This is a genomic window from Lysinibacillus sp. FSL K6-0102 (genome assembly GCF_038003545.1).
GTDB lineage: Bacteria > Bacillota > Bacilli > Bacillales_A > Planococcaceae > Lysinibacillus > Lysinibacillus capsici.
Map to the genome: position 1 here is coordinate 2592345 of NZ_JBBOPH010000001.1, position 57671 is coordinate 2650015.

A 57671-nucleotide genomic window follows, 5' to 3' on the forward strand; every position below is an offset into this window, starting at 1 on the left:
TGTATAACTTCTTGGTCAGTCATCCATGCTTGCATACGCTCAATACTTGATAATGAGTACGGTACAAATGGTAAGTAGAAATGTTCAAATCGATTTAGTTCTTCAGGAATTCTTGCTAATGCATTAGCTTGACACGCAATGAAAGCCTCTTCGATATCATCAGTAGAATCGGTATTGCTCATATATCCATTAATTAGTAGAGTCTGATTTTGAATGCCTATTTCAAACAATTCGTGAGAAGCACGTGCAGTTTCTTTTAAAGGGTTTTCTTCAGGACGCGTCACTAACATTAACGTCGTTTGTTTGGCATTCTTTAAACGTTCAACTGCTTCTTTATAGATTTCACGTTGTGGCTCTAGCCCTTTTAAAGGACCTAAACATGAGGTACCAGTCGTGTTATCATCTAGAAACGTAGACCATGCAGAAGGCAGTTGTAATAATCGTAACGTATGCCCTGTTGGCGCTGTATCAAACACGACAGTGTCAAAATTCCCTATGACTGAAGTATCAGTCAATAATGTTGCAAATTCATTAAAAGCAGCAATTTCTACTGTGCAAGCACCAGAAAGTTGCTCTTCCATATTTTGTAATACCACTTCAGGTAGCTTTCCACGATACGGACCAACCATTTGTTCTTTGTAATGCTGTGCCGCCTGTTCAGGATTCAAATTTATCGCAAATAAATTATCTATGCCTTCAATTTTTGTTGGACTATTAGAAAACGTTTGGCCAAAAATATCTTGTAAGTTGGATGCGGGGTCTGTACTAATTAAAAGTACCTTTTTCCCTTCATTTGCAATGGCTATTGATAGGCTACAAGCAACCGATGTTTTCCCAACGCCCCCTTTCCCCGTGAAAAACAGGAATGGGGTGTCAGGGAAATGACTTCTTGTAAAACGTTCCATCTTAGGCTTCTCCTTTTAGTGACAAGCGTACTTTTGGCTTTTGTAGTAATTCGTCTTCTGAAAGTCCTGACCACTGTGAAAATTGTTCATTTGTAGGATAGATCCCTTTGCAAAGTAATTCTCCATCCACAAACGTTGCAGGCAAGGCATCCATTCCTTCTGACATTAATAGTTGATTAATTGCTTCATTTTCTACAAAAGCATTTGGCTCGTTTGTAAGATTAAATCTCTCAGCTTCTATGTTTGTTTTCTTTAAATTATTCATAATAAATGACATACGCAATAATTCTGGGTCTATAGAGGGTCCACATAAGCCTGTAGAACAGCACATTGCTGGCTCATAGATATGAATTTTTTTCAATTTATTTCAGCTCCTCAGCTACAAATTGTTCAATGCGTTTACCAATTGCATCACGAACATTTTGGAATACAGCCCACTTCTCTTCATCAGTACCTGTCGCTTTCGCTGGATCTTCAAATCCCCAATGCTCACGACGAACATGAGGAGGCGTCATTGGACATTTATCAGCTGCATCCCCACATAAAGTAACAACTAACGTGGCGTTGTTTAGTGTCTCTAAATCAATTAAATCGGATGTATGATTTGAAATATCAACCCCTACCTCAGCCATCGCTTTAATGGCCTTCGGATTTACACCATGTGCTTCAATACCCGCACTTTTAACTGTCCAATTAGTAGGTAGTAATTTCTTTGCCCATCCTTCAGCCATCTGACTTCGACATGAGTTTCCTGTACATAAGAAATAAAGTATATTTGTCATAGTAATTGCTCCTTATAATTTAATGGTTTTAAAGTATTTTTTCTGCCAACGTAGGGCAACCCATACAAGTCCTATGAGAACAGGTACTTCTACAAGTGGACCAATAACAGCAGCAAATGCCACGCCACTATGCAGGCCAAACACACCCACTGCAACCGCAATCGCTAGCTCAAAATTGTTACTTGCAGCTGTAAAAGAAAGAGCTGCTGTGACAGGATAAGATGCCCCAACTTTACGGGAAGAGAAGAATGACACAGCAAACATAATCACAAAGTAAATAAATAATGGAATAGCAATTCGCACTACATCAAGTGGCAGTTCTACTAATTGCTCACCCTTTAAAGCAAACATCATCACAATCGTGAACAACAGTGCAATTAGTGTCAGTGGTGAAATCTTCGGTAAGAACTTTTCCTCATACCAATGTTTCCCTTTTGTTTTAATCCCTATCCAACGTGTGAGGAACCCTGCAGCAAACGGGATACCTAAGTATATAAGTACGCTCTTAGTAATCTCCCACATAGAAATGGATACATGGAAATTCTCTAAACCAAACCAACCAGGTAATACATTTAAGAAAAAGTAAGCAAAAATTGAATACGTCACGATTTGAAAGATGGAGTTAAACGCAACTAAACCAGCTACATATTCACGGTCTCCACGTGCTAAATCGTTCCATACAATGACCATTGCAATACAACGAGCTAAACCAATCATAATCAGTCCAGCCATATACTCTGGATAATCGTGCAGGAAAATGATGGCTAAAAAGAACATTAAGAACGGTCCGAGTAACCAGTTTTGAAAAAGAGAAAGTAAAAGCACTTTCCAATCCTTAAACACACGCCACATTTCTTCATACTTTACTTTCGCTAATGGTGGGTACATCATGACAATTAACCCGGTAGCAATCGGTATGGATGTTGTGCCAATAGACATGGCCTCTAATGCTTCTCCAATATTAGGCATTGTCAAACTTAATAAAACACCTATTCCCATAGCAACAAATATCCATAAGGTAAGGTAACGATCTAGAAAAGATAGCTGCTTGGTTAAAGAATCATTACTCATTTATATTTCCTCCTACATGGCAACAATCTGTGCCACAGTTACACCCGTTTAAAGGTTGAATTTGTTCTAAAATGCCCTTCATCAGTGGAGTTTGATCCTCTACTAAACGGTAATGTTTCCAAGTCCCTACTTTTCGTTCTGTAATAATGCCTGCCTCCTTTAATTTTCGAAGATGTTGACTAACAGCTGGTTGCGATATTCCGAGAACATCTACAAAATCACATACACATACCTCCCCATTCTTCATGCATGCAAGTAATTTAATGCGGTTTAAATCTGCAGCTGCTTTTAGTTGTTTTTCAATTAGTGTATTTTCCATTTATCTGCACTCCTTATATAATTATTTGCTTATATATTATTTTAAATAAAATCACCTCGTTAAAGAAAGGTGAATTAATCCATATATAACTATATTCTTATATTATGATTTAATGTTTTGAATTGCAACAGATTTTTGTAGATTTGGAATAAAGATTGAGCAAAAACACCTCACAAACCTTTATTTTACGTTAAATAAGAAGAATCCCTTTTTGAAAAAGATTGATCAAAAGGGATTTTTCTTTAGCAGTTTTAAGTTAGGTTTTTATAAAAAAGTCTGATCATTTTCCAACTTTGTTGCTCCACAATGGCGCCCTATAATGGAAAATGTATAACTAATATTTCATCTGCATATTATCTTGTAGTATTTTCTCTGCAAGTTTAATGTTTTCTTTTAGAAATAAAGGTAGTTCCGTATGTGCAAGAACCTCTCTACTAATGAGAGACCTCCACCAGCATGCTCCTCCTTTTCACTTCTACGGATTAAAAGCCATTTCTCATTGCGACGAATAGCCCCTTCTACATTTACTACAAACATAAAATACCCCCTATAATTTATACTTTATCCATAAACACATGGCCCTTTTTATTTCGTAGACGCATTTTTTTCTGCAGAAATGCGCCCGGTTATAGAACCTTCAAACAATATTCTGTTACTCATATCACACACCAATTATTACCACCACGACTCAAGCACTTTAATTTGAACTAATAATAAACTAATTTTTTAGATTATTCTCAATATTAATCCTCCTAATTTCTCCAAAACCCTTATTCAACAATATGGCACGATTGTGGAACAAGAAAAAATCTTGCTTTTATATTTTGTGTAAACATTGAGCTTTAGAGATTAAAAGTCGATAAAAACGCGACAACTTTAAAAACTAATCCCTTGATTTTTGTTAAAATGTAAATAAGTTTTTTTTGCTTTTATGTTAAAATTTTGTAAAATAAAACGGAAGACACATATTTTTACAACTTGGGAGGGGCTATATTATGCGAAGTAAACGAATTAAATTAGCAATTGTCGCAATTATTCTTGTCCTTTGTATAACTGGTATTCTATTTTATTCAGAATATGGAACAAAGAATTTTGGAGATGAACTCATTACAAACACTGATAAATTTGAAGAAGTTGTTGATAGCATTTCCGTTTGGGAAATGAACGGTGGTGTAGATAACAAAAATATATTTATCGTAAACAAAGACGATGAATTATATAACGAAGTACGCAGCATTTTGAATAATTGGGAAGCAAAACGAACTTTATTCAAAAGTATGGATGTCTCTAACTCTTATTACAAAATAGTTTTCACTAATAACGACGATACTACTAATCCAATTAATATATTAATTTCAAAAGATGGTATGGTTAACATTAACTCAAGAGAATACGAACTTGTCAAAGGCGATTTAGTTGAATTACTTAATATCGCTAACTATGAATAATCAATCGAGAATGATGAATCTCAAGTACCTTGTATTCCGCTGCAAGTTCGCATGGATTGGTGGAATGCTTGTTGTATGGTGAAGTCATAAATTTTCTGATTTCTGATTCGTGCAATCATTGCGCAAAGCTCCGTAAGCTAAATAGATCTTTTATTTTACATCTATATGGTTAAGTGAACCAAGATGAACAATTATAAATGGTGACTGTTTTTATAATAAAGGCGGCCTTCCACAAACTAATCTGTGGAGGACCGCTTTTAATTTGTTCTTATTTACTTAACAATCCTCGTCTCGTGAATTCAGAAGAACAGAACGCTATTCAACAATAGCGTCCAATTGTTGAATATTGTTATCTAACTAAAGCACTCTAAAGTTTAAGTGAAACTGTTCACAACTTACAATCAGTGTTTAAGGATCTCGGATAATGCCTGTTCCTCACCATCTAACATCGAAGTAACGATTGTCATAAAATCTTCAGCTCCAATTTCAAAATGACCTCGACGGAATGGTAACCCCCAATTGCGATTTCCACGCGTAAAAGTGAGCTGGTTTAACAACAGTGCAATCTTAACTTCTCGACAAGGAATATAACGCATATCTCTGCGAAATGGCACAAACGACTCCGACACTTGATGTTTGTAAGCACCGTTATCCGTAACCTGACCAATAGCAGTAAATGCTTGAACTGGCTTCCCTTTGGACATGTCTGTGCGAGGGGAATAGTATATCAGCCAATCACCTGGAGACATTTTACGCAAAGGTGCTACCTTACCGTGACATAACTGTGCAAAACCACCTTCTATGGCTAAATTCACATGAGAAGCGGATACAACGCCAATCCAATATCTGCTTTTCTGACTTGTTATATTCGACATGATGCATCCCCCTACTCTTCAAATACTAAACTTTTCAACCGATCCAGTTGTAAAAAATGATGTCTGTAATGCATTTCAATCAACATAAACCATTCCTGCGCGTTTAAAGCACCGAACGCCGGATGAAGTATCTTGTTACTTACAGGCACTTGAAGTAGAACTGATTCCGTATTCCTCATCCGTTCCACTACACTGTGAAGTCCTTCTACCAATTGCTCCATGCTCTCTGGTGGTTGCGGAGTATAGTTTGGCGAAGCAGGGACCTTAATACGAACAGCAGGAAATTGTTCTAGTTTAAAAACAATCTTACCCTGCTCAGTTTTTTCCTTCGCTGGGTTCAATGTCGATTCGCTACCAGCTAAACATTGCTCGACATTATGTAGATGCATGAAAGCTGATTGAATTAAATGTACATACATCTGTCCTATGGACCAATCTTCTTCGTTCAGCTTTCTATGTATTTTATCAATATTGAGTTTTGTCAGTTCTGCCAAATATCTTTCTACTGTAAGTTCAAATGACTTCAATACTTCCTTTGTACTTTTCATCCTTCAAGCAGCTCCTCTTCATCTTGGTATAGTCACAGTATAAAAGAACACTACTGACAGGTGTATGTCAGTAGTGTTCTAGAATTTTTTTCGCTACTTCCCGAATCTTGAAGCGTAAAGACTTCGGCTCAATCACCTCGATATCTCCGCCCCAGCCAAGTAAATGCTGTAATAGTTCCTCTGGATACCGAACACGAAATTGAAAGATTACATCCTCCTTCCGCTCCTCAATAGATTCAATATAAAAATTTACTGCCTCAATGATTTTGTCGGCAATTTCGGGGTTTGCCCTCATTATTATTCTTTCATCTCGATTGTCAGGTGGCCGATAGCTACTTAGGTCAAAATCATTTGGTAGAAGAAATTGATCTTCCAACACAGAAAGCTCGGACATCCGGGACAAGCGGAAATGACGCATTTCTTGCCTCATATCACAGTATGCTAGTAAAACCCAATTTTCATGGACAAGTGTTAATCCATATGGAGAGACGACACGTTTATTTTTCCGATTCCCATCTGTTCCTGGCATTTTTTTAATATACATAAAACTGATTTTGCACTGTTTCAAAATTGCATCGCGAACTTGATTAAGATACGTTTTTACCCGCTCTTCAGTTGACTGCTCACCTATATGAAGCAGTCGCATTGTTTCCCGAACAAGCCTTGACTCGTTACGAACTGACTCCGACAAAGTAGCCTCGATTTTGCGTTTAGCGGACCTTGCATTAATACCATAATCTGTATCCAACCTTTGCTCGATAAAATCAGCTCCCATGAGCAGGGAGACAGCCTCTTCTGCTGTGAACCTAACCGGGGGTAGAAAATATCCTTCCATTAAGGAATAACCCTGACCAGGGGCACCTAAAATGGGAACCCCAGCCTCACTTAGTGCTTGAATATCCCTATATATCGTACGTACACTTGTCTCAAATTGAGAAGCTAAATCTTCTGCTCTCAATGTTTTGCTTCGCTGTAATTCAAGCGTGATCGCAAGCTGCCTCTCCGTTTTATTCATTTTTTTCCTCCACAATTTCAGCATTCTATTACAGTACTTGCCCAATAATTGAATAACAGCAAGCAATATTGAAGCTGTATCCCTAAAAATGAGCTGCCTATGCAACTCCGTGTTCTTCAAGCAAAGCACCCGTTCTAGCTTAAATATTTTCTTTCATATGTTTGGTGTTAATCAGATTTAATAACCTCCCATAACGCCGTTTTATTGCTATCCCATTTTAAAAGGTGTTACTGCCTCTTCAAAACATGCTCTTTGGATAATGATATATCTTTTGTAGGAACTTTAACACCAAATGAAAATTCTTTTAATACTTAAACGTCTTGTCCCCAAAGGAAATTCCCAACTACATCTTCTACTGCTAGTGAAGAACTAGAATCTAATGCAATATGATAATCTCTTGTAAAGCCAGCCTCTTCAAATGCTTCTCGTTTAGTAGGAGTCTTACCCTCTTCTTCAGCACCAGCTAATCCCTGCCAATATCCATAATCACTTCTCTTAAAAATTGCATATTCAACCCGTGAAAGTAAACACCGAGTGCGCCATGTGCTGGCCAAAGCATCTTTTTCTTCGACCTATAGGCTTTTTCTACAGACTTTTTACGCATTCCACACTAGCTTTGTTGCAGAATTCTCTACTTGTAATTCCGCAAGTGCTAGCAATAACAGAATGGCCACCACCCAAAACTGTAATTTTCTTTCGTATTCGTATTTATAGTTGGGATACCATACTTTATGATCTGCTAATACTTATTCATTTTGTAATTATATCCCTGTAGAAATTACTGGATTTGGATTCCCCCATGTACCCGTAGCATCCATAACGGCTCACACTTCAATAATTAGGAAAGCTTTGTAAAAGATGTTTACAAACAACTTAAATTTAGATATACTTACAAAGTAAACAAAAAATTCTTAAGGAGGTCGAATAAAATGATCGTTATCGTTAAATTGATGTCATTGGTAGCTACAACTTCATTAAAAATGAAAATCACACATTCGACCGCATCGGAATGGATCGCTTAAGGTTTTTTTGTAAATAAGCATACCCATACCGCAGGGAGAAGTGTGCCCCTGCGGTATTTTTGTGCCTTTTTTCGCCGTAGAGGAGTCTCTCTACGGTTTTTTTCATTTTTCATGACAATTTAAGGAGGTGATAATAAATGATATTAAACTTTTTTGCGCTCACGATAACTATTACAAAACGTAAGGTCTCTCTTGAGAAAGCACTTCATGATGAATATGTGAAAAAAATCTTTGAAGAGAACCGAAAAAAAATTGACGATTATATTCGTATTCGTCAATATTAATCTTGTTAATTAAAAAACATGAAAGGTGGTAATTGAAATGTATTATATGATCAAAAGACGTCATGCAGTTTTATGGCTGGAGAAAGACACAACCACCAGATGAAGTAATATAAAGTGATAATATAGCTAATTTTATAATCTCAGTTGAGCTAACCCGTTCTAATCTAGGACGGGTTGCTTACTCCAATCGCAATGTTAATTAAGTTAAAAAGAAACTTATAAACTAACTATTCCAGACTACACAGTGATGATCCTTCTTGCTTAGAAATTCATTAAATCCTTATTACTTTAACCTTCCCAGTTAGTTAAGTACATTACTTTTCCAACTAACCTAATTTTCAACATAATTCCTTTAAAAACGTTATTCAATTAAATAGCCCTTAAACTGAAAAATGAGCTTTCCTTTTTCCAGGAAAGAGTCCGATTGTTGAAGATCGTTGTTATTAAATTAAAGCACACGTTAGTTTAAGAAGAACAAAAGGTTAACGCATCGTCTAAGATTAATTTTGAAAGTTTATGGTCATTAATTACAAATGGTATTTCAGAGGGTTCTACCCAAATTCGAGCAGATGATTCATGTTCTCGGAGAAAAGGTAAGCATTCGGTAACATCCATTCTAAAAAATGCCTGATAAGCAATCAATGGATATTTTCCACTTGAATCAAAGGACAGATTTTCTTTATGGCTTACTTCAATAGAACCTATGTATTTAATTGTTCCCTTTACATACCCCTCTTCATATGTTTCGCGTAGTATAGCTTCTTCTACGTTCTCCCCAATCTCTACGTGTCCACCTGGATAATTAAACCCTCGATTTTTTATTTGTGATAATAACACTTTCCCATCTCTAAAGCACACTGCATGAACACTCGTCACTATTAAAGATTCTGTTAATTTTATTCGAGGCATCCAAGTTAGCTTCACATTATTTCCACCCCAGTCTACAAAAATCGTCTGCATATATCTATCCCATCTCCTGTTAAATGCAATTTATCACCTAATATTAACTTTCTACACTGTTTCAAAAATCCCTCTTATACAACAAACCGGAAATAGATTTTAAAACGTGGTAAATATACGTTTTTTATGTTGCATCAATTGTAGAATATATTACGAGTAACCATTCTTATGCCAATAGAATATATTTGGAATTTGCATATTGGTCCGTTTAAAAGAATGAGGCTTCTGACTCTTATTCGAGTTCTCGTCATCTAGTAGATTTAAAAGTCTTATCAGCAAAGCCTCCCTCATGGTAATAGATTTCTTGTTTGTTTTACAACTTTTATTCCACAATCTGGCCCTTTAATGCAAACAAGCGCTGATCCTTATTACAGAATGCACCCTTTTGTTGAAGATCGTTTTACTTATTGAACTAACGTATCTGTTCGTTAAAGGTAACTCTTCACATTTTACTTAATATTATAAAGGTGAATAGAAAGATAAGTTATAATTTAGTTTAATAGTTGTAAAAGTATGTTATTTATATTATTCTCTTATAATTTTTCAAAAAGGAGTGTTTATGAAAAAGATTATTGTTGTTGTATTAATGATATTTATATTATTCTTAGAATCCACAACACAAAGTTATGCACTGTCAGATTCGAAATCTGCGGCAATACAAGCGTTGCTAGATGATGCCTCTCGAATATCAGGTGTTCCAGGAATTTCAATCTCAATAATTGTCGATGATGAAGTGTTCTACTTTTCTTCAGGGTATGCTGACCGTGAAAAGGGGTTGACTGCAAGTGAAAATACACTCTATGAGTTAGCTTCTGTCAGTAAAGCTTTTACTGGTATGGGTATTATGCTGTTGGAAGAGCAAGGGCTGCTCTCAATGACGGATCCTGTGCAAAAATATTTACCTTGGTTTACGTTAAAGTATCAAGGAAAACCTGTTGATACGCAAAGCCTTACACTAAATAACTTTCTTCAACATACCAGTGGTCTAACAAATATTAGGCATACTCAAAATATTCCACAAGGCAATACACCGGATATGTTGCAAAAGACTGTGGAAATGCTCGTAGATGCTGAATTGGCGTTCCCTCCTGGTGAACAGTATAACTATGGAACCGTTAATTATGACGTATTGGGTTTGGTTATTGAGATTGTGTCGCAACAAAGCTATGAAGACTTTATGAAGGAACAAGTATTTCAGCCGTTAGGTCTTTACCAGACGTATGTTTATAAAGAAGATGCCCAAGCCACTGGACAGTTGGCACAAGGCTACCGTTCTTCCTTTTTTATGACAACTCCATTTAAAGCTCCGGATTATACTGGGAACAAACCCGCAGGCTACATCATTTCTAATACAAAAGATATGGCACGTTGGATGGGCATACAGATGGGTATTGTGCAGGACATACCCGAAATATTTCACACGGTTATCGAAAAATCACATAGGGGTGATATGTCTGTCTCGGCTGTCAATGATATGTATTATGCGGCAGGCTGGTCGGTAAACGCCGACCAAACAATTATCGAACACACTGGGGGCAATCCAAATTTCAGAACCGAAGTAGCCATACTGCTAAATGACAGAACAGCCGTCTGCTTGCTGAGCAACGGCGCAAATACCAATATAAACTTGGTACTAAAAGTTAAAGATATATTAGACGGCAATCTAACTCAGTCATATGAAATAAGTGGCACACAGCTTTTGGATATCATTTTGTCGTCTATCACTATTATTCTTTGCCTATTGGCTGTTCTGCTATTTCTCTTAGGATTACGAAAAAAGAAAATGAATAAGAGACAGCCAATGACAAAAAAGAGAATAATCATAACAGTTATTTTCCTGATGGCTACGATTGTCCTTGGTATACTGTGCTATGCTATCGATTGGTCAACGATACTTATTTGGCAAACATATAGTATTCTTACAGCGTTGATTTCGTCAGCATTATTAACAGCCAGCATTACATGGTTTGTATACACTCACCGATAAAATACCTCGCTCCCAAGATAATCATAATGTTAAGTAATAAAATATAAAATTATCGGTATGCTTAATAAACCTGCTACTGCAGCAGAAATTGAAACTGCAACTGCAACATTTAAGTCTGCTACTGTAAGCATTGGGAATGGAAATACGGTCCTTTTACAAAGAAGTAGTATGGTACATGTTTTACAAAATCACCACCCACTTTATTGGACAGGATCAACTGGAAAAACTCTTTTTAATCCTAATATCAGAAACTAATTTATCTAAGAATAACATTGAATGGACCTTAGAAAAAATTATAAATAAACGAAATAACTTAGTGGTTATTTCTTCAAAAAATAGTATGAAAAGTCGGTTAAAAGGAGTTTGTGAAGAAAATGAATTCATTAATGAAGTAGTTGTAAGTGCACATGATTATCTTACTCTAAGTGAAAAGGATACTCGAACTCAGAATCTAAATGAAATGGTTGAAAAATACCCTCAGCTTAAGCAATTATTTAAAGAATAAAAATATGGCAGAAGCTTGAAGATGTACAATAAGCTACTATTAGTTTTCAGACTAATGGTAGCTTATTTAATTGTTAAGTTACAAAAAAGTCGTATCCTAGAAGTCTTTAAAGCAACAGAAAGCATTTAAATGGCTCGAAATGGCTTTATCTGGTGTTTTAAGTCGTTTAAAATCCACTCTTGAATGACATCTAAAAAACCTCCAAATATATGGAGGTTTTTAAACTATTTTTATTTTACTTCAACTTGACCCATCATCCCATTTTCTTCATGTTCAAGGACATGGCAATGGAACATGTAAATGCCCTTATTATTGAACTTCACTGCTAATTTAACTGTTTGACCAGCTTCAACTGAAACAGTATCCTTCCACCCTTTTAAATTTAAAGGAGGTTCTTTCCCATCAATCGACACGATTTTAAATTGAGTGCCATGTATGTGGAAAGGATGTGTCATGCCACCCATCATATCAGGTTTATTATAAATTTCCCAAATTTCAGTATCTCCCTGTTTTTGAGTGAAATCAATGCGATTCATATCAAACTGTGAACCATTGATTGAAACCATTGTGCCCATACCAAAAAGTTCAAGTTTCTTTGTAACTGGTAAGGTTTTTTCCTCTTCCGTAACACCAAAATCATTTAATTTTTGTGCAATGTTACTTGTACTTGCAGCTTTTTGTTCAATTTTAAATGGTAAAAGGGTAATTCCTTCTTCATTTATTAATGCTATATCAGTTTTGTCATCCATCTTTGAAAAATCCACTATTACCTCTGCTCGCTCACCTGGTGTTAAGGTAATTTCATTCATATCAGTTGGTTGATTTAAGAAACCTCCATCAGTAGCAATTTGTTGGAATGTAGCTCCATTATTCAATTTAAACGTATAATTACGAGCATTAGAACCGTTTAATAATCGAAGTCTTATTTTTTCTTTACCGACAGTAAGTTTAGGATTCACAGTACCATTAATTAACAAAGTATCTCCTATTGTACCATCCTCATTAAGGACTGCTTGATAATTTAATTGCTTTTCTTCAGTAAATTGTCTATCTTGGAATACTAACGGAAAATCATTCACACCATACTCATTCGGTAAATTGATTTTTTGCGAATTTTCATCATCAATATAAATTAAGCCAGCTAAACCTTTATATACTTGCTCTGCTGTAGCACCTTCTGGATGTGGATGGAACCACAGCGTAGATGCTCCTTGATTAACTGTAAAATTCACATCTTCTGTTACACCTGGCTCTAAGACTTGATGTGGACCGCCATCACCATTTCCGGGAATTTCTAATCCATGCCAGTGAAATGTTGTTGGTTCAGATAAAGCATTTTTAGTTCTAAACGTTACCGTTTGATCTTTATGAATACGAATGACTGGCCCTAAAAAAGAACCATTATATCCATATGTCTCTGTTTTAGTTCCCTTAAGGATTTCTGTCGTTCCTTGTTGAGCAGTAATATCAACAATTCCATTTTTAGGTTCAATAATAGGTGGAAGCGCAAGCTCATTTTCCCCAGTTGAATTATTTAATGCTAATGGATTGTTATGACTCGCATGACCATTTTCCATGCTATTATCTTTATTATCCATACCCTCCATGTTTTTCATTTCTTCATCACTCATATTGGAATGGTCCATACCAGACATAGTAGAATGGTCCATATTTGAATTATTATTAGATTCCGAATTACCCGCACTACATCCCCCCATTATAATAGCGCCTACCAATAATGAAGCAATCAAAAGTTTAGATTTCATTATGTTTCCTCCTTTTATTCTTTACATAGGCACTATAACAAAGAAGTATGGAGAAATTATGGATTTGTAATTAAATGAGACAAGTATTAACCACGCTATCTAAGAAAACTTTGATATGACTTTTTTACTTCTTAACTTTCCAAATCAAAATGATAATTGACATTAATAAGATACTTATTACAATTTTCCCTATTAAATTTACTTGCATAAAACCATATACGGCTCCTGCTTCAAAGATTAGGGCTGGTATTTTTCCAATCGTACTAGCAAGCGCAAATGTGCCTAAAGACACCTTAGAAAATGCACTAGTAAAAGTCACAAGACCTGATGACATAAAAGGTAAAATCCTTAAACTGACAATTATCCAAAATGCATCAGACCCTTCCAACTCCTTTAATTTTAAAAGTTTAGGGTGTAATACGAACGGTCTTTTCCATTTATTGATTCCTTTTCTATATAAAATAAAGCTAATAACTGCACCAAGTGATTCACCGATAATAGAAATCAACAAACCGTTGAATACGCCAAAAAACACAAGGTTAGTAGCTGTAACAAAAACACTTGGTAGTATACCTATAATACTAACCAAAGTATTTATCATTAAACTAACCAAAATTGCAAATAATCCAGATTGTTCAAGTAATTGAAGTAATTTTTCTTCCATGATTAAACGCTATCTTTTTTAACCTATTACTTGCATATAATGAACTATTGTTAATAAACAACAACTGCCTGTTCGCCTAATGCTTCATAGCTATTAAAAAATGCTCCCTTATCCAATGTTATCAATCCCTTACGTGGATCCATTACTTCCACAGTCGTATTTCCCACAGATAATAGTACCATTGTATGTAAATTTTGATACATTTGATGGTACTCACCTGCTTCTTCCATAATCCATCCCCCTTTAACCTTTGGTGGTGAGAGGTCCAATGTTACCCATATAATAACTAGTATTCCCTGTCTAATATAATTTGTTATTTCTTTTATTGTACTTCCACTACTATTTTTTGCATGTAAATCTAACTTTCTCTCGGTGATAAAATTATTAGCTGCTTTGACAATTGGTTCTGCAAAAACATATGTACCCGTTTCTAGATTGCTTGGCTCGCCGCCATATGCTTGATTAGGATTTGGCCCATACTTTTTTTTCATTTTGTATTCAAACGATTGTTTAGGTAAATAATTTTGATCCATTTCTAATTTAGATGTTTCTGCTCCATAGTAATTAAGTACTGCTGTAAGAGTAGTTATTTCACACCCATTTGGTAATTCAGGATTTTGTAGAATTACAGGAACTCCAAATCCTTTATTATGATTTACTGCATATGTTTGCACTAATATGGATTGTGTAGATGACGTATACGTAAATTTTTTCTCTGTTAAATACATTCCTGTTGTAAAATTGTTTGGATTCCCTACTTTTACTGTATAGGTTTCATTCGGTTGCAAATTATTAAATTGAGCCTCACCTTTATTCAAACTAATTGTTGAATCTTTTCTTTCCCTTCTTCATTAAGTAACACCACATATAGATCATTAAGTGGATCTCCACTAAAAAATTCAACGGTTAACACTGTTATGGTATTCAAGTTTGTATTTTTATTTGTACAACCCTCTAAAATAACTGCTAATAATCCTAAAGTGAAAATAATTCCCCACTTTCTAATGCCCCATACCTCCTCCCGTTATTATTACATGATTCAAAATGAATATAACGAATAATTATGGAGAAATTATGGATTAAAATTAAAATGGATTTTTAGAATTTCTTCATAAAAAAAAGATGTTCCATTTGTCAAAATTGATTTGACTCGTCGAACATCTCTGAGTATTTAATTTTTACGGAGTAGATCATCACTTTAGCCATTTATGAATTGTTACTTTTACACCAGAAGTAGAAGTGTAGTTAACCATATACACAGTTGTTTCCTCTGCGGAATTGATTCCTCTTCCATCTCCTTCATTTTCTCTTCGCTGCACATGCAATGTAACAATTTTTGAATTACCCAAAATTGACTTTAGTGATATTAAGAATCATTTTTTAGTCTGGTAGAATTAGTTCCATATAATTCTTTATATCTTGTTCTTTCATTTCTCCAGTGATTATTTTTTCTATTTTCCCCTCAGAATTAATAAGAATAGTCGTTGGTAATGGATTGATATTATATGCTTCCATTACACTTTTATTTTTATCTATTAAAACCGGGAAAGTTAGACCTTTTCGGTCAATATAATTTTGAACCACGAAGTCGGATTCTGCTATATTTATAGCTAATACCTGTATACCCTTTTCTTTATAATCATTATAATATCTATCTATAATTGGAAATTCTCTTTCGCAAGGTTTGCACCAAGTACCCCAAAAGTTTAAAAAGACGCCTTGTCCTTTGTATTCCTCCAAATTATGTTTCTCACCATGCATATCAACTAGAGTAAAATTTGGAGCATCATCCCCTATTTTTAATACTTCATTTTTATCTTGCGTTAAAGTTGTATAGACTGTGAAGAATATTGCCCCAAATAATATAATTAATATAATTGAACGCATAAGAAATCTTCTCTTTTTTTTATCCATAATGAAGTTAGGCCCCTTCCTCTCTTATAACTAGAAACCAGTAAATCCTCCAAAAATCGGTGTTAAAAACGCAATAATTTTAGTCATCATATCAAAGTATAATAAAACCCCCATCACAATCATTATTGCACCACCTATTTTCATAAATAGTCCATTTTTTCTTTGAAGAAACTTCATTTTTCCGATAAATAAAGACATTATTAGGAAAGGTATAGAGAAACCTAGCACATAAAATAGCATGTACAACATACCCTTCCCAGGATCAGACACGCCTAAAGCTATTACTCCTGCAAGAATTGGTCCAGTACAAGGTGTCCATCCAGCTGCAAAACCCATACCAATAAGTACGGAACCAAAATATCCTTTGGGCCTTTTTTTAAAATGAATCTTTTTTTCAGATTGTAAAATATCGATTTTAAAAAAACCTAGAATAACTAATCCAAAAAAGACCATGATAATTGCTCCAATTTGTCTTAGGAACTCTTTATACTGAATAAAAATCTGTCCGATAAAAGAAGTTGAAAAACCTAATGCCATAAAAATAATAGAAAAACCAAGTAAAAAAAGCAGGGTATGTATCAGAGATTTTCGTCTCAAAATCCCTTTTTCTTCTTTTAGTTCATTAAAGGATATTCCTGTTACATAAGATAGAAAAGCTGGATACAATGGTAATGAACAAGGTGATACAAATGATAATAATCCAGCACCAAATGCAAGAAGTAAATTTAATTGCTCTAACAAATACGCTCACTCAACCTTTCTATAGTCCATTTGAAAATAAAGTATAGACTATAAATATGGAGAATATATGCATATGCAGCGTGATATAAAAATTAGAATTTTTTTGATAGCTTTCGAATTGAGCATTTATCTAAATAGGGATTAAAAATAAAAATGAGCCGTGTTTCAACTATAGAAACACAGCTCATTTATTATGCTAATTCTAAACATTGGAAAAAATCTTTAATTATATTCCTAGTCTAAGGATTAAAGCATAATCTAACAAGAATATTAGATACGAATCATACATATATTGATTTTAGTATTTCATTAAAACAAAAATCTATTATTCTATTCATGATGGAATTATATTAAATTTTCTATAAAGATAGGATGATGACAATTATTGAAAAGTCGGTTCTTGCTATGGTTATTTTACGTGTATTGTCTGGGAGTATTGAAGTAAGTGCTGGATTGTTGATGCTAAAGTTAAATAATCTAGAAAAAGCATTTTATATTAATACAATGCTTGCTTTGGTTGGTCCAACAGTTTTAATCGTAACGACAGCAATTGCATTATTTGGACTAGCAGATAAAATACCTGTGACAAGAATCGTTTGCTTATTTACGGGTATAACACTTATTATTATTAGCTCACATATTAAGTAAAAATAAATATTACTAAAATTTACCAAAAACATACAAGTGTCAGAATTTGAGTTTGACGAAAAAATAATCTTCACAACCTTTTGGATCCAAGTTATCTTCTGTATCTTTATAGCATGGTTCCATTCATAATCTTTGTTAAACTCTTTTATGAATCACCTAACATGTTCATTAAATTACTGTAGCGTGTGACGACGCTGCTTTTTTTTATGTATAATTAGCCTTTATTTGCACAAATTTATATTGAGTGTATCGCACGCACTTATACGGTGGTGGCGTTGGTTGACCGTCACGACCTCCCTCAATAAGGGTTACATTATCTCAGTAACCCTTTTATAATTTCTATTCAGATCAGGTAGTTTTCTACTTTGGGCTAACTTTAATCAAACCTTTACGACCACTAACCGTATTAGTAAAGATGTTCCTCTATCTTTGATTTTTTCTGTACTAGCTCATTCATATAGTTACGGAACACCTATTTCCTCATAATTTCAAATCTCCTGCATCCTTCCCTATATATTATGGAATCTGCTTTTATTTATATATATATTTAATCTACGTGGTTTGCACAGCACGCAACATCAGAATGAACATCTTCTAAAACCGTATCAAACATTCCAAGAAGTTCGCGAATACGCTCATTTCTCAAACTATAGTAGCAATATTTTCCTTCATTACGACCAACAATAATGCCACACCCTTTTAAACAGGCTAAGTGTTGAGAGATATTAGACTGATTCCCCTTTAATTCCTCGACGATTTGAGATACTGTCTTCTCTTTCTCTTTGATACACTCTAAAATTTGAAGTCTTACCTTGTTTGAAAATCCATGAATTAGTTTAATTTTTAAGTCAATATTTTTTTCTGTCACAAAATCTCCTCCAATTCATATTAGACTTAGCTAATATGTTTTGATATGATCATATTCGATATCACTAATATGTGTGTCAAACATACTAGCACTACCTAATATGTCTGTCAAAATTTTAAAAAATATGGGTCTCTCTTCAGCTAATAAACGTAGGCATCCTCAAGTTAGATTTTTTACTGTCTGAAAAGGAATATTAGATTAAATTTGGGACAGGTTTCGCAACTGGCTGGACACTTGTAATAATGGCTTTAGGGCTAACAAACCCTGATAAAGGCTTATTATACATACTTATTAATGTACTGGTTTTTTCAATTTCCTTTCTTAAGCTGTCTCAAATTACGTTTCTTCCAAAAAATCCATTTATGATTATTGATTTTAATGGGATTTTATTATATTTTGACATGATGACAAAGATTATTGCGTGGGTCACTCCTATTTTCGGAGGGGACACAGGATTTTAGAAGTTCATACGCTCTGTAGAAAGGCTGGATGTAGCATTGAATAATACGTGGAACAAAATTATCTATAAAATTGGCTCTTCCTTTTACGATAAATTTTTTAATACAGGTACTTTTTTAAAGACTAGAAAGAGGATTTTTCAAGAAGTGCCTTTTCAGCGTAAACAAAAAATCCTCTATGTAGGAATTGGTACTGGGGCTGATTTAGAATTAATCAACTATGTTGATTATGATATAACTGCCATTGATTATTCTCCTGATATGCTAGCGAAAGCTCAACATAAATTCGAGCACTCTTCTATCAATTTTTTAGAAATGGATGCTCAAAAAATGTCTTTTGCAGATGAATCATTTGACTATATTGTAGCTAGTTTAATACTTTCTGTGGTTCCTAATGAAAATAAATGCTTTGAAGAGATGATAAGAGTTTTAAAGAAGGATGGTAGAATTCTTATCTTTGATAAATTTGCTCCTAAAAATCAAAAACTAACGCTAACAAAAAAATTGGTAAGGCCATTTATAAGTATGTTAGGAACAGATATTGGTAGAAGTTTTGAGGAGCTGTTTAAACAAAATGATCAAAGGCTCAGAATTATAAGAGATGAATCTGTTATGTTAAAGGGTATGTATAGATATATTGAAGTTCTTAAACTCTCTTAGCTAATCATTAAGGGCATAGCTGCACTAGCAGTTAACGTTTTGGAGAAACTCATTAAGAAGCTCAAGCATCTTATTAAGAGTTTAAAAAACAACAATCAGCCAACTTGAATTGGCTGATTGTTGTCTTAGTAATTGAACAACCCTATAAATGTTAAATACCATGTACTATCGATTTAAGTCTCCCGTGATAAATTGTTACTCTATTTGTTTTTTCATGAGTTGTTTTGAAAAGTTAAAAGATCGAATTTCGCTAACAAATGTAGAACCTAATAAAAATACCCCTCCGATAATTTGCACTAGGGTCATTTGCTCTTGCAATATCATTGCAGAAATCAATATTGCTACAAAAGGATCGACATAACTTAGCATCGCAATACTCTGCCCTTTCAATTTTTCCATTCCCGAGAAAAACAACCAAAATCCAATCCCTGTATTAACGATACCTAAAATTAAAATAAAAGGAATAGATGCGCTTGATAATCCAAAAATCCCCAAGCCTTCTGTCAAAAAAACATACGGCAGCAGTAATAATGCAGTTGTTCCAAGTTGAATAATGGTCAGCTCTAGCTTGTCCATCTCTTTAATAAATTTGTTTAAAAGTAACAATGCCGCATAAAACGCAGCTGCCATCAATCCAAAGATAAGTCCAAGGAAACCATCTGATTCCGTTGCACTCACCCCTTCTCCTACAATCATTATCATACCGATAATTGCAATGACAATGCATATTATTTTCTTTATGGATAATTGTTCCCTAAGTACAACAGGTGAAAGAATCATTACAAATACTGGTGCAAAGTAATATCCTAGTGTGGCATTGGCAAGTGATGTGTGGTCGTAGGATTGATAGAGAAAAATCCAGTTTCCTCCCAATGCAACGCCTGAGAGAAACAAAAATAAAGCATTCGATTTCACTAAATTCCAGGATATTTTTTTCTTCATTATGGAGAAAATGAAGAATAAAAATAAGCATCCTAGTAAACTACTTAGTAAAGCTCTTTCACTCGCCGCTAAATCAATGTAACGCACAACTAAACCGATTGTGCCAAAAATAATCATTGATACGATAAATTGAAATTTAGATTTCATGGTCTACTCCCCTAACCTACCGCAATTTAATAGGAACTATTAGGTGTTTTTTCCGTCCTTTCCTTCCACTCCCTTTCAACTTGCTTTTGTAATGGGAATAGCATAGCATACTTATATGTATTACAAAATTGAATGTTTGTCATGCTAAACATAACAAAATAGCATGCAAGGGGGATAGCGCAATGAATATCCAAAAATATATGGCCTTTGTCAAAGCAGTAGAATATGGGAGCTTTACAAGTGCTGCCGATGCATTAAACTATACACAGTCTGGTATCAGCCGTATGATCAACGATTTAGAATCAGAATGGGGAATTTCCCTTTTTGAACGGGGTCGTGCCGGAATCAGTTTAACATCCGATGGCTTAAAGTTACTGCCCCAATTACAACGTATATGTAATGAGCATGAAATGTTAATGATGCAGATCGAAGACTTACATGATATCCAATCAGGAATCATCCGAATTGGTACATTTTCTAGTGTAGCAACACATTGGCTACCTTATATGATCAAATTCTTTAAGCAGGATTATCCAGGGATTGATTTCGAGTTACTCTTAGGAGATTACACCGAAATCGAAAGCTGGATTATCGAAGGTAGGGTCGACTTTGGATTTTTGCGACTACCAACAAAAGCTAAAATGGAAACAATCTTTGTAGAGCAAGACCGTTTGTTGGTAGTCATTCATCAGGATCATCCTCTTGCTGATTGCGATAAATTTCCTATAAGTGAACTATTGACCAGTCCGTTCATGCTTTTAGAAAAAGGCGCAAAAGCTGAAATCTCCGAAATTTTTGAGAAGCACAATATCTCGCCGCACATTTCTTTTACAACATGGGACGACTATGCCATTATGTCAATGGTGGAAAACGGGTTGGGAATCAGTATATTACCTGAACTGATTTTAGAACGCATTCCGTACCAAATTAACGCGAAAGAGCTTGAGATCCCTGCTTTTCGAACTATTGGGATTGCGATGAGAGAGCAAAAATCGCTGTCACTTGCAGCAAAGAGATTTATAGAATATTTATCCTATAGAAAGAGAAAAAAAGAAGTTTAGCTATTATTTTGCACACTATAAAAAGCGTATTCGAAAAAATCTCGAATACGCTGCATTAATCTTCCACCGCTTCTAAATAGCCTTGCTGTAAACATGTATCCGTCATAAACTGCTTTATCCCTGCATCAAATGACAATTTGATCGTGCTACTTGTGACCTCCAAAATTTTTCCCTCTCCAAACATCACATGCTTCACCTTTGAGCCAACGATTAACGCTGACTCCGTTGTAATTGTCCTGTTATTACGGTATTGCTTTAATGCTTTCCTCGGACTTTTCGACGCTTTCTTTGGTAATTCCTGAGGAGAAACGATTTGCTTTAACGCCTTCATAAATATTGATGGCACCACACTTGCTTTAAAGCGCTTGCTGTACGAAATTAATTCCAAATGGCGAATTGCACGTGTGATACCGACATAAAAGAGTCTTGTTTCTTCCTCTATTGCTTCTTCCGTCTCAGTAGGTAAAATCCCATCAATTAAGTCAATCAAATACACACGATCAAATTCCAAGCCCTTTGAACTGTGTAAGGTTGTTAATGTAATGGCATTCATTTCATTTTTCAGATGAGATGTACGTGCTAAATTTTCAAGGTACTTCAAACGACCCGCAAATTCAGTCATCGTCGACGTATGGCGAGCAATTAGTCCAAGTACATCCACAATATCTAGTAAATTTTCATAATTAAAACCGAGGTCCTCGCTCATTTTCTTTAAGGCACGCTCATAACCAAAGTCATAACGGATATGCTCTAGCATGGCTGTTGGTGTTGTTTGATCAAATTGAATGCTATCATACGTTTTGCGAATTCGCTTAATATATTCAGGCTGATAATCCTTTAATTCCACATGCTCTAGTAATAGTGAGAATACACAGCCATCCTCCGGTACTTTCTGCAGTGCCTTTAATTGCGTTGGTGTAATATAAGCATTCATTTTTCTGTAAACTTTTTCAAATATCGAGATATTTTTTGTATTGTACGCTAGACGCATGAAGTTCATTATATCCTCCACAACCCAATGCGTAAAAAAGCGAATGGTGGAATCTTTCATATAGAAAGGCAAGCCCGCTCTGTCTAATGCGTCCATAAGAGGAATGGCTGACGTATTATTTCGATATAAAACAGCCGTTGAGCCACGCTTAGACAAGCTTTTTAACTGATTCACTACATATTTGGCCTGTAAGCTGTAATTCTCTAGGATTTTAAACGAGATTGGCTCTGCTGCAGGATTTTGCGTAAACATTTGTTTGTTATATCGTTTTTTATTTCGCTGAATGAAAAGATTGGCTGGCTCTACAATCGAGGCAGATGAACGATAATTTTGTGTCATTAGTAAAACACGTGCCTCTGGATAAATCTTTTGGAAATTCAACAAATAATCTGGCTCTGCACCGCGCCAGCTATAAATGGCCTGATCCTCATCGGCAACGACGCATAAATTTTGATGGACAGCGACAAGCTTCTCGATGATCGCATGTTGAACAGGCGATGTATCCTGACTTTCATCCGTTAAATAAAAATCGTATCGACGTTGAAATTGCGCCAACACCTCTCGATTTTTCGTAAAAATATCATTCGCCATTAACAGCATATCGTCAAAATCAATGAGCAATCGGTCACTAGCTGTACGCTTATATTCCTCATAATGCTGTAAAATCTCGACTTTTCTTGGCACCTTTACTTCTGCAATTGCCCATTCCTGTTCTGGCAGCATTTTATTTTTGATGAACGTTATGTACGTCAGTAGCTCGTCTAACTGATCTTCCGTAATTTTGGAGCCATTTAATTGTTCAAAAATCTCACGAAGCACTCGTTTTTTTGACATTACACCAGGCCCGTCCGCTTCTTCGATAACCCCGTACGAAATGCCCTGACGTTCAAGTGTCTGCCGCACAACTTGAAATGCTAAACTATGAATCGTCGAAAAATCAACTGGTGGCAAATGCGGAAAAAACTTTGCAAAACGTGCCTTCATATCATTTGCTGATGCCTTACTAAACGTAACAGCCTTTATGCGAGCAGGCTTGACACCAAGCGCCTCGATCATATAGCCAATACGCATAATAATCGTCGTCGTTTTTCCTGAACCAGGAGATGCCAATAGTAGCAGCGGTCCATTCGTTTGCAATACGGCCTGCTTTTGCACATCATTTAGATAAACGCCAAGTGAACACTCCTTTTCTTCAAAAAATGCTTTTTGCGCTCCATTCATATCAATTACTCCGTTCTAAAAAAATCTATTTTCTATTATACCAGATGATACTGATTAACTTCTTAAGAGCATTAAAAGCAACTAAGCTCGACTACTACTCATTCGAGTGATCTTAGCTGTTAAGGAAATTGTTTGCCTCTTCATCATTTTTAGATCTTATCAAAAACAAAAAAGCGTATATACAAAATGTACAACGCTTTTTAGTAGCTCGTTAGTGAAATTTTTTATTTGGCTATCCATTCATATTGAATATCAGCTAAATTTTCTTCATTTTCATGTCCTCTCCCTATGATTTTAAATCCATGTTTTTCATAAAATCGTTGGGCATTTTCATTAACCTCAAATGTGTATAAAGTTAAGATTGTGCTTTTACTTTATCTAGTAATGTATGACCTATGCCCATCCCTTGATAGTCAATATGAATATATAGTTGGCTTATTTCTTCTTCGTTATAGGCAATCATGCCAACTACTTTTTCATCCATTAACGCTAAATCGATGTGAAACTGCTCAGCTAATAGATGATTTAAGAAATATACATGACTTTCAAAGGTATGAATTTCTTTTTGACCAATCGCCTGTTCCTTACTATCTCGCCACATAGCAACTGTTTGTTCAGCGTATTGGTGGGTATATTGCGTAATAATTATTTTGTGTTGGTTCACTACGATGCCTCCTTAAGCATAATGTAAAAAATAGATCTTATGAAAAATACTTGGTTGGATTCCTAAATCCTGATTGCATACGACTTTAGCAATGCAATATACTTTAAATCAAATATTTTACATTCAAGACTAAACCTATGTAGTTTGTATTTCCTCACATCTTCTGGAAAAATATAAGACATTCCTGTATGCTTCAATTTTTAATCGACTACAATAATTATTTTCTCGTCTTGTCAATGTCGTAATTCAAACAGCGTGATAGCCCTTTTATAAACCACCTGCTATCATTATCAATTACTTCCTACCCTAGTTTGAACCGTAGAATTAAATTTGGATAATTTTCATTCATACTGTACTCCTTAATAAAGTAAAGCACATTACTTGAAGAATTAAATGTAAGTTCTACGGATAAAAAAACATCTTCCACTCACACTAATGGTGGAGGTGAGATGAAAATGGGAAATAATAAACATAAAAATAATAAAACGCAAGACAACAAAAAACAGCAGAATCAAAATCAAAATGCTAACAATGAGCGTAAAAACAGAGAAGAGTTTGCTGAAGAAGTAGATTTCAGTCAAATTCAAAATGAAAACAAACGTTAATCATACTATCATGTGAAGAAACCCTAATACTCACTTCAGTAAAGATGGGTATTGGGGCTATTTTTATAATCCATCTATTACAGCATTTTACGGCTCAAACCCAGCCTGACTTATATAAACATGATTTTCTGGAAAGATTTCAATAAATCGGTTGTATACTTTTTTTATTACATCTGGTCCATACCATTCTTCTAAACCAAGTTGGTCATATTTTTTCTCAATCTCAAGTTTTCTTGTGCGTTTTCCACCACTGCCATCTCCCATGAAGTAGTCATCTATACATATCCGATCGACGAGTTGCTTCAATTTCAAAGGAAAATATTCTCCACTTGGTAAAATGGGAGCGATAGCAACTTGGGTCGGTATGTCCGCAGCTGCTAATTTTTCCAATGTCTTAAAACGCGCTTGGATTGGAGGTGCCATTGGCGTAAAATGTTTACGTATCGTTTCCGAATCTGTCTCAATTGTCATACTTACCCGCACTTTTTCTTTAAATTGTCGCAGCAAATCAATATCTCGACTGACAAGTGGACTTCTCGTCTGTACAAATAAGAAATCAGGGGGATCCTCTAGCATAACTTCTAGTAAAGATCGCGTCACTTTTTCCTTATGCTCTATTGGCTGATACGGGTCTGTACTTGAGGACATAAAAATGGTTACAGGCCCTTTGGCTTTGGCACGATGAAGCTCCTTTTTTAATACATTCGCCGCACCGTTTTTAACATCGACCCAACTACCCCATTCCCCTTCTCGAAAAAGAGATACAGGCATTTGACGTACATAGCAATAAGAACATCCAAATGAACAGCCTGTATAAGGATTGAGCGAATGCGTATAGCCAGAAAGAAAGCCAGTTCCTTTATTCAAAATGGTTTTTGGATACTTATAGAATAATTCGCTTTTCATACGAAACCTCCATTCCATGTAAAGCAAGTATTACGCATTGCTAGATGAACCTCGCTTTTCAAGTTCCAAGAGCAATTTCTTCATTGCTAATCCGCCCCGATAGCCTGTTAAAGAGCCATTCTTTCCTGTTACACGATGGCACGGTACAGTAAGTAACACTGGGTTAGCCCCAATAGCCGCTCCAACAGCACGAACAGCTGCTGGTTTATTGATAGCATGGGCAATGTCTGAATAGGATTTCGTCTGCCCATAAGGAATTTCACAAAGTGCTTGCCAGACTGCTAGCTGAAATGGCGTACCTACGTACTCTAATGGGATAGTAAAGGTTTGCCTCTTTCCTGCTAAATACTGAATGATTTCATTGACATAGGGTTCAAGCTTTTCCTCATCTTCAACAAAAGGACTTCCTGGAAAGCGTTTCTTCGCCCATTCAAACATTTCCTCGATTGGTTTGTTCTGTGAACCAACAAACACAAGGCCCTTGGAGGTAGCAGCAATATAAAAATGCCAATCCTCAAACTTGAGTAAAGACCAAAAAAGGGTTGGTTTATTTTTTATTTCCATCATTCATTTCCTCCATTTTTCTCATTTGACGAAATTGCGCTGGGGTCTGACCTGTTTTCTTTTTAAATAAAGTAATAAAATAGGGTGCATTCGCCATACCCACACATAGGGCAATATCGCCTATTGCTTTATTCGTCTCAATCAAATACTTTTTAGCCGCGTGTACGCGAACTTGTTGTATATACTCAATGGGCGTCAAGCCTTTAATCTTTTTAAATGTTCGATGCATATGATAGGGACTCCCATGACAAATCATTGCTAATGATTCGAGCGTTAATTTTTCAGCGAAATTTTGATCAATGTATGCTGTGATAATATCAACCCACTCGCTATCAGGCAAATTTTCATTAGTAGGCTTGCAACGTTTACAAGGGCGAAAATTTGCGTGGAGTGCTTGTTCTGCGGTTGCAAAAATACATACATTCTCTTTTTTCGGAACGCGAGACTTACAGGATGGTTTACAGAATATCCCTGTTGACTTGACAGCATAAAAAAATTGATTGTTGTACGCTGTATCATTCGTGATAATGGCTTGCCATTTTTCATCTGTCATCATTTCTACATTATTAAAAATATCATTTTCATCATTCATAGGATCCAGCATTTATCTCACCTCTCCTTACAATATACTCCCTAAAAATTCACAATGTACAATTCTAGATATGGAATAGCAAGATATTGAAGTTTTTTTATTTAGAATCGTGAAAAATGATGCCAAGACCGTATCGTTCTCCAGCAGTAATCGTACTTACTCCATGACGAACCGTATGTTTATAATATCCCCTTTTCCCTAGAACAGGTCTATGGTTTGTAGGAAAGATGAGCGCACTGCCTTGATCTAACGTAATGACATGTCCCCTACTCTGAGCACGTGGAATTTGTTCCACTAGGAGTGATTCTCCACCAAAAAAGTCTTGTTCGCGTTGATTTAATACAAATACTACTTGAAACGGGAAAAACACATCGCCATATAAATCTTGATGCAAACAATTAAAGCCACCTGTTTCATACTTTAAGAGTAAAGGTGTCGGTCTAGTTTGTTCATATTCTTTACAAGTGTTCAAAAAATCTTGAAGCTGAGCTGGAAACTGCGCTGTTTTCTTTAAATAACCTAACCATCGATTAGCTGTTTTGGCCAATTCTTGATAAAAGGACTCTCTTAAACTTTGGATAATTTCAGGCAATGGATAGGAAAAATATTTGTATTCCCCCTCCCCAAAGCGATACCTCGTCATATTAATGGTCGTTCTATATGGCTCTTCCGTACTATACAACCCTATTAAGAATTCACATTCCTCTTTTGTTAAGATTACTGGAAGCTTTGCAAATCCTTGCTTATCTAGTTCATGTTGAATGGAATCCCACTCCAAGCTGCCAACACGTGTTTGAATATCTTGGACCATTTTTATTCCCTCCTTAGCCTTCTTAATAACTAACACTATAACCTCATCAATAGAAAAAAATAAGGCGTTTAGAATGGAATAGCAAGATAACAAAATGAGTAAAGCTACTTTTATGATAAAGTAAACTAACAAACTGTGTAGTTGAAAAGGAGAATGAAAAAGTGATATGGCATGACGTTGACGATGTGATGATCATTACCTTACCAGCAAATTTTGATATGAATGCAAATCTAGGCTATTTAACAAGAGAAAAAAATGAATGCCTGTATGAAATAGAGAACAATATCATCACAAAAGTGATAGCCATTGGAGAAATGCAGTCTTTAGTACAGATAAGCGTAATCGATAATCAACAAATGGTTGTTCAATTCCTAAATGGTTCTAGGCCTATTGAAAAGAGGGAGCGGGAAAAAATTGCAACATATATAATTGAATGGTTTGATCTTGATAACGATTTAACGCCATTTTATGAAATGGCAAATACAGATCCATTACTTAAAATACCTGCCCAAAAATTCTATGGATTACGAGTTATCGGCATTCCCGATTTATTTGAAGCGTTATGCTGGGGCGTTTTAGGGCAACAAATCAACCTTGCCTTTGCCTACTCTTTAAAGAGACAATTTGTAGAAAGCTTTGGCGATTCTATCGAATGGAATGGTAAAAAGTATTGGGTATTCCCTCCATACGAACGAATTGCACAGTTAGAACCTACTGACCTAGCAGCTATTAAAATGACGGTTAAAAAAAGTGAATATATCATTGGCATTGCAAGATTAATGGCATGCGGAGAATTATCGAAGGAACAATTAATGAAAATGAATTTTAAAGAGGCAGAAAAAAGCTTAATCAAAATACGAGGAATCGGACCTTGGACAGCCAATTACGTGCTAATGCGCTGCCTACGGTTTCAGACGGCTTTTCCAATCGATGATGTAGGTCTGATTAATTCAATAAAAACATTACGTAATATGAACCAAAAGCCTACGAAAGAGGAAATTTTAGCGCTCTCGATACCATGGAAAAACTGGGAATCCTACGCTACCTTCTATTTATGGCGTGTTCTTTACTAAATATCATCACCTTGATTTGAGCATGTTTTGAAAAAATGAACCAAAACATGCTCTTACGTAGGTATGTTTTATGCTTCTACAAAAGCACAATGATGATGAACAATCGCAATGGACACAGAATTCTTATAGCTGTAATTCTTTAATACAATCCATGGTTGTTTTTATAAACTCTTTGACAACGGGAAGGGGTTGCTTCTTTGAGCGAGTAATAATGCTTATTTCTCGGAAAGGTTCGGGTAAGAGAGGTTTTACAATGGTACCTGCTAAATTATAGGGTAAAGCTAGTTCTGGTATGATTGTAATGCCTAATCCTTCACGCACCATTGCAATGATTGTTTGATTTTCTTCCACATTAAACTCTATGTTTGGGGATACCTCTTGTTCCTGTAAAAACTTCTTAACACTCACTTCACATCCTAGCTGAGGCATAATAAAAACCTCCCCTTGAAGTTCTCCCGCTTTTACTTGTTCATTTATGGCAAGATGATGATGAATCGGTACGATTGCTACTAATCTATCTCTTACTATGGTAGTAGCCTCAAAATGATCCATAGGGTTACTTAAAGATGTAAAACCTATATCCACTTTCCCCTCTTCTACCCAACGTGTAATTTGGTCATAGCTCCCCTCATAAAAATCGATTTCAATTCCCTTAAACTCTCCTTTAAACCGTGATATGATCGTTGGCAACACTTTTGAAGCGAAACTTGAAAAGCTGCCAATATTTATTTTTCCGTTTTGTATTCCTAAAATAGAAGCCGCTTCTTGTTTAATGCTTTCTGCTTCGGATAAGATATTTCTCATATTGTTGATAATACGTTCACCACTATCTGTTAATGAGATGCCATTTCTTCCTCTATTCAAAAGTTTAATACCGAGTTCTGACTCTAATGAAGCGATATTATGGCTTATGCCCGATTGTGTCATCGCCAATATTTCTCCTGCTTTTGTGAAATTACCAATATCCACTACTTTGACGAATATTTCTATTTGCAAAAGGTTCACAAGATAACCTCCGTATAAGATTTAACTTTCCATTCGACTTCCTCATGTTTAAGATTAAAAACATGAATTTTACTTATCAATTCTATCATACTACAATAATCTTAGAATGAAGGAGGAGATAGCAATGAAAAAAGTGGTAGAGTTTTTTTATGTTGATGCATTCACCACAGAAACGTTTGGAGGAAATCCAGCTGGCGTCATACCTCATGCTGAAAATTTAACAGATGAGGAAATGCTAAACATAGCCAATGAATTAAACCTTTCGGAAACGGCCTTTCTTTTACCATCAACAAATGTAAATGCAGATTATCAAATAAAATATTTTACTCCTACAAAAGAAGTTGACTTTTGCGGTCACGCTACGTTAGGTACAGCATGGTTAATGGCTAATAAGTACAATTGGATTGATAAGGACGAGAAAATAATCTTTGAATCAAACATTGGACTAATTCCTGTAAAATGGATTACGGAAAACAATCACTTAAAGAGCGTGTCCATGACTCAAGTACGTCCCCATGTAAAAAGTATAGACATTAGCCCTGAAGTCGTTGCGGACCTTGTGGGTTTAGAGGAAACGGACATTGATGATCGATACCCGATAAAAATAGCGAACACAGGGGTCCCACATCTTATGGTTCCCGTTAAAACACGTCAAGCAATTGATCAAGCAGAACCTAAATTAAATGAGCTTAAAAAGATGAACAATCATTTTAACATATCAACCACTCACCTCTTTACCTTTGACACCAATGGGGAATTTGATATTTATACAAGAGATTTTTGCCCAAATATAGGGATCGATGAAGATCCAGTTACAGGGGCAGCAAACGGTGCATTAGGTGGTTATTTATATCTAGAAAATATACTAGCTCAACAACAAAAACATCACTTAGTAATTGGGCAAGGACATACGATTAATAGACCTGGGACTCTTTATGTCACGATCACACCTGATGAGGAGAATGCTGTTATTGAAGTAGCAGGAGCAGCAGTTGTTTCAATAGAAGGAAAAATACTTTTATAATACTATTTTTCTGAATTTTCTGTGTTAATTATCATCATAAAATAAACTTCTCTAAATTATTCACTTAAATTTAGAGAAGTCTTATTTATGCCAAATAAAGTGGTTAGTTCAATGCATTTAAATGCGTTTTTAAGTATTGCAAAAATGGTTGCTCCATGAGATCGGTTTTTCGAGAGCAAATAAATAAACTTTGCTGAATAGCTGCCTGCTCAACATACACTTGAGCAAGTTTCCCGTTTGCTATACTTTCATCTACACTATAGGACGGAGCTAAAGTCATGCCGTACCCCGCTTCCACTACTTTTATGGATTCGTGTAAGCCCTGCATTTGAAGCCCTAATTTAGGTAATGGCGCATTAAATGTGTAAAAAATGGACTCCAATAAATCGAGTGTCGAGCTACCACGTTCCCGATAAATAAAGTCCTCGTTCGATAATTCATAGATGGAGACCGTTTGATTTGCTAGAGGATGTGAAGGATGGACTATAAACCAAAACGGGATATTCAATACCTTTTCAAATTGTAAATCTTCATGACCAATTTTACTTTGAACGACAAAGCCAAAATCTACTTCATAATTCAGAACTTGCTCCTCCACAGATTGAACATTGCCTAACGATACAAAAAATTCAATTTGAGGATGCGCAAGCTTGTATTTAGCTATGATAGGCGGAAGTATATAATTAATAGGGATGTAAGAGGACGCAATATGTATTTTGTCTTCCTTTGCTAAAAACTTACCAAGCTTCTCATCGATTTGTGCTTCTAAGTAAAATAAACGCATGCCTTGCTCGTATAAAAACTTCCCCTCTGGCGTTAATTGAATTCCACGCCCTTTACCTTCAATCAATTTTGCCCCTATTTCATTCTCTAATTTTCGAATTTGTATGGTAACAGCAGGTTGACTTAGTAGCATACTATTCGCCGCTGCAGTAATTCCCCCAAGCTTGGCTACATTCGTAAAGATCCTCAATGCATGTAAATTCATTCCATTCCAACCTTTCTATCCATAAATAATATTTATGAATAAGCAATAATTATATATTTGTTTTATGTATAGTTTACCAGTAATTTAAGTATTGAGGTGATTGAATGGAAATTTTACTACATGAATGGTTAACAGTAAAAGGAGTTATTTTATTTACAATTGGTTTACTCGCAGCCATAATAGGCGTTCTTTTTGGTGCAGCAGGCTTTATTTTGATGCCTTCATTGTTACTCGTCGGCATTCCAATTCATACAACCGTTGCCGTTAATAAATTTGCGACAGGCTTATCAGCCCTATCAAATGTTGTTTCATTTGTCATAAAAGGACATTTATCTGTAAAAAAGTATTTTTCTTTCATGTTTGTTGCTAGTATAGGTGGTGTATTTGGGGCATTATTCGCAATCCTCTTATCAGAACAAATCATGAATGTCGTCGCTTGTATAAGCTTAATTTTTGCATTTCTGATTGTCCTTTGCAGTAATAAATGGATTGTCAAAGATGTAAAAGAAACAGAGGAACAACCCTTGAACAAGCTTATTCCATTTGCAATTTCCATATATGACGGTGGTTTTGGACCAGGCTCAGCTCTAATGAATATAACCTATTTCTTGAAAAAACAATACCATTATTTAAAAGCAGTCGAGTTAACGAGAATGCTCTCGTTATCAAGCTGTACAGGTGCTTTTCTCTTTTATTACTTTACTGGCATTGTTAATTGGGGAATTGCTATCCCTGTGTCACTTGGCTCTATTGCTGGCTCTTTCTTAGGTTTAAAGATCGTTCCGTATATCCAAACAAAATGGATTCAAATTATTTTACCAATCATTTTTTTGTTCTTAATTGTTCAAGTAGTGTCGGATTTAATAAAATAAACGAAACAAGTCCTACCTTTTTTGCCCCCAAATTTAAGGACATCTAAGGTGGAGCTTGTTTAGAATCCGAAATTTACGACTGTTAGTATAATAGACGAAAACAATAATAATTTGCCTATTTTTTATTTATCTACCGCCACTCACATGTATAATTTCTCCAAGGATGTAATTTGAGGCATCAGAAGAAAGGAAGGCAATTACTTCTGCTATCTCTTTAGGCGCTGCAGCTCGTTTAATTGGTACAGCGGAAGCCATCCGTTCTAGCCGATTGTCACCAGGAGCAAATTTTCCGTGAAAGGGTGTTTCGACCATTCCAGGCGCTACCCCGTTCACGATAATTCCATATTCAATTAATTCTCTGGACATACCAATCGTCATTGTATTGATAGCTCCCTTAGCAGATGCATAATGAATACTTTCCCCTGCCCCACCAATACGTGCTGCTGCAGAAGAGACATTAATAATTTTTCCGCATTTCTTCGGAATCATATGTCTTAATACAGCTTGAGAGCATAAGAGCACACTATTGACATTTAGCTTGAATGTTTCTTCCCATAGCTCTTCACTCATCTCCATAAAAGTACTTTGACGGATGCCGCCTCCAGCGTTATTCACTAAAACATCAATCGTGCCGAATGTAGAAATAGCCTGCTCAATCATTGCGTTCACTTCTTCTTTATTCACAATATTAGCTTGAATAGCAATGGCGTCTCCACCTTGTTCTTGAATTCGTTGGACAGCTTCGTTGGCACCTTCCACATTTGTATGATAATTGATAATTACTTTAGCCCCGTGTTTTGCCACTAGCTCAGCCGTGGCAAATCCAATCCCAGAGCTTGCACCTGTGATAAGAATAACCTTTCCTGACAAGTTATGCATAGCGTCCCCCCTAACGTTTTTAATAGTAATTCGTTCATAAACAACTAATGCTCACGCACCACGATAGTTAATTATATGGTTCTACTACTAGTATATTTTTTAATGATCGTAACTAAAATCGCCAGAATAAATACAATCAAACTATTAATGAGTAAGTAATAGGCAATGTTCAATCCATAGAATAACGCAAAGGGATCACGAATAATAATTAGTGCTAATACACTTCCTAGTCCACCAAATACACCTGCCAGTAGTAAAATGATAAAAGCAGCATTATATAGATTTTTCTTTTTTTTGTAGAATACAAACCCAATCACATTTGCAACAACAATTAAAAAGCCTATCAGTATGAAGAAAAAACCTTCCATTCAACTCCCTCTTTTCAAAACGATTTTGTCATGGGATAACTATTTCTTCCCCCTTGAATTAAAGTGGTCCACCCTCAAAACCAATAGGCCAACCATTTTCTTTAAATTTCACTTTATACTGAAACTCAAAGTGACCCTCATAAATAAAAGCTAAACTAAAGCCTGAAAAGATATAACTATCAAAGTTAGCCATATTTCCAAAGCTTATTGTGGATAAATAATAACTGTTTATTTCTTGATTAGGAAAAAACTTATGTAAATACGCCAATGCGCGGCTTATATGTAAATGGAGTTCATCGAAAATTCTTTCTGCTAGTTCGATTATTCTCACCTCAGGATTTTCATTATTTCCTTGGATAATAATCTCTACATCCTCCCATTCCCCAATATTCATGCTGTATAACCACTGTTCCTGAATAAGATACTTTTCTTTATTGTATACAGGGGGATTGACTAGGTTTAATTCTTTGATGTCATCTTTAGTCAACGGTTTTGCAAGAATAAGCTTATTCTGCAAAATGTCTTTGATATTAGAGACCGTATATTTTGATTTGTTTAATTCTAAAGAGTCCATTTTCCACCTCCGTTTAAAGTAAGTTTACTTAAATTATACCATCATCGCTCTACAACCATTGTAAGTTCAAAAAGAAAAAAGAGCTAGCTATGTAAATTCTAGAAAAGATAACCGCTTCGAATCTAAACATATCGTTACCCCTGTTTTGACTAAATCAAGTGCCTCTTTAATCTATCATCTATCAAGTTGTTCAAAAAAGAAGCCCCCAACCCTTGCAGTCAAAATAGCAAAACAGCTATTCAAAAAGGTACGTCTTTTTGAACAGCTGCTGCATTTTATTGCAATGGAATGTTTACTTCAATATTTTCCCCAATCGGATTAGGGTAATAGTTTAAATATAGCTTAGCTTTTCCATTATATTCTTCAAATTGTGATGTCTCCACTACATACTGCTCGTCTCGAGAAATGGTCAAACTTTTGAATTCTAATGGCGTGCCATCTTCTTTTATGGCGTCAGAGAGCATTAATAATTTGCCTTCATTATTTTTTTTCATCTTAACTGCTACACTTTGCTGCACTATTGAAATGTCCCCCTTAAAATAAGTAGGCTTTGTGAGTATCTCTTTGGTGCCAAAATCAACTTCGATAAAATCCTCACCCTTTGGCACAGCTTGAATGGCGCCAATCATAACCGTCAATGACGCTGGATCATCGAAATAATTACTTTGCAAATAGAGCGTAAATTTGCCATCGCGAATATTCCCGCCTGTTGAACTGTCATTTCTAATACTTTCTCTACGTTCACCGTTTTCTGTCATGATGGCAACATCATCTAGCGCTAATAGTTGCATTGTATTATCTTTGGCTACCTCAATATCGAGTGCCACTTTTAATGGCGAACGACGAATTTGTGTAATCGTAAATTTCTGCCCATTGACATCGATCGTACGATTTGCAGTAAAAATTTTCTCCTTTGCGATCTCGTTTTTCAGTGAAAACGGTAAAGATATTACAATGTTACCTTTCTCTTCATCCTGAAAGTGAAAGACTGCTTTAAAATCCTTGGAAGTATAGGCGATAGGCTTTAAAAAACTATATTTCACAGATGAAGAGATGTATGTTTGATTGCTAGCATTCATGGTAAACGTACAGCCGCATTCAATCTCCTCAGCTCCTTGAAACAATTGAACTTTCTCTAAGTTTAATTTTGAAATATCAAATGAGGCATCAGCGTCATAGAACAGGACAAATCCTAAATTGTCGGCAATCACGCCCTGCAATGTAAGTGCTAGACCTTTTCTAGATTGCGTCACATTGATTTCTTCATAGTATTCATGGTCTACAATATCTTTTATTCCTTTATCTATTGCAATCGCTGTTACAATTGCTTGAAAGCCGGGTATTTTGGCTACTTGGCTAGCAATCGTTGGCGAGACGCGAATTGAAAAGAGAAGGCTTAGGCAAAGCATGGAGATGCATGCAACCGAAACAATGCGCTTCTTTCTTCTTTTTTCTCGTTGAACCTTTCGAAACATGTCCATGCGAACTTGTTGCAGTTTCTCCTTTGGAACGTCAATTAATGGTTTACTCATAGCCAGTCCTCCTTCTCTCTAGCAAAGCTTCTAAGCTTCTTTAAAATGTGATGAAGCTTCGATTTCACAGTACCCTCAGGAATTTGATTGAGCTCAGCAATTTCTTTATTTTTTAATTGCTGGAAATACTTCATATAGACGAGTTGCTGCTCTGACAAAGATAAATGTTCCAATAATCTCTCCATATCTGAGTAGATGACCCATTCAGATAAGTGGTGTTCCTCAATCTGAACAGTCGGCGGACGTTTTCGTAAATGGTCTTTACAGCAATTGATTAAGACGCGCACAAGCCATGTTCTGGCATATTCGTGCTGTTGAACGGTATGCATTTTTTTGAGTGCCTTGTAAACAAGCTCCTGCATCACGTCCATAGCATCTTGCTCATTTTTCATATATGTAAAGGCCATGCGATATAAAATATCCTCATCCATTTCAATCAGTGAAAGTATCGCTTCTTGATCTCCACGTATAGCACGCTGCTCTAATTCAAATTTCATCCTTTTTCGCCTCCTTCTCTCATTAGACTCAACATTGTTGCATTTCGTTCAAAATTTTTGAAACTTTTCAGGGAACTGTCATTTCAACACATCTCCCCATTAATAATAAGAAGCGATTGCTCTAATTGAACAATCGCCTCTTCCCCTTAGCTGTATGTATTGGTAAACATTAAACACCATAATGAATCATCCATTTATCTTGTTTTATTGCTTCAGCTATTTTTTTGATTAATTCTTCAAGTTCTGCAGATTGGTACTCGACATTGGCTTCACTCACCATATTTAAAAATTGTTTATGGGAGCTCGGTGGTATCAAGGTTATCCCCCAATAGGCGAGACTTTTAAATGGCCTATTTGTGTTGTGTGCAAAAGTTTCGAGGTGATGTATTTTTTTGCCAAAATCCTTAGAAAGCAGTTCATCAAAGAGGTCACCATCTACACCGATGCAATTGTATTTTTCAGGTTCATAAGCAGCATATTCCTTGTCTTTTTCTATACAAGCAATGATTCCAAACTCATGAATGTATGGCATAGTATCGCAACCCCCAATTCCCTTATTGCCCAGCTAATGATTATGTTTCTTGCAAGAGAATCTTTGCAAGACGAAAAATGCCTTCCTCAATGGCTTGCTCATCAATTTTAGCAAAGCCTAGTACCCATCCTTTTCGAGTATTTTCTAAGCAATACTTGCTCAGTGGATAAACACGTATCCCATTTTCGAGTGCGAGGTTCGTCATTGCTTCTTCATCAAACGATTCTTCCGCCTCAAGAAGCATATGCAAACCCGTTTCAATGCCACTTAGCTTGAAACGTTCGGCTAGTCCTGTCACCATGATTGCCTTTGTCATCGCTTCATGTCTACGTCGATAGACATTTCTGGCTCTCCTCATATGACGCATAAAATGACCGTGCTCAATAAAATGAGCAAGCGTTAATTGCTCCATAATGGGAAGATGCCGATAGGTTAATTGTTGTACTTGCGCAAGCTGGCGAATGGCATCTTTTGGGCCGATAACAGCCGATATTCGTATGCCAGGAGCAACCATTTTAGAAAAACTCATCATATATAATGTGTTGTGAGGTTGTTGGCTAAACAAGGTAGGAAGCGGGCCACCTCGATACCTGAACTCACCATCATAATCATCTTCTACAATCCAGAATTGATTTTTCGCGGATTTTTGCAGCAATTGTTGTTTGCGTGGCTCAGACATTATGACACCAACCGCACATTGGTGAGAAGGTGTAACAAAAATAAGCTTGGTTTGTGGATCAATCTGCTCTACTTGTACGCCATACTCATCCACGGGTACAGCAACAACATTCATACGCCGATATTTCATGGTCATCCAGGCTGCAGGAAAGCCTGGATCTTCCACAGAAACCGTTTCTCCTTCCTTAAGAAGGGCTTGGGCAATCAGATCGATACTATGCTGTGCGCCAGAGGTTAAGATGATTTGGTCAATCTCTACATGCACACCTCTTTCAAATGTCAGGTAACGTTGAATCTGTTCACGGAGCGGTGTGAAACCGTAGGCATCGCCATAGCCCCAATTGGTCAGATCTGTTTCTGCTGAAGCCTGTAAAAACGATTGTCGCCAAGTTTTTCGGAAATGCTCGTCCAAATACGGCTCATGGGGACAAAAATCGATTGCGACGTTTCCATTTTCTTTGCCTCTAAACCAACTGTTTAATTCATCAACTGCCACGTTTAATAAAGGTAATGTTGGCGTAGATGGTCCTTGAGGAATCACCTCTTCTGCCAAGTTGGTTTTAAATCCCCATTCACTTACTCTTGTTCCTCCACGCCAATTTGTCACGGTATACCCTCGACTAAATAATTCCTCATAAACAATTTGTATGGTTGAGCGTGAAACACCTACTAATAAGGCGAGTTCTCGGGATGGAGGAAGTAACTCCCCTGGTGGCCATTTGCCTGTTGTAATATGATGAATAGCTTGGTCAAGTAACTGTTGCCATATAGGATTTTTATCGTCTCGGTTAACTTGTAACATTCAATTCACTTCCAGTTAGAATAGAGATTGTTAAAATATGTGAAAAATTAATAGTTTTGTACAGTCAATAATTATTATACTATCAATTCGATCATTTTATAGATATAGGATGTTTGTAATCCACTTTGCATCATCTAATTACATGATAGCATCCTTTTAAAGGCTACATCTGCAGCATGAATCGTTCTATCAATATCATGTATGGAATGAGCAGTCGAGATAAATATGCTTTCATATTGAGAAGGAGGTAGAAGTATACCCTGTTTAAGCATTTCTTTATAAAAACGGCGAAACATCTCAGCATCTATTTTTTGAGCATCATCAAAATTTTGTAAGGGATGATCGATGAATGCGTAGCCAATCATTGTCCCGGCTTTCGTTGTTTTAAGTGGAATATGATTGTTATGAGCTACTTTTGATAGGCCTTGAATAAGCCGATCTGCTAACGCTTCGATATACGTATAACTGTTATGATTTAATTTATTGATTGTGGTATACCCCGCTACCATAGCGATTGGATTACCCGATAAGGTTCCAGCCTGATAAATACTACCTTCAGGTGCAATGTGATTCATGATTTCTTTTTTTCCACCATATGCCCCAACAGGCATCCCTCCACCAATGATCTTACCTAAACATGTTAAGTCTGGTTTTATGTTATAAAGCCCTTGAGCAGAGTGATAATCTATACGAAAACCAGTCATGACCTCATCGAGTATAAATAGGCCACCATACTTTGTAGTGAAGGACCGTATTGCTTGAAGAAATTCAGGGTTAGCTGGTATTCCCGCCATATTGCCTGCAAACGGTTCTACGATGACTGCTGCAATTTGTGAGCCATATTTATCAAATATCGTTTTCAGGACTTCGATATTATTATAAGGAATGGAGATTGTATGCTTAGTGATCTCTAAAGGCACACCAAGACTATCAGGAAGGCTGAATGTGGCAATACCTGAGCCTGCCTTTACTAATAGATGATCACTGTGCCCATGATAGTTTCCATCAAATTTCACAATGATGTCTTTGCCTGTAAAGCCTCTAGCTAGTCTAATGGCGCTCATTGTCGCTTCTGTACCCGAATTAACCATTCGAATCTTCTCTATGGAAGGTATGCGAGTACATACTAATGTTGCTAGCTTATTTTCTTGTAAAGTTGGCAATCCAAAACTTGTCCCTCTATTGATGGCTTCAAGAAGTGCTTCTGAAACCTCCTTATCTGCATGTCCATGAATTAATGGCCCCCAAGATAGAACATAATCTATATAGCTATTGCCATCAATATCATATACCTTTGAGCCTTTCCCGTGACTCATAAAAATTGGCTCCATCCCAACTGATTGAAATGCTCTCACTGGGCTATTTACCCCACCAGGCATAAGCTTTTTTGCTATTTCGAAGGCTTCTATTGATTTCGTCGTATCGATGTTAAAAACCACCTTTCGTAGTGATATTATCTTTTCTAATTTGTTGTCCCTCATTTATGCTATGCTGTTTTCTGAGCAATGGAACATTCATTAATAAATGTGCGCCCAAACCAGCTACAAGTCCCCAAAATGCACCGCCAACTCCAAGTAAAGTAACATTTGCGGCTGTTGCCAAAAAAGTAATGAGTGCTGTTTCGCGTCCAACAGGATTTGTTAAAGCATTGGCAAGGCTACTACCAATTGTGCCTAGCAACGCTAATCCCGCTAATGTTGCAATGAACGTAGCTGGGAGAATTAAAAACAATGCAGCCAATGTTACCCCAAAAATTCCGACAATTATATAAAAAATGCCACAGACAATACCTGCAATATAACGTTTTCTTGAATCCTCATGAGCGTCCTTCCCCGTACAGATGGCTGCTGTAATTGCTGCTATGTTAAAAGCATGTGATCCAAAGGGTGCTGTCAGGAGTGATCCCAATCCTGTTACAACCAAAATCGGATTGGCACTCGTTTTAAATCCATCATTTCGCAACACTAGCATGCCTGGCATGTACTGTCCTGTTAAGGTAATAATAAAAAGCGGCAAAGCAACACCCAATAATGCATGTAGAGAAAATGTTGGCGTAACAAATACAGGAGACGCGAAGGCTAACTCGATATGGCTGAAATCTACCTGCCCCATACTTATTAAATAAATCAAGCCAATGACTAGAATACCGACAATTGCATAGCGAGATGTAAACCTTCTTAATACGATATACGTAGTAAACAGGACGATGACAAGTAAAGGTTCCACTTTCGCACCACCAAAGGCTGAAATACCAAATTGTAATAAAATACCTGCCAGTAGACCTGAAGCAATACCTGGAGGAATAAGTTGGACAAAACGTTCGAACATACCTGATAAACCTAACAAAACAAATGCTATTGCAGAAATAATATAAGCTCCAATGGCTTCAGCATATGGGGTAACAGCTAAAGCCGAAACAAGAAACGCCACGCCTGGTGTTGACCAAGCTGTAATAATGGGTTCACGATACCGGTAACTTAGCCAGATACCCGTTACCCCCACACCAATGGAAATCGACCATATCCATGATGCAGTCATTTCTGGACTTAGACCAGCAACCTTGGCAGCCTGAAACACCAGGATAAAAGTGCCCCCATAGTTAACTAAGACAGATATAAAAGCAGCGATGGTGGGCGACAGGAAATCACGTACATTCAGTGAAACGGATGTTGAGTTCATACACTTTCCTACCTTTCTACAAATTATTTTAATCTCTTCTTCATACTAGGAATTCATCACGTATTCTCGTCCTTTAAGGACTGTTCCCTTGTGGAATATCGTTTTCCTATTGTCATTAGCCCTCTATATGTAACGTGTCATTCCAGTAAAATTTCAATTTGCTTGATTCCAAGTAACGCCTTACTTGCCGCTATTTGATAAAATGTCAATCTACCTGAACTAAACAGTAGCACTTCCCCTCCTTGCTAATAAATGAACGGTCTTAGCATAACGTAATACGGATTGATAAAAAACATCCAAAATTGCGAATTTTAGCAGTCCATAAAATTAGGTACAATAAAATAACCTCTAAGGAGTTTTATAAAAATGATTAATCGTTAAAAACAAAGATTGATCATTCATATTAAGTTTGATAAAAAAATCCTGTGTTGATATGCAGGATTTGTCAACAAACGGGCCAGATTGTTGAATAACATTTTTTTGCAATGGTGCAAAACTCTACGGATATGTTATATATATTTTAAACTCACTAGTATGTTATAATTTACCAATAACATTAATTGAGGAGCGATTATCTTTTGAAAAAGCGGTTTTTACATAGAAACGATTGGACTAGAATTATAAAACGCGACTATTCTTTAGAGCAGATAAATCACAAAGATTTTAACGGATTTATTGCTCTTATAAAAATGAATGAAGTAAAAGAACCATTAATAACTGAATATTTAATTAAAAAGCTTTGTATTGTTGATAACAATTACTTATGGTTACAACAACTACCACTCAATGAAAATTTCGCTATTACATCAATGTTTAATGAAAATGGAGAAATTATTCAGTGGTACATAGATATCACATATGAAAATGGCGTTGAGAATGGAGAACCCTATATGTTGGACTTATTTTTAGATATTGTTGTATTACGAACTGGAGAAATCATTGAAAAAGATAAAGATGAATTAGAAGAGGCTCTACACAATAATTGGATTACAAAATCACAATACGATTTTGCCTATCGAGTTTTTTATCAAGTGTTGAAACAAATACACGAAGGTACTTTTAAATACTTTGATTTAAGTTTGAAGCATCGAGACTACTTATTAGGTAAGATTCATGAATAAATCATGCTTTAATATTTCATTACCAAATAAAAGTTTGAGGTTTACTTTAGGGGCTATTAAAAAAAGGATGTTCAACAAACGTTCATCAATCGGGCCAGATTGTGGAATAACGCCTTTAAAGAAATTTAGGTTAGCCGTCATCTTAAAGACTGGATTATAATAAACAAAAGAGGTGACTGAATGAGAAAGATTTCTATAGCAAAGATACTTTTTTTCCCGATAATAGTAGCATTAGTTACCACATTAAGTATCGTGTTTATCGAGAGAATATTCCAATCGGATATAATGCCTCCTTCGACGGCTGAGAAAATACTGCTTTCTGTACTGCTCTATTTAGGAATCTATTTATTTACTATTATCCTTGTAGTCCCTATTGAAATTTATTTAACTAATAGAATAAAAAACAAAATACTTTCTTTTGTTCTAACAAATGTTATCGGTTTAATTTTGGTGGGTTGCATTGATATTTGGTTCTTTACTCTTGGTGGTTTTATGTCTATATATTTGATTTTCCCATTGTTCTCAATTTTAACGTTAATACGATTCAATTCTGATGCGAAATAAAATATATAGAGAAAGATGACTGAAGGTTGGTTATCATTTCATTCAATATTCAACACTCGGGCGCAATTCTGTAACAAAGATTCAGCGCTCGTTGCCATTAAAGGGCCATATTGTTGAATAACACTTTTGACGATAAGAAATGCTATTCAAGTTTTTATGCAAATTTTTGAACAAGCTCCGCAAGTATAAACGCTGCTACTTCAACTGTTTATGCCATATGTATAGAAAACTGTATAATTAATTGTTCTATCGAAAAGGCACAAATGTTTATTTAACAACATTCGTGCCTTTTTGGTGTATGCCCAAACTGGAAACGTTTTTTTGTATAGAGTTGTATAGCCCCTGCTTAATTAAATACTGCAAATAAATCGATAAACTTTTCGCTATGTGCATCTACTAAAACCATTGAATTCATTTAGGGAATTTATTTTTTCTTTTTACAATCTAAAAGTATCGGTGTTATATTAAGTAGGATGGAAATAATTGTAAGTATCCATAACGACTTTTCCATAGTAGGTACAACATCCAATAAAGCTGTCCAATCTTCTACTTTTACCCAATTAGCTATTAGACTATTTTCTGCACATAGCGTTAATGCTGTAAATGATAATCCCATTGCCATCGCAAGCTTGTAGTCTTTGCCTGTTGCATACATATAAAGGTTAATAAAAGTTGCTATTATTGCGATAAGACCTAATATGACCCACATAATGATGCCCCCATTAAACTTTCAATTTTCAATATAGACATAAAATGGAATAATAAAGTTCCCTAAGCGACTTTTGTGAGTATTGCAGATCATAACCTTGTAATGGCACTCGTTATTCAACAATCGGGCGCAATTGTGGAACAACATAGCTGAAAAATGATCAAACTTTTTTATAAAAATCTCATACTTATCTAAAGAGAGTAACTCCATTTTGATCAATTTTTCAAAATGGAGTTTTTGATGTTGCTATTAGATAAGGATTAAGAGCTATTTGTTAATCCATCTTTATTCCAAAGCTACATCTGACTAGAGTTAGTGGTGCTTGCAGTGATTTGATGTACTAATTTCTGAAAACCAATACTATGTATGTGGGATTTTCTCAATATTGAACATCTCCCCTAAGGCAATTGGATTTTCTTTCGCGGTAATATGTTGAGGATCAATACGGTAAACTTGAACAGGCCCTCCGAAAACGGCTGATCGATATTTGTCCACGTGTTGCTGGGATAAGGGGCGATTATAGTAACCAGGTACATATTTATTTATCATCTCTTGCAACATGTGTGTCGCTTCATCCAAATCGAAAATAGGCTGAGCCTTGCCAAAAACCATGACACTCATATAAGCCGTGTCCGTCTTTGCAGGTACTGGATTTGTAATGGTTCCATATTCATCACAAACCGTAAAGCAAACCTCTGGATTCTCTTCCATCACTTGATTTCGTCTCCCGCCAGTGGCTCCATGGAAATAAAGCACTCCATTTGTCCACACAAAATTAAGGGGGACAACATACGGCAAATGACCATCAGCCATACCCAAATGCCCAATGCGAGCTTGCTGCAAAAATGCCTCAATTTTGTTCTTATCCAACACTTCTCTTACTTTATAACGTACCTTATCCATTGATATCACTCCTACTTGTAGTATGATGTGATTTTATCAACCTTTGGATTGAATAAAAACGTCCATAATTACAGCAATTAAGCAATCCATTTTCCAACTTGAACCAAAGACAAAACCACCGTTCGAACAAATAATGCTCAAACGATGGTTTCTATTGTTTAGGAGATAGGTAATTATAAACTTATTGGCTGACTAACTTTGCTATATTTACCTTCAAAGAACGCAAGTGGTGAACCATCGCTCATCTCAATATTGGGCTACATCTATCCTATAAAAGGAGAAGCCTTGAGGTTTGCGGTTATTACAAACAAAATACAATATAAAGGCTATTTCATTTTTACGATAATCTTCCCTTTTGCTCTACCTGACTCCGCATGTTCCATCGCCTTTTGAGCATCTTCAAATGAAAAAGTTCTATCAATGACTGGTTTGATTTTACCAGATTCAATTAAATCGGCGATTATGCGTAATTGATCGCCACTTGGTTTCATAAATAAGAAGGAATATTGAGCATGATATTTCTTTTCAAGTGAGGTCAGTTTATGACTTGCTGCTGAAAATAATAATGTTTTGAAAAATCCTGAACCATATTCTTTGGCGAAACGAGCATTCGGCGTGCCTGATACGGAGACAATTTTTCCACCATCCTTGATAATCTCGAAAGATTTTTCTAAGGTCTTTCCTCCAAGCGTATCAAAGACTGCATCATAATTTTTCAGTATAGCTTCAAAGTTTTCTTTCTTATAATTAATCACTTTATCTGCACCCAAAGATGTAACTAAGTTTGCACCAGCTTCGCTAGCCGTTGTTGCCACTGAGGCGCCCATTACTTTTGCTAGTTGTATAGCAAAGGTACCTACACCACCAGAGCCAGCATGAATTAAAATCTTTTGACCTTTTTGTAATTGCATGATGTCATGTAAAGCTTGGTATGACGTTAAGCCAACCAGTGGGATTGATGCAGCTTCCTCAAAGCTCAAATTTTTAGGCTTTAGGGCTATGTCATCTTCATGAATCGAGATATATTCCGCAAAAGTACCAATTTTACTCTTCCTTGGACGTGCATAAATTTCATCTCCTACTTTAAAGCGCGTCACTTTTTCGCCAACCTTTACGAGGACCCCTGAAAAATCATTTCCAAGGATCAGTGGCATTTTATAGTGGATTAACAGCTTTACTTTCCCATCACGGATTTTAAAATCAATCGGATTAATACTTGCTGCATGGATTTCAGCAAGTACCTCATATTCATTTATTTCAGGTGTAGGCACTTCTTTCATGCGCATTGGGACTTTGCCATATTGATCTATCACCATTGCTTTCATCGTTCATTCCTCCAGATAACCTATTATATTGTCAATAAAATTTCGTTAACAACGTCTCAATATCCAAAACAAGATTTTTTAACGAACCTAGTTTTGTCCGTATATCTATATAGTAAAAGTTTTTTGTACCTTCTTTGCGCATTAAAATAACACCAGCATCTCTCAAAATTTTAAGATGATGTGACACAGCTGGTCGAGAAAGATGTGTTTGTTCTGTGATTTCACCTACACGCAATCCCGTTTGACAATCTGTGCTCATTAATACCATTAAAATAGCTTGTCTGGTTTCATCACCAATTGCTAATAGTACCTTTTGAGAATTTATAAAGTCGTCCTTAATCAAGTTAAGCTGGTCCTGTTTATTCATTAAAATCCCTCCTCTTACTAATCAGTTGAATAGTTTAAGTTAATGAACCATTGCTGCATATAACGATATAATATTGCCGTATTCGCTGCAATATTGGGAAAGTAAATCGAGACGAATGATTTTTAAAGGCGTACATCTTACTTTCCCCTCTTTCCATAAAAAAACACAGAAGTCACATGGACTTCTGTGTTATTTGCTCTCCTTAATAAGAGCCTTCATATCTCCAACGATTGTTTCAACTGGTACGTTTGTCGCGCCATCATAGTCTTTTACAACTGTGCCGTCTGCGTTTACTAAATAATAGCTCGACATATGTATGACTTGGTCTGAGTTAGGATCGTTTTTAACTAATGAATTAAATGATTTACGTGCAAATTGTTCAATGAATTTTTGTTGATAGCCAGTTAGTAGCTGCCATTTGCTTTCATCTACAACATTATACGTATTTAAGTAATTTGTTAAAACATCAGGCTTATCCACTTCTGGATCCACGCTAAATGCCACAATTTGATAATCTTCAAGGCCTTCATCCTGTAGTGCTTGTTGAACTTCTGTCATATTAAATGTCATGGGTGGACAGATTGTCGTACAGTTTGTAAAAATAAACATGGCTAGCCAAGGCTTACCTTTAAGATCATCTAGGGTCACTTGTTCATTTTTTTGATTCGTTACTGTGAAATCTTGAACCTCGAGATTTAATGTTGGTTCAAACTTGTAACTACCGCAAGCAGCTAGAATGCTACTAAATGCTAGAACTAAAACTAGCAATATACTTTTCTTTGTCATTAGTGGTGCCCACTTCCCTTCATTTCATCACCTTATTTTATTCATTATAGAAGCTAAACACAAGATAATGGACTTACACCCAGATGGCTATTTGTATAACATGTGAACATTAACTGATTCTGGAATTCCACCTCACTAATTCTTCCAAATGACACATCCTTTTTAAAAATTTTTTCATAGCTTTTTTTTATCATTTTCGTTATTTCCCAAAATCTCAGATAATTGTTATATAACAAATTATTTCTACTTAACAAGCTCCCCTGGAATTTAATAGCAGAATAATAAAATACAGAAAATTCTCTTTTATGTTTGTATTTTCTCCTACATTCATTTTTATCAACAACAAACTATTTTAACAATATTATTTCATCAGAAAACTTCACGCTCTTTTAAACAGGATTTTTCTAATAAATCCTTATTATTTCTATGTTATTTCCACAAAACAGAAGTGACTAAAAATTATAAAAACTCAAAATTTAGTATTGCATTATAGGATTCTCCCCCATAAAATAAGTGAATATAACGACGAACGAAAAAGAAATATGTCGTTTAAAACAGAAATATATAACTTTAGGGGGAATAATAATGGCGAATGTTTCAAGCAAAAAACAGGCCCAATCAATTGATTATCATGCAATTGAAGCAATGGAATCGTTTAATAGCTTTGTAAAAAAGAAAAATACCTTTCTTTTCTCGATTACAGCAGTGTTTTTAATTCTTTATATCCTGCTTCCGATTCTTGCTTTCCAGCCTGTACTACAACAAAAATTCTTCGGAAATATTACGGGTGTATGGGTTTATTCTGCAGGATTATTTATCATGACCATTGTGCTTTGTACAGTATATGTAAAAAAAGCTGCTTCATTCGATAAAGCTGCAGCCGCTGTTCTTGCAGAGTATCAGGCGAAAGGTGGAAAATAAATGAACATCGTATCCATAGGTTTCTTTTTAGCTATTGTTGGCTTAACACTTGTTGTTACCTATATTGCAGCAAAGCGTACATCTTCTGCGGCTGATTTTTACACTGCTGGTGGTGGTTTAAAGGGGTGGCAAAACGGCTTTGCGATTGCTGGTGACTATTTATCTGCGGCAGCCTTTCTTGGGGTGTCTGGTGCAATTGCCTTAACTGGCTTTGATGGTTTCTTCTTCTCTGTAGGCTATGTAGTAGCGAATTTAGTGCTGCTTTATGTCATTGCTGAGCCAATGCGAAACTTAGGCCGCTACACGTTAGCAGATATGTTAACGGCTCGTTTTAATGAAAAGCGAATTCGTGGTGTGGCAGCGTCTGGTACCATTATTATCGTAATTCTTTATATGATTGCACAGCTAGTTGGTGCTGGTGCATTGATTAAGCTATTATTCGGTATTGAGTATTGGATTGCCGTTTTAATTGTCGGTGTTATGATGACAACTTATGTATTGTTTGGTGGTATGACAGCGACTTCTTGGGTGCAAATCATTAAAGCAAGTCTATTATTATTCGGGACAGGTTTATTAGCGGTTTTAGTGTTAATGAAATTTGACTTCTCTCTTATGAAGATGTTCGACACAATTGCAGTAGATCATGGCGAAAAGTTCCTTGTACCTGGAATTAAGTATACAAGCACAATCGACTCCGTTTCGATGATGATGGCTTTAGTTTTAGGAACATCTGGTTTACCACATATTTTAATGCGTTTCTTTACTGTAAAGGATGCAAAAACAGCACGTTCCTCTATTTCTTGGACAACTTGGATTACAGCTATTTTCTTTTCATTAACAATTTTCTTAGGGTTCGGTGCATTAAACTTTGTAGGTTTAGATCAAATTCTTGCTGAAAGTAAGGCTGGTAATACAGCTGCTCCGCTTCTTGCGCATTACTTAGGTGGAGATGTATTGATGGCATTTATCGGCGCAGTGGCATTTGCGACTATTTTAGCCGTTGTTTCTGGTTTAGTACTAACAGGGGCTTCAGCCATTTCTCATGATATTTATGGAGAAATCATTAAGGGCGGTAAATTAACAGAGAAGCAACAGGTAGTAGCAGCTCGTACAGGCTCTATCTCGATTGCGATCGTGTCTATAATTCTCGCTCTGTTTGCACAAAGCTTAAACGTTTCATTCCTAGTATCATTCGCCTTTTGTATCGGTGCGTCAGCAAACCTACCTGTAATCCTTTATACAATCTATTGGAAGAAATTTAATTCTACAGGTGCTGTAACTGCGATGGTAACGGGGTTAGTATCATGTTTAATTTTAGGAGCAATGGGACCAAATGTGTGGAGCCCTGTTGAAGGTGCGGCTATCTTTGTTGGACAACCACTTGTGCCACTTGCTGTTCCAGCGATTATTACGATTCCATTAGGCTTTATTGCTGGATACTTAGGTACTGTTCTTTCATCTAACAAAGTGCCACAGGAAGAAGCAGAACGTATTTATAAAGAAATTCGTGTGAAAGCAAATACAGGCGTGTCTGTCTCTGATATTTCACATTAATATTTATACACCTCTTGCATAATGAATCTCAATTCAAAAAATGCAAAAAAATAGGCAAAAAATTCGATTTTTGGTCGAGTTTTTCGCCTTTTTTGTTATTCAATATCTACCAATTTATTTATCGAACAATATTATTTCACTTCCAAAAAACAGAAAAAATCCAATTTTCACTAGGTAAATAGTGTTTATTTTTAATTGAAAAAACAAGATTTTTTTGTAAATTTACCCTTCATTTTTTGTTAAGAATCTAGATTTCTCTTCACTTCATTTATTTATCTGAATTTTCTAAAACCCTTTATATTCTTGGCTTTGCGCCATTTTTTCTCTCTTAAGAGTATTTTCTGAAAAATTTTTTTTACATAATTTTTCTGAAATGTATTGCAATTTTGTGAACTGTTACATAAAATGAAAATGTGAATTCACTAAACTAGCAAAATCAAGTCTTGAGGTAGAAAAAATATACACAAAATGGGGAATGTTAATGGCGAACAATCAAGCAAAAAAAGGTATCGTGATTGACTATGATTCAATTGCAAATCAAGAATCATTTAAGTCTCTTGTACGAAGAAAGAACTCTTTTCTTTGGTCAATGACTGCCATATTTTTATCGGCATACATGTTGTTACCAATTCTGACATCGTACACGACAATTCTACACCAAAAGGCATTTGGGGAAATTACTTGGGTGTGGATCTATGCAGCAGGTCTTTTCATCATGACATGGGGGTTATGTCATTTATATGTAGCAAAGGCAAACAGCTTCGATAGAGAAGCAAAAGCGATTATCGCTGAATACGAGAACGGAGGTGGCCGCCGATGAGTAACGGAATGAGTCTTACAGCCATATTCTTCTTCGTAGCCATTGTTGGTTTAACATTAGTTATTACATGGTGGGCATCTAAACGTACATCTTCAGCAAGTGATTTCTATACTGCTGGTGGTGGCTTAACAGGCTGGCAAAATGGACTAGCTATCGCTGGTGACTACTTATCAGCAGCATCCTTCTTGGGTATCGCTGGTGCTGTAGCATTATTTGGATTTGATGGATTCTTCTTCTCTATTGGTTATTTAGTAGCTTACTTAGTGGTATTATATATCGTTGCTGAGCCATTACGTAACCTTGGGAAATTTACATTAGCTGACATGATTACAGCGCGTTTTGATAACGCCAAAGTCCGTGGAACAGCTGCTTTAAGCACTATTACAATTGTTTTATTCTACATGATTGCACAACTAGTTGGTGCAGGAGCACTTATTCAATTACTTTTAGGAATCGACTATTGGATCGCCGTATTAATCGTAGGATTCATGATGACAACTTACGTACTATTCGGTGGTATGACAGCAACATCTTGGGTACAAATTATTAAAGCTTGTCTTTTAATGTTGGGTACAGTTATTATTTCGTTCTTAGTATTAAAAGAGTTCGGCTTCAGTATCTCTACAATGTTTAAAGAAATGACAACGGTTACTGACAGTGGAGCTGCTTATTTAAACCCTGGTCTTAAATATACAAATGGACTTGATACAATCTCTATGTTAATTGCGTTAGTATTAGGTACTGCGGGTCTTCCACATATCTTAATGCGTTTCTTCACAGTAAAAGACGCGAAAACAGCTCGTTCATCTGTTATTTGGGCTACTTGGATCGTAGGTATCTTCTACGTTCTAACAATTTTCTTAGGCTTCGGTGCAGCAGCATTCGTTGGGAAAGAAGATATTATCGCAGCAAACGCTGCTGGTAACATGGCTGCCCCACTTCTTGCAGAAGCACTTGGTGGCGACATTCTATTCTCATTCGTTTGTGCAGTAGCATTCGCAACAATTTTAGCGGTAGTAGCAGGTCTTGTACTTTCTGGTGCATCTGCCCTATCTCATGATATTTATGGACAAATTATCAAAAAGGGTAAAATTACAGAAAAAGAGCAAGTTCTTGCAGCTCGTATCGGTTCGATTACAATCGCTGTTATTTCTATCCTATTAGCACTTGGTGCACAAACATTAAACGTTGCATTCTTAGTATCTTTAGCATTCTGTATCGCAGGATCTGCTAACCTTCCAGTTATCATCTACACAATTTATTGGAAACGCTTTAATACAGCGGGTGCTGTTACTGCGATGTTAACAGGTTTAATCTCTGCGTTAGTATTAGTTGCTATGTCTCCAAACGTTTGGAATCCAGTTGAAGGTAAGGCAATTTTCGTTGGTGATCCTTTAATTATGTTAACGAACCCAGCCTTAATCTCTGTACCACTTGGTTTCCTTGGTGGTTTCATCGGCACATTACTTTCTAAAGAAACAGATGATGCGAAGTATCGTGAAGTTGACGTTAAAGCAAACACAGGTATTTCTGTACAGGACGTATCTCACTAATACACTCGACAGCCTCGTAAGTATCTTACTTACGAGGTTTTACTTTTTCTTCCCTATTCGCTACTATAGAATTAAAAATGAATTGGAGGCGATGCTCATGTCACAATCTAAAGCTAAAAAGAAACGGATGCACATTAAACGCACAGTTGGTAAAGATGTTGAAAAAAAACGACAATCTATCTCTTTTAGTACACATGAACGTCTAACGAAAACAAAAAACGAAAAATTGGAGCATGATTATACGAAATATAAAAAGCAGTATAAGGACGAATAACTCGTACCCTATACTGCTTTTTCTTATTAAAGCCGATAAAATGTTTTCGTGTTTTGCGTAATAATTTTGGCCACTTCCTGTGTTGATAGCCCTTTGATGGAGGCAATCACCTCAATCGTTGAGTGCATCATCCAGGGAGATGTACGCTTCTTCGTAAACGGTCCCTCAAACGGCCAAGGACCATCCGTTTCTACCATCATTAGTTCAATGGGATAAGCATGAATTAGCTGTTGAATTTCCTCTTCGTACAAGCAATCTGGCGTAATAGAAATAAAATAACCACGCTCTATCATGCGCTTCACAATAGCTTCATCCCCTTTAAACCAATGAAAATGGGCTTTGTGAAGCTGATGCTTTTCCAGCAAATCACACACAATATGGGCGTCCTCATATACTGCGTGTAACACAATTGGCTTGTCCAGCTCCTTTGCCAATACAACAAAACGCTCTAATAGCGCCACATAGGGACGTTCATCAATCGCTTGCTCTTGTTTTAAATAATAAGGTAGACCCACCTCACCAATAGCAACCATATCATCCTGATGCGAATGAATCCAATCAAATAAAGCTGTCTCATCATTTGGACTTAGTAAAGGCTGTTCAGGATGAAAGCCAAAAGCAGCCTTTACTTGCTGATAGCTATTCGATAAACGCAACGTTCTTTCACAAGAGGAAAGTTGCATACTAACTGCGATTACAGCTTTCACTTCTTCTAATAAGGAAGGAATTTCCTCATCGGTATACTGATCCAAATGAATATGCGCATCAATCAACATACATATCACCCTTTTCCTCCTGTAAATACATAAATAATTGTTGCTTTAACGCTGTGAATGCTGCAGAATGTCGAATTTCCTCTTTCCGAGGTCTCTCAAACGGCACGATGATTTCCTTTTTAACGGTAGCTGGACGTTTGGTTAAAACAAGTATGCGATCTGCTAAAAAGAGAGCTTCCTCAATACTATGTGTAACAAATAGAATGGATTTGCGGTACTCCTCCCAGATAGATAAAAGCCATGCTTGCATTTCCAGTCGAGTAAATTCATCCAACGCAGAAAATGGTTCGTCTAAGCATAAAATCGGCTTATCACTGACCATTGCTCGAATAAAGGACACACGCTGCTGCATGCCTCCAGACAGTTCGTTCGGGTAGGCATGGATAAAAGAGGCAAGACCAACCTTTTCTAACCATTCCTTGGCACGTTCAACATTTGATTTATGTTGTAATTCCTCTACAAGCGTGACATTTTCTACTATTGTACGCCAGGGTAATAGACATGGCTGCTGTGGCATATAGCCAATCGTTCCTTTTTTTTGTTGGATATCCTCTCCATTCAATAAAATGGCTCCTTGATCAATTGGTGAAACACCACCAATTAATTGAAAAAGTGTACTTTTACCACTGCCTGAAGGACCCACGATGGCCACAAACTCTCCATCCTTGACGTCAAAAGAAAGTTGATCAAGGACTTTGAGCGCATCGAAGGATTTAGCGATGTTTTGAATGCTGAGCATGATAGCCTCTTCCCTTCACCATGAATTTTTCAATTAAACGAATACCACTAAACAATAGTAAGCTCAAGAGAACAATCGCAAAAATTGCCACAAATACGCGATCCGTACGGAAGGAGGACTGGGCTAGGGTCATGTAAACACCAATACCCTTTTTTGCACCAAGCCACTCCGCAATCACAGCCCCCATCACACTATATGTAGCCGCAATTTTAATGCCTGAAAAAATAGCAGGATAGGCATAAGGCCATTCCAGCTTCCAAAAGGTTTGTGCCCTTGTAGCACCAACCATGGCAAAATAATGCTTTAATTCTGGAGCTGTTTGTCTAAATCCATCCATCGCTGCAATGACAATCGGGAAAAAGCACACAAGACAGATAATGATAAGCTTCGGTAATAAGCCAAAGCCAAACCAAATAATAAGGAGCGGTGCCAAGACTAGAATAGGAACATTCTGCGACATAATAAGAATTGGATAAAACAGTTCTCGAATAAATGTAAATCGATGCAACACTATTGCCACCGTTAGCCCACAAGCGATGCCAATGGCCAAACCTAGTAGAGCTAATTGTACTGTAGCGAATGCATGTGGTAGAAAGGTTTGATACGACTGGATGGCTTCTGACAAAATACTACTTGGTGTGGGAACTAACCAATGAGGAACTTCAGCAAACCGCACGATTAGTTCCCATATGAACAAGAGGAAGGCAATAAAAATTATCGTCCTTCCCTTCTGTAATGCACGTTTCATTACTGATATTTCTCCGTTAATGTATCCATCGTAATACCCGTTGGCTGATATAAAATTTTCACTTGTGTAATGACATTAATGGCACCAAGTTCAATCATTTTCTCATTCATTTTTTCAATGATTTGGAGCAATGTTGAAAGCTCACCCTCCATCGTTGTTTCCAATGGATGTACCTCATATTTCACCCCAGAAGCATCGATCACCGCAATTGCTGCATCGACATATGGTATAACATCTTCATATTTCTCTGTCTTCGGAATGATTTGTACACTGATTAATGAATTTGCCATCTTATTTGGCCTCCTTTTTAGGTAAGAAATCATTAGTAAAGGCTTTTTTCGCATCAAATTCGCCCTCTAGTACTTGATTGCTTGACATCCATTTCGCGTAATTTTCCCACACAGAAAGCTTTTGCTCTCCCCATTGCTTGGCATCATCCTGATATTTATCAGCCAGCCATTCCTGACTTTTATGCACTAACGCTTTATCTAAATCAGGGGCCGCTTCGATTAAAATATCAGCCGCTTCACTTGGGTTTTCAATTGCGTATTCATAGCCCTTCGATGCAGCTGCCACAAAGGCTTTGACTACATTCGGGTTGTCCTGTATCATTTTTTCATTTGTAGCTAAAACTGGCGTATAATAATCCAATTGATCACTATAATCTGTAAGATATAGCATATTAATCTTTTCCCCACGCAGCTCAGCCTCAATCCCAGTCCATGCATAATAAATCCAAGCAAAATCTATATCTTTTTCCATCATTGTGAAGAAATCTAAATCCCCTGCATTGACGATATCTAGCTTATTAATATCTGCCTTTTCTTTTTGCATGAGTGATTGTAAAACGGCTTGCTCTAATGGCGCGCCCCAACCACCATAGGTTTTACCTTCAAAATCCTTTGGCGATGTAATGCTCTTTGAAGCAATAGAAGCAAAGCCAGATGTATTATGCTGTATAATTGCTGCGATGGAGACCAGCGGCACATCCTGGACTCGTGCCTGTGTTATGCCTTCCTGATAGCTCACGCCAAAATCCGCCTTTCCAGAAGCAACAAGCTGATCTGCGCCCGCCTCACCAGGCATAATAATATCAACATCTAAACCCTGTTCCTCAAAATAACCGAGTTTTTTGGCAACATATAGTCCTGTATGATTTGTATTCGGCGTCCAATCCAGTACCACAGACACCTTTTTCAGCTTGTCTGCAGCCTGCTTGTCATCCTTGTCACTACAGCCTACTAATGTCAATAGTGCTGCCAATAAAATAAAAAACCATTTTTTCATGCGAAAGCCTCCCAGTTTGTAATATGAAAGTGTTCATGAATGAATGTTGTCACCAGAAGAAAGCGTATACAATGTTGGCAAGCTGTTGCTTGAAAACATAAAAAAACGCCTAGGATTCCTCCCAGACGTATTGCAATCAATCTTCAAAACTTTGCTTTTTGAATAGATGTTCCCTACGCTGGTACGAGCCAAATCAGGTTCAAAGGGTCAGCGTCTATCGGACACAATCTCAGCTAGCAATTACTAGCCCCCCTACATTCTTTCGCTATGAACTTTTCGATGATTATTATACCCATAGTTTCACTTAAATGACAAGGTGCTATTTTGGAATAGAGCTTAAAGCCCAGTACTCCTTAGAGACTGGGCATGCATTTAGCTTGGTTTCTGTTCTTTTTTGGCTGTTACAACATGAGAAATTGCTCCATCTGTTGCAATATCCACTTTAAATGAACCATTGGAATGGCGATCCGCACGAGACAATGCTTGTACGTCAATCATCTCTTGAACACCTTTTTCAGTTTCAATCACAACCTGCTCCTCGTCTGTTGCTTGAACAACTGCCACAATTCGGTGAGGGTTTGCTTTTAACTCTGTTAATACTTTTAGTCCACGTTTTGCACGACTTGCTACTTCAACTTCAGCGACATTCATTTTTTTCACGGCCCCACGCTGTGTCACAATCACTACATATTGGGTAACATCAGGCTGTAATACATTGACTCCAACTAAGGCTTCTCCATCTTTTAGTGTGATCCCTTTCACACCACCTGTTTTCACACCTGTCACAGGTAGTTCCTCCATTGGGAAACGAATCGCATAGGCTGTATCCGTTGTGAGCATCAGCTCCACGTCATCAGTCACAAATGATGCATAGATCATCGCATCACCAGCCTTGACATTCATCGTTTTAATTGGCTTTGAATAACGCGTTACCGCATAGTCTGCGAGTGGTGAGCGCTTAATTTGGCCATCTTTTGTGGCTGTGAAAACATACGTATTTGGCTGGTCAAAGGTTTCGAAACCATAAACCGCAATAATCGATTCATCTTCCCCTGTTGGTACAATACTTGAAATATGCTGGCCGAGATCCTTCCAGCGTATATCAGGCAGCTCATGAACAGGCTGATAAATATAATTGCCTCGATTTGTGAAAAGCAGTAGATGGTGCTGTGTATTTAAATTTGCTTCATACAATAAATAATCCGAATCCTTCATGGCAAAATCTTGCCCGTTTGAAGCGGCATGAGAACGTATGGATGTACGTTTAATATAACCATCCTTCGTTACTGTCACGACAACCTCTTCACTTGGCACAAGGACATCCAATGTAATTTTGATTTCTTCAATTTCTTGCTCAATCTTCGAGCGACGAGGCTCTGTAAAGCGTTTCTTAATATCTAGTAACTCTTGTTTAATAACACGCACTAGCTTAGCTTCACTTTGTAGAATCCCCTCTAGCTTTGCAATTAGCTTATTTAACTCGTCCTGTTCCTGACGAAGCTCTGTAATATCCGTATTCGTTAAACGATATAATTGCAGGCTTACAATGGCCTCTGCCTGTACCTCTGTAAAATCAAACTTTGCTTGTAAATTAAGCTTCGCATCCTTCTTATCATTTGAAGAACGAATCGTCGCAATGACTTCATCTAAAATGGAAAGGGCTTTAATTAATCCATCTACAATATGGGAACGATCCTTTGCCTTTTGCAAATCATAAATAGAACGGTTTGTTACCACTTCTTTTTGATGGGCAATATACGCATCTAGCAATAATGGC

At 36.4% G+C, this 57671-nt stretch carries 62 protein-coding genes, 3 pseudogenes and 1 riboswitch (2 of these 66 cut by a window edge); of the genes and pseudogenes, 18 read left to right on the plus strand and 47 right to left on the minus strand.

Going from position 1 to position 57671, the window contains the following annotated elements; genetic code table 11:
- From arsA to NYE73_RS13125, 6 genes and pseudogenes are all read right to left on the minus strand, one after another.
- Nucleotides 1-905, minus strand: the 5' portion of a protein-coding gene (gene arsA, locus NYE73_RS13100) for an arsenical pump-driving ATPase (protein ID WP_259950170.1). 865 nt of this gene lie to the left of the window's left edge; the window shows 905 of its 1770 coding nt (coding positions 1-905); its start codon is at nt 903-905; its stop codon lies beyond the left edge, outside the window.
- A gap of 1 nt (nt 906) precedes the next feature.
- Nucleotides 907-1266: an arsenite efflux transporter metallochaperone ArsD gene (gene arsD / locus NYE73_RS13105; RefSeq protein ID WP_115673623.1), complete on the minus strand. Its 360-nt coding sequence runs from the start codon at nt 1264-1266 to the stop codon at nt 907-909.
- A gap of 1 nt (nt 1267) precedes the next feature.
- Nucleotides 1268-1687 carry an arsenate reductase (thioredoxin) gene (gene arsC, locus NYE73_RS13110; RefSeq protein WP_259950171.1) on the minus strand — a complete coding sequence of 140 codons (420 nt, stop codon included), beginning with the start codon at nt 1685-1687 and terminating at the stop codon, nt 1268-1270.
- A gap of 12 nt (nt 1688-1699) precedes the next feature.
- A complete protein-coding gene (gene arsB / locus NYE73_RS13115) occupies nt 1700-2758 on the minus strand; it encodes an ACR3 family arsenite efflux transporter (RefSeq protein ID WP_054550190.1) in 1059 nt (352 codons plus the stop codon).
- Nucleotides 2751-3077, minus strand: a complete 327-nt coding sequence (locus NYE73_RS13120) for an ArsR/SmtB family transcription factor (RefSeq protein WP_066036718.1) — start codon at nt 3075-3077, stop codon at nt 2751-2753. The genes arsB and NYE73_RS13120 overlap by 8 nt, the downstream gene beginning before the upstream one ends.
- Before the next feature lie 432 nt (nt 3078-3509).
- Nucleotides 3510-3614: pseudogene (locus NYE73_RS13125) on the minus strand (DNA mismatch repair protein MutT); the annotation flags it as partial.
- Between the two features lie 458 nt (nt 3615-4072).
- Here NYE73_RS13125 and NYE73_RS13130 point away from each other — a divergent pair.
- Nucleotides 4073-4525, plus strand: a complete 453-nt coding sequence (locus tag NYE73_RS13130) for a hypothetical protein (RefSeq protein WP_066036717.1) — start codon at nt 4073-4075, stop codon at nt 4523-4525.
- A 401-nt stretch (nt 4526-4926) separates the two neighbouring features.
- Here the strand turns inward: NYE73_RS13130 and NYE73_RS13135 are convergent, their stop codons facing one another.
- The 4 genes and pseudogenes from NYE73_RS13135 to NYE73_RS13150 all read right to left on the minus strand — a co-directional run bounded on the left by NYE73_RS13135 (nt 4927) and on the right by NYE73_RS13150 (nt 7517).
- Nucleotides 4927-5400 (minus strand): EVE domain-containing protein, encoded by a 474-nt coding sequence (locus tag NYE73_RS13135; protein ID WP_259950173.1) that lies wholly within the window; start codon nt 5398-5400, stop codon nt 4927-4929.
- Nucleotides 5401-5411: 11 nt separating this feature from the next.
- Nucleotides 5412-5948, minus strand: a complete 537-nt coding sequence (locus NYE73_RS13140) for a DinB family protein (RefSeq protein WP_259950174.1) — start codon at nt 5946-5948, stop codon at nt 5412-5414.
- Between the two features lie 67 nt (nt 5949-6015).
- Nucleotides 6016-6963: a helix-turn-helix transcriptional regulator gene (locus NYE73_RS13145; RefSeq protein ID WP_066036714.1), complete on the minus strand. Its 948-nt coding sequence runs from the start codon at nt 6961-6963 to the stop codon at nt 6016-6018.
- Between the two features lie 167 nt (nt 6964-7130).
- Nucleotides 7131-7517 (minus strand): annotated as a pseudogene (locus NYE73_RS13150) (NUDIX pyrophosphatase).
- Nucleotides 7518-8122: 605 nt separating this feature from the next.
- Between NYE73_RS13150 and NYE73_RS13155 the strand changes: the two are divergent.
- Entirely contained in the window at nt 8123-8269 is a 147-nt protein-coding gene (locus tag NYE73_RS13155) for a YrzI family small protein (RefSeq protein WP_081011020.1), read from the plus strand.
- A gap of 465 nt (nt 8270-8734) precedes the next feature.
- Here the strand turns inward: NYE73_RS13155 and NYE73_RS13160 are convergent, their stop codons facing one another.
- Complete coding sequence (locus NYE73_RS13160; protein ID WP_259950175.1) at nt 8735-9229, minus strand: NUDIX hydrolase; 495 nt, start codon at nt 9227-9229, stop codon at nt 8735-8737.
- Nucleotides 9230-9788: 559 nt separating this feature from the next.
- Here NYE73_RS13160 and NYE73_RS13165 point away from each other — a divergent pair.
- Nucleotides 9789-11216, plus strand: coding sequence for a serine hydrolase domain-containing protein (locus NYE73_RS13165; RefSeq protein WP_103118172.1), 1428 nt, complete (start codon nt 9789-9791; stop codon nt 11214-11216).
- A gap of 175 nt (nt 11217-11391) precedes the next feature.
- Complete coding sequence (locus NYE73_RS13170; protein WP_259950176.1) at nt 11392-11721, plus strand: hypothetical protein; 330 nt, start codon at nt 11392-11394, stop codon at nt 11719-11721.
- Between the two features lie 230 nt (nt 11722-11951).
- Here NYE73_RS13170 and NYE73_RS13175 read toward each other — a convergent pair whose 3' ends face one another.
- The 6 genes from NYE73_RS13175 to NYE73_RS13200 all read right to left on the minus strand — a co-directional run bounded on the left by NYE73_RS13175 (nt 11952) and on the right by NYE73_RS13200 (nt 16806).
- A complete protein-coding gene (locus NYE73_RS13175) occupies nt 11952-13487 on the minus strand; it encodes a multicopper oxidase family protein (RefSeq protein WP_259950177.1) in 1536 nt (511 codons plus the stop codon).
- A 124-nt stretch (nt 13488-13611) separates the two neighbouring features.
- On the minus strand, nt 13612-14151 hold the full coding sequence (locus NYE73_RS13180; RefSeq protein WP_115673635.1) for a TVP38/TMEM64 family protein: 540 nt from the start codon (nt 14149-14151) through the stop codon (nt 13612-13614).
- A 50-nt stretch (nt 14152-14201) separates the two neighbouring features.
- Nucleotides 14202-14969 (minus strand): C39 family peptidase, encoded by a 768-nt coding sequence (locus tag NYE73_RS13185; RefSeq protein WP_259950178.1) that lies wholly within the window; start codon nt 14967-14969, stop codon nt 14202-14204.
- Nucleotides 14970-15344: 375 nt separating this feature from the next.
- A complete protein-coding gene (locus NYE73_RS24715; protein ID WP_375543415.1) occupies nt 15345-15500 on the minus strand; it encodes a DUF1541 domain-containing protein in 156 nt (51 codons plus the stop codon).
- 31 nt (nt 15501-15531) lie between these two features.
- The gene (gene resA / locus NYE73_RS13195) at nt 15532-16065 is read right to left on the minus strand and encodes a thiol-disulfide oxidoreductase ResA (RefSeq protein WP_115673636.1); all 534 of its coding nucleotides are present in this window, start codon (nt 16063-16065) and stop codon (nt 15532-15534) included.
- A gap of 30 nt (nt 16066-16095) precedes the next feature.
- On the minus strand, nt 16096-16806 hold the full coding sequence (locus NYE73_RS13200; RefSeq protein ID WP_054550205.1) for a cytochrome c biogenesis CcdA family protein: 711 nt from the start codon (nt 16804-16806) through the stop codon (nt 16096-16098).
- Nucleotides 16807-17178: 372 nt separating this feature from the next.
- Between NYE73_RS13200 and NYE73_RS13205 the strand changes: the two genes are divergently transcribed.
- Nucleotides 17179-17454: a YqhV family protein gene (locus tag NYE73_RS13205; RefSeq protein WP_048395961.1), complete on the plus strand. Its 276-nt coding sequence runs from the start codon at nt 17179-17181 to the stop codon at nt 17452-17454.
- 547 nt (nt 17455-18001) lie between these two features.
- Here the strand turns inward: NYE73_RS13205 and NYE73_RS13210 are convergent.
- Nucleotides 18002-18322, minus strand: coding sequence for an ArsR/SmtB family transcription factor (locus tag NYE73_RS13210; protein ID WP_259419460.1), 321 nt, complete (start codon nt 18320-18322; stop codon nt 18002-18004).
- A 497-nt stretch (nt 18323-18819) separates the two neighbouring features.
- Here NYE73_RS13210 and NYE73_RS13215 point away from each other — a divergent pair, with 497 nt between their 5' ends.
- Nucleotides 18820-19440 carry a class I SAM-dependent methyltransferase gene (locus NYE73_RS13215; protein ID WP_048392989.1) on the plus strand — a complete coding sequence of 207 codons (621 nt, stop codon included), beginning with the start codon at nt 18820-18822 and terminating at the stop codon, nt 19438-19440.
- A gap of 195 nt (nt 19441-19635) precedes the next feature.
- On the opposite strand, the gene NYE73_RS13220 is transcribed toward NYE73_RS13215, so the two are convergent.
- The gene (locus tag NYE73_RS13220) at nt 19636-20529 is read right to left on the minus strand and encodes a DMT family transporter (RefSeq protein ID WP_259950190.1); all 894 of its coding nucleotides are present in this window, start codon (nt 20527-20529) and stop codon (nt 19636-19638) included.
- Between the two features lie 182 nt (nt 20530-20711).
- On the opposite strand from NYE73_RS13220, the gene NYE73_RS13225 reads away from it, so the two are divergent.
- Complete coding sequence (locus NYE73_RS13225) at nt 20712-21590, plus strand: LysR family transcriptional regulator (protein ID WP_259950192.1); 879 nt, start codon at nt 20712-20714, stop codon at nt 21588-21590.
- A 55-nt stretch (nt 21591-21645) separates the two neighbouring features.
- On the opposite strand, the gene NYE73_RS13230 is transcribed toward NYE73_RS13225, so the two are convergent.
- Together NYE73_RS13230 and NYE73_RS13235 are read right to left on the minus strand one after the other, a co-directional pair.
- Complete coding sequence (locus NYE73_RS13230) at nt 21646-23802, minus strand: ATP-dependent helicase (RefSeq protein WP_259950193.1); 2157 nt, start codon at nt 23800-23802, stop codon at nt 21646-21648.
- 224 nt (nt 23803-24026) lie between these two features.
- Nucleotides 24027-24466, minus strand: a pseudogene (locus NYE73_RS13235) (GNAT family N-acetyltransferase).
- Nucleotides 24467-24921: 455 nt separating this feature from the next.
- Between NYE73_RS13235 and NYE73_RS13240 the strand changes: the two are divergent.
- Nucleotides 24922-25071: a hypothetical protein gene (locus tag NYE73_RS13240; RefSeq protein WP_016992948.1), complete on the plus strand. Its 150-nt coding sequence runs from the start codon at nt 24922-24924 to the stop codon at nt 25069-25071.
- Nucleotides 25072-25158: 87 nt separating this feature from the next.
- On the opposite strand, the gene NYE73_RS13245 is transcribed toward NYE73_RS13240, so the two are convergent.
- The 4 genes from NYE73_RS13245 to NYE73_RS13260 all read right to left on the minus strand — a co-directional run bounded on the left by NYE73_RS13245 (nt 25159) and on the right by NYE73_RS13260 (nt 27944).
- Nucleotides 25159-25977, minus strand: a complete 819-nt coding sequence (locus NYE73_RS13245; RefSeq protein WP_259950195.1) for an SPL family radical SAM protein — start codon at nt 25975-25977, stop codon at nt 25159-25161.
- A 30-nt stretch (nt 25978-26007) separates the two neighbouring features.
- Nucleotides 26008-26541 carry a methylated-DNA--[protein]-cysteine S-methyltransferase gene (gene adaB / locus NYE73_RS13250; RefSeq protein ID WP_259950432.1) on the minus strand — a complete coding sequence of 178 codons (534 nt, stop codon included), beginning with the start codon at nt 26539-26541 and terminating at the stop codon, nt 26008-26010.
- A complete protein-coding gene (locus NYE73_RS13255) occupies nt 26525-27145 on the minus strand; it encodes a bifunctional transcriptional activator/DNA repair enzyme AdaA (protein ID WP_259950197.1) in 621 nt (206 codons plus the stop codon). The genes adaB and NYE73_RS13255 overlap by 17 nt, the downstream gene beginning before the upstream one ends.
- A gap of 85 nt (nt 27146-27230) precedes the next feature.
- Nucleotides 27231-27944, minus strand: a complete 714-nt coding sequence (locus NYE73_RS13260) for a 2OG-Fe(II) oxygenase (protein ID WP_259950199.1) — start codon at nt 27942-27944, stop codon at nt 27231-27233.
- Between the two features lie 161 nt (nt 27945-28105).
- On the opposite strand from NYE73_RS13260, the gene NYE73_RS13265 reads away from it, so the two are divergent.
- The gene (locus NYE73_RS13265; protein WP_054550214.1) at nt 28106-29017 is read left to right on the plus strand and encodes a DNA glycosylase; all 912 of its coding nucleotides are present in this window, start codon (nt 28106-28108) and stop codon (nt 29015-29017) included.
- 123 nt (nt 29018-29140) lie between these two features.
- Here the strand turns inward: NYE73_RS13265 and NYE73_RS13270 are convergent, their stop codons facing one another.
- Entirely contained in the window at nt 29141-30022 is an 882-nt protein-coding gene (locus NYE73_RS13270) for a LysR family transcriptional regulator (RefSeq protein WP_259950200.1), read from the minus strand.
- Nucleotides 30023-30146: 124 nt separating this feature from the next.
- On the opposite strand from NYE73_RS13270, the gene NYE73_RS13275 reads away from it, so the two are divergent.
- The gene (locus NYE73_RS13275) at nt 30147-31046 is read left to right on the plus strand and encodes a PhzF family phenazine biosynthesis protein (RefSeq protein ID WP_259950201.1); all 900 of its coding nucleotides are present in this window, start codon (nt 30147-30149) and stop codon (nt 31044-31046) included.
- A 103-nt stretch (nt 31047-31149) separates the two neighbouring features.
- On the opposite strand, the gene NYE73_RS13280 is transcribed toward NYE73_RS13275, so the two are convergent.
- Nucleotides 31150-32034: a LysR family transcriptional regulator gene (locus NYE73_RS13280; protein WP_112118593.1), complete on the minus strand. Its 885-nt coding sequence runs from the start codon at nt 32032-32034 to the stop codon at nt 31150-31152.
- Between the two features lie 104 nt (nt 32035-32138).
- On the opposite strand from NYE73_RS13280, the gene NYE73_RS13285 reads away from it, so the two are divergent.
- Entirely contained in the window at nt 32139-32906 is a 768-nt protein-coding gene (locus NYE73_RS13285; protein WP_259419469.1) for a sulfite exporter TauE/SafE family protein, read from the plus strand.
- A gap of 126 nt (nt 32907-33032) precedes the next feature.
- Here NYE73_RS13285 and NYE73_RS13290 read toward each other — a convergent pair whose 3' ends face one another.
- The 9 genes from NYE73_RS13290 to NYE73_RS13330 form a co-directional block, all read right to left on the minus strand.
- A complete protein-coding gene (locus NYE73_RS13290; protein WP_259950202.1) occupies nt 33033-33785 on the minus strand; it encodes an SDR family NAD(P)-dependent oxidoreductase in 753 nt (250 codons plus the stop codon).
- A gap of 71 nt (nt 33786-33856) precedes the next feature.
- Nucleotides 33857-34153, minus strand: a complete 297-nt coding sequence (locus NYE73_RS13295) for a hypothetical protein (RefSeq protein WP_048393027.1) — start codon at nt 34151-34153, stop codon at nt 33857-33859.
- 58 nt (nt 34154-34211) lie between these two features.
- The gene (locus NYE73_RS13300) at nt 34212-34727 is read right to left on the minus strand and encodes a hypothetical protein (protein WP_054550220.1); all 516 of its coding nucleotides are present in this window, start codon (nt 34725-34727) and stop codon (nt 34212-34214) included.
- A gap of 275 nt (nt 34728-35002) precedes the next feature.
- On the minus strand, nt 35003-36259 hold the full coding sequence (locus NYE73_RS13305; RefSeq protein ID WP_054550221.1) for a DUF4179 domain-containing protein: 1257 nt from the start codon (nt 36257-36259) through the stop codon (nt 35003-35005).
- The gene (locus NYE73_RS13310) at nt 36256-36756 is read right to left on the minus strand and encodes a sigma-70 family RNA polymerase sigma factor (protein WP_115673645.1); all 501 of its coding nucleotides are present in this window, start codon (nt 36754-36756) and stop codon (nt 36256-36258) included. The genes NYE73_RS13305 and NYE73_RS13310 overlap by 4 nt, the downstream gene beginning before the upstream one ends.
- A 169-nt stretch (nt 36757-36925) precedes the next feature.
- On the minus strand, nt 36926-37288 hold the full coding sequence (locus NYE73_RS13315) for a hypothetical protein (RefSeq protein WP_036079224.1): 363 nt from the start codon (nt 37286-37288) through the stop codon (nt 36926-36928).
- Nucleotides 37289-37328: 40 nt separating this feature from the next.
- Nucleotides 37329-38768: a MocR-like pyridoxine biosynthesis transcription factor PdxR gene (pdxR, locus tag NYE73_RS13320; RefSeq protein ID WP_259950209.1), complete on the minus strand. Its 1440-nt coding sequence runs from the start codon at nt 38766-38768 to the stop codon at nt 37329-37331.
- A 134-nt stretch (nt 38769-38902) separates the two neighbouring features.
- The gene (hemL, locus tag NYE73_RS13325; RefSeq protein ID WP_259950434.1) at nt 38903-40195 is read right to left on the minus strand and encodes a glutamate-1-semialdehyde 2,1-aminomutase; all 1293 of its coding nucleotides are present in this window, start codon (nt 40193-40195) and stop codon (nt 38903-38905) included.
- A 1-nt stretch (nt 40196) separates the two neighbouring features.
- Complete coding sequence (locus NYE73_RS13330; RefSeq protein ID WP_237898002.1) at nt 40197-41447, minus strand: benzoate/H(+) symporter BenE family transporter; 1251 nt, start codon at nt 41445-41447, stop codon at nt 40197-40199.
- A 578-nt stretch (nt 41448-42025) separates the two neighbouring features.
- On the opposite strand from NYE73_RS13330, the gene NYE73_RS13335 reads away from it, so the two are divergent.
- Together NYE73_RS13335 and NYE73_RS13340 are read left to right on the plus strand one after the other, a co-directional pair.
- Nucleotides 42026-42568: a DUF402 domain-containing protein gene (locus NYE73_RS13335; RefSeq protein WP_259950211.1), complete on the plus strand. Its 543-nt coding sequence runs from the start codon at nt 42026-42028 to the stop codon at nt 42566-42568.
- A 180-nt stretch (nt 42569-42748) separates the two neighbouring features.
- Complete coding sequence (locus NYE73_RS13340; RefSeq protein WP_004224262.1) at nt 42749-43132, plus strand: hypothetical protein; 384 nt, start codon at nt 42749-42751, stop codon at nt 43130-43132.
- Between the two features lie 424 nt (nt 43133-43556).
- On the opposite strand, the gene NYE73_RS13345 is transcribed toward NYE73_RS13340, so the two are convergent.
- The 5 genes from NYE73_RS13345 to NYE73_RS13365 form a co-directional block, all read right to left on the minus strand.
- The gene (locus tag NYE73_RS13345) at nt 43557-43841 is read right to left on the minus strand and encodes a hypothetical protein (protein WP_259950213.1); all 285 of its coding nucleotides are present in this window, start codon (nt 43839-43841) and stop codon (nt 43557-43559) included.
- 360 nt (nt 43842-44201) lie between these two features.
- The gene (locus NYE73_RS13350; RefSeq protein WP_066036685.1) at nt 44202-44744 is read right to left on the minus strand and encodes a pyridoxamine 5'-phosphate oxidase family protein; all 543 of its coding nucleotides are present in this window, start codon (nt 44742-44744) and stop codon (nt 44202-44204) included.
- 326 nt (nt 44745-45070) lie between these two features.
- The gene (locus tag NYE73_RS13355; protein WP_259950214.1) at nt 45071-46069 is read right to left on the minus strand and encodes an NADP-dependent oxidoreductase; all 999 of its coding nucleotides are present in this window, start codon (nt 46067-46069) and stop codon (nt 45071-45073) included.
- A 31-nt stretch (nt 46070-46100) separates the two neighbouring features.
- Nucleotides 46101-46436 carry an ArsR/SmtB family transcription factor gene (locus NYE73_RS13360; RefSeq protein WP_112118578.1) on the minus strand — a complete coding sequence of 112 codons (336 nt, stop codon included), beginning with the start codon at nt 46434-46436 and terminating at the stop codon, nt 46101-46103.
- A gap of 189 nt (nt 46437-46625) precedes the next feature.
- Nucleotides 46626-47222, minus strand: a complete 597-nt coding sequence (locus tag NYE73_RS13365; RefSeq protein WP_004227948.1) for an SCO family protein — start codon at nt 47220-47222, stop codon at nt 46626-46628.
- Between the two features lie 585 nt (nt 47223-47807).
- On the opposite strand from NYE73_RS13365, the gene NYE73_RS13370 reads away from it, so the two are divergent.
- From NYE73_RS13370 to NYE73_RS13390, 5 genes are all read left to right on the plus strand, one after another.
- A complete protein-coding gene (locus NYE73_RS13370) occupies nt 47808-48143 on the plus strand; it encodes a DUF485 domain-containing protein (protein WP_004227946.1) in 336 nt (111 codons plus the stop codon).
- Nucleotides 48144-49697: a solute symporter family protein gene (locus NYE73_RS13375; protein ID WP_257960894.1), complete on the plus strand. Its 1554-nt coding sequence runs from the start codon at nt 48144-48146 to the stop codon at nt 49695-49697. It abuts the gene before it with no gap.
- 481 nt (nt 49698-50178) lie between these two features.
- On the plus strand, nt 50179-50517 hold the full coding sequence (locus tag NYE73_RS13380; protein WP_048393058.1) for a DUF485 domain-containing protein: 339 nt from the start codon (nt 50179-50181) through the stop codon (nt 50515-50517).
- An 8-nt stretch (nt 50518-50525) separates the two neighbouring features.
- The gene (locus NYE73_RS13385) at nt 50526-52070 is read left to right on the plus strand and encodes a solute symporter family protein (protein WP_048393165.1); all 1545 of its coding nucleotides are present in this window, start codon (nt 50526-50528) and stop codon (nt 52068-52070) included.
- A gap of 97 nt (nt 52071-52167) precedes the next feature.
- The gene (locus tag NYE73_RS13390; RefSeq protein WP_197078724.1) at nt 52168-52344 is read left to right on the plus strand and encodes a hypothetical protein; all 177 of its coding nucleotides are present in this window, start codon (nt 52168-52170) and stop codon (nt 52342-52344) included.
- 26 nt (nt 52345-52370) lie between these two features.
- Here the strand turns inward: NYE73_RS13390 and NYE73_RS13395 are convergent, their stop codons facing one another.
- The 6 genes from NYE73_RS13395 to parC all read right to left on the minus strand — a co-directional run.
- Nucleotides 52371-53120, minus strand: coding sequence for a TatD family hydrolase (locus tag NYE73_RS13395; RefSeq protein WP_259950436.1), 750 nt, complete (start codon nt 53118-53120; stop codon nt 52371-52373).
- Nucleotides 53110-53859, minus strand: coding sequence for an ABC transporter ATP-binding protein (locus NYE73_RS13400; protein ID WP_054550230.1), 750 nt, complete (start codon nt 53857-53859; stop codon nt 53110-53112). The genes NYE73_RS13395 and NYE73_RS13400 overlap by 11 nt, the downstream gene beginning before the upstream one ends.
- Complete coding sequence (locus NYE73_RS13405) at nt 53834-54607, minus strand: ABC transporter permease (RefSeq protein ID WP_048393064.1); 774 nt, start codon at nt 54605-54607, stop codon at nt 53834-53836. Before NYE73_RS13405 ends, NYE73_RS13400 begins: the two co-directional genes overlap by 26 nt.
- On the minus strand, nt 54607-54897 hold the full coding sequence (locus tag NYE73_RS13410) for a thiamine-binding protein (RefSeq protein WP_004227928.1): 291 nt from the start codon (nt 54895-54897) through the stop codon (nt 54607-54609). Before NYE73_RS13410 ends, NYE73_RS13405 begins: the two co-directional genes overlap by 1 nt.
- A 1-nt stretch (nt 54898) precedes the next feature.
- Nucleotides 54899-55894: an ABC transporter substrate-binding protein gene (locus NYE73_RS13415; protein ID WP_259950219.1), complete on the minus strand. Its 996-nt coding sequence runs from the start codon at nt 55892-55894 to the stop codon at nt 54899-54901.
- A gap of 153 nt (nt 55895-56047) precedes the next feature.
- Nucleotides 56048-56158, minus strand: a riboswitch (TPP riboswitch).
- 108 nt (nt 56159-56266) lie between these two features.
- Nucleotides 56267-57671: the 3' portion of a DNA topoisomerase IV subunit A gene (gene parC / locus NYE73_RS13420; RefSeq protein ID WP_259950220.1), read on the minus strand. It continues 1034 nt past the right edge of the window; the window shows 1405 of its 2439 coding nt (coding positions 1035-2439); its start codon lies beyond the right edge, outside the window — the gene reads right to left on this strand; it ends in the stop codon at nt 56267-56269.

What these genes read in the sequence shown, in the direction of transcription:
- NYE73_RS13410 (WP_004227928.1), bottom strand. Translation starts at nt 54,897, where the DNA reads ATGGCAAATTCATTAATCAGTGTACAAATCATTCCGAAGACAGAGAAA.
- NYE73_RS13130 (WP_066036717.1), top strand. Translation starts at nt 4,073, where the DNA reads ATGCGAAGTAAACGAATTAAATTAGCAATTGTCGCAATTATTCTTGTC.
- NYE73_RS13180 (WP_115673635.1), bottom strand. Translation starts at nt 14,151, where the DNA reads ATGGAAGAAAAATTACTTCAATTACTTGAACAATCTGGATTATTTGCA.
- NYE73_RS13165 (WP_103118172.1), top strand. Translation starts at nt 9,789, where the DNA reads ATGAAAAAGATTATTGTTGTTGTATTAATGATATTTATATTATTCTTA.
- NYE73_RS13160 (WP_259950175.1), bottom strand. Translation starts at nt 9,229, where the DNA reads ATGCAGACGATTTTTGTAGACTGGGGTGGAAATAATGTGAAGCTAACT.
- NYE73_RS13380 (WP_048393058.1), top strand. Translation starts at nt 50,179, where the DNA reads ATGGCGAACAATCAAGCAAAAAAAGGTATCGTGATTGACTATGATTCA.
- NYE73_RS13285 (WP_259419469.1), top strand. Translation starts at nt 32,139, where the DNA reads ATGGAAATTTTACTACATGAATGGTTAACAGTAAAAGGAGTTATTTTA.
- NYE73_RS13345 (WP_259950213.1), bottom strand. Translation starts at nt 43,841, where the DNA reads ATGTGGGTCATATTAGGTCTTATCGCAATAATAGCAACTTTTATTAAC.
- NYE73_RS13205 (WP_048395961.1), top strand. Translation starts at nt 17,179, where the DNA reads ATGATGACAATTATTGAAAAGTCGGTTCTTGCTATGGTTATTTTACGT.
- NYE73_RS13135 (WP_259950173.1), bottom strand. Translation starts at nt 5,400, where the DNA reads ATGTCGAATATAACAAGTCAGAAAAGCAGATATTGGATTGGCGTTGTA.
- NYE73_RS13365 (WP_004227948.1), bottom strand. Translation starts at nt 47,222, where the DNA reads ATGACAAAGAAAAGTATATTGCTAGTTTTAGTTCTAGCATTTAGTAGC.
- NYE73_RS13145 (WP_066036714.1), bottom strand. Translation starts at nt 6,963, where the DNA reads ATGAATAAAACGGAGAGGCAGCTTGCGATCACGCTTGAATTACAGCGA.
- NYE73_RS13395 (WP_259950436.1), bottom strand. Translation starts at nt 53,120, where the DNA reads ATGTTGATTGATGCGCATATTCATTTGGATCAGTATACCGATGAGGAA.
- NYE73_RS13385 (WP_048393165.1), top strand. Translation starts at nt 50,526, where the DNA reads ATGAGTCTTACAGCCATATTCTTCTTCGTAGCCATTGTTGGTTTAACA.
- NYE73_RS13370 (WP_004227946.1), top strand. Translation starts at nt 47,808, where the DNA reads ATGGCGAATGTTTCAAGCAAAAAACAGGCCCAATCAATTGATTATCAT.
- NYE73_RS13390 (WP_197078724.1), top strand. Translation starts at nt 52,168, where the DNA reads ATGTCACAATCTAAAGCTAAAAAGAAACGGATGCACATTAAACGCACA.
- NYE73_RS13360 (WP_112118578.1), bottom strand. Translation starts at nt 46,436, where the DNA reads ATGAATAAACAGGACCAGCTTAACTTGATTAAGGACGACTTTATAAAT.
- NYE73_RS13330 (WP_237898002.1), bottom strand. Translation starts at nt 41,447, where the DNA reads ATGAACTCAACATCCGTTTCACTGAATGTACGTGATTTCCTGTCGCCC.
- NYE73_RS13230 (WP_259950193.1), bottom strand. Translation starts at nt 23,802, where the DNA reads ATGAATGGAGCGCAAAAAGCATTTTTTGAAGAAAAGGAGTGTTCACTT.
- NYE73_RS13245 (WP_259950195.1), bottom strand. Translation starts at nt 25,977, where the DNA reads ATGAAAAGCGAATTATTCTATAAGTATCCAAAAACCATTTTGAATAAA.
- NYE73_RS13315 (WP_036079224.1), bottom strand. Translation starts at nt 37,288, where the DNA reads ATGCCATACATTCATGAGTTTGGAATCATTGCTTGTATAGAAAAAGAC.
- NYE73_RS13220 (WP_259950190.1), bottom strand. Translation starts at nt 20,529, where the DNA reads ATGAAATCTAAATTTCAATTTATCGTATCAATGATTATTTTTGGCACA.
- NYE73_RS13260 (WP_259950199.1), bottom strand. Translation starts at nt 27,944, where the DNA reads ATGGTCCAAGATATTCAAACACGTGTTGGCAGCTTGGAGTGGGATTCC.
- NYE73_RS13120 (WP_066036718.1), bottom strand. Translation starts at nt 3,077, where the DNA reads ATGGAAAATACACTAATTGAAAAACAACTAAAAGCAGCTGCAGATTTA.
- NYE73_RS13275 (WP_259950201.1), top strand. Translation starts at nt 30,147, where the DNA reads ATGAAAAAAGTGGTAGAGTTTTTTTATGTTGATGCATTCACCACAGAA.
- NYE73_RS13290 (WP_259950202.1), bottom strand. Translation starts at nt 33,785, where the DNA reads ATGCATAACTTGTCAGGAAAGGTTATTCTTATCACAGGTGCAAGCTCT.
- adaB (WP_259950432.1), bottom strand. Translation starts at nt 26,541, where the DNA reads ATGGAAATAAAAAATAAACCAACCCTTTTTTGGTCTTTACTCAAGTTT.
- pdxR (WP_259950209.1), bottom strand. Translation starts at nt 38,768, where the DNA reads ATGTTACAAGTTAACCGAGACGATAAAAATCCTATATGGCAACAGTTA.
- NYE73_RS13340 (WP_004224262.1), top strand. Translation starts at nt 42,749, where the DNA reads ATGAGAAAGATTTCTATAGCAAAGATACTTTTTTTCCCGATAATAGTA.
- NYE73_RS13170 (WP_259950176.1), top strand. Translation starts at nt 11,392, where the DNA reads ATGTTTTACAAAATCACCACCCACTTTATTGGACAGGATCAACTGGAA.
- NYE73_RS13405 (WP_048393064.1), bottom strand. Translation starts at nt 54,607, where the DNA reads ATGAAACGTGCATTACAGAAGGGAAGGACGATAATTTTTATTGCCTTC.
- NYE73_RS13300 (WP_054550220.1), bottom strand. Translation starts at nt 34,727, where the DNA reads ATGGACTCTTTAGAATTAAACAAATCAAAATATACGGTCTCTAATATC.
- NYE73_RS13225 (WP_259950192.1), top strand. Translation starts at nt 20,712, where the DNA reads ATGAATATCCAAAAATATATGGCCTTTGTCAAAGCAGTAGAATATGGG.
- NYE73_RS13305 (WP_054550221.1), bottom strand. Translation starts at nt 36,259, where the DNA reads ATGAGTAAACCATTAATTGACGTTCCAAAGGAGAAACTGCAACAAGTT.
- resA (WP_115673636.1), bottom strand. Translation starts at nt 16,065, where the DNA reads ATGGATAAAAAAAAGAGAAGATTTCTTATGCGTTCAATTATATTAATT.
- NYE73_RS13255 (WP_259950197.1), bottom strand. Translation starts at nt 27,145, where the DNA reads ATGCTGGATCCTATGAATGATGAAAATGATATTTTTAATAATGTAGAA.
- NYE73_RS13280 (WP_112118593.1), bottom strand. Translation starts at nt 32,034, where the DNA reads ATGAATTTACATGCATTGAGGATCTTTACGAATGTAGCCAAGCTTGGG.
- NYE73_RS13415 (WP_259950219.1), bottom strand. Translation starts at nt 55,894, where the DNA reads ATGAAAAAATGGTTTTTTATTTTATTGGCAGCACTATTGACATTAGTA.
- NYE73_RS13140 (WP_259950174.1), bottom strand. Translation starts at nt 5,948, where the DNA reads ATGAAAAGTACAAAGGAAGTATTGAAGTCATTTGAACTTACAGTAGAA.
- arsB (WP_054550190.1), bottom strand. Translation starts at nt 2,758, where the DNA reads ATGAGTAATGATTCTTTAACCAAGCAGCTATCTTTTCTAGATCGTTAC.
- NYE73_RS13375 (WP_257960894.1), top strand. Translation starts at nt 48,144, where the DNA reads ATGAACATCGTATCCATAGGTTTCTTTTTAGCTATTGTTGGCTTAACA.
- NYE73_RS13240 (WP_016992948.1), top strand. Translation starts at nt 24,922, where the DNA reads ATGGGAAATAATAAACATAAAAATAATAAAACGCAAGACAACAAAAAA.
- NYE73_RS13350 (WP_066036685.1), bottom strand. Translation starts at nt 44,744, where the DNA reads ATGGATAAGGTACGTTATAAAGTAAGAGAAGTGTTGGATAAGAACAAA.
- NYE73_RS13295 (WP_048393027.1), bottom strand. Translation starts at nt 34,153, where the DNA reads ATGGAAGGTTTTTTCTTCATACTGATAGGCTTTTTAATTGTTGTTGCA.
- NYE73_RS13355 (WP_259950214.1), bottom strand. Translation starts at nt 46,069, where the DNA reads ATGAAAGCAATGGTGATAGATCAATATGGCAAAGTCCCAATGCGCATG.
- NYE73_RS13175 (WP_259950177.1), bottom strand. Translation starts at nt 13,487, where the DNA reads ATGAAATCTAAACTTTTGATTGCTTCATTATTGGTAGGCGCTATTATA.
- NYE73_RS13400 (WP_054550230.1), bottom strand. Translation starts at nt 53,859, where the DNA reads ATGCTCAGCATTCAAAACATCGCTAAATCCTTCGATGCGCTCAAAGTC.
- NYE73_RS13310 (WP_115673645.1), bottom strand. Translation starts at nt 36,756, where the DNA reads ATGAAATTTGAATTAGAGCAGCGTGCTATACGTGGAGATCAAGAAGCG.
- NYE73_RS13155 (WP_081011020.1), top strand. Translation starts at nt 8,123, where the DNA reads ATGATATTAAACTTTTTTGCGCTCACGATAACTATTACAAAACGTAAG.
- arsC (WP_259950171.1), bottom strand. Translation starts at nt 1,687, where the DNA reads ATGACAAATATACTTTATTTCTTATGTACAGGAAACTCATGTCGAAGT.